We start from the raw sequence: 57,671 nt of genomic DNA on the forward strand, positions 1-57,671 counted from the left end.
ATTCCGGTTGATCTGATTGCGATTAAAGAGCCGATGAGCGCCCTACCAGAAGCTAAGGATCATCACTATGCCCTCTTAGCCAATTGCTTGGCCCAAGCTCAGGCGTTGGCCCTAGGCCGTGATGCGAGCGACCCCAATCTTAGCTATCCTGGAAAGCGTCCAAGTAATTTAATTGTGCTACCCAAGCTTGATGCCTATCATTTGGGTGCTTTACTTGCTCTTTACGAACACCGTGCCGTTTGCTTGGGAGCGCTATGGGGCATGAACAGCTTTGATCAGCCCGGGGTTGAGCTCGGCAAGGTACTAGCCAAACCCATTGAGCGCGCTCTTCAACAAAAAGACACTTCCGGTGCTGAATTTGATTCCATCACTGCTGCCAGAATCCATTACTTCCAGAAATAATCCATGAACGTTCCTGCCTCGATTTTTAAAGCCTACGATATCCGCGGCATTATTGATGAAACCCTGAATCCATCAATTGCTAAAGCAATTGGTCAGGCCTTTGGAAGTCAAATGCGCGATTTGGGAGAAACGGATGTTGTAATTGGCCGTGACGGTCGACTCTCTGGCCCAGTTCTGATTGAGGCCCTGACCGAGGGTTTGCTATCCACAGGCATTAATGTGATTGACCTTGGGATGGTCGCCACCCCAATGGTCTACTTCGCCACCCATCAAACGATTGGCAACTGCCAACCCAAATCCGGCATCATGATTACGGGTAGTCATAATCCACCTAATTACAACGGCTTTAAGATGGTGCTCGGTGGTTCAGCCATTTATGGGGATCAGATTCAGGGGCTACGCCAGCAAATTGAAGCGGATGATTTTCGGCAAGGCAACGGAAAACACTCTAGCTTCAATATCTTCCCCCAATATTTGCAAACCATTGTTGGTGATATTCGCTTAGCTAGACCCATGAAGATCGCCGTCGATTGTGGCAATGGTGTGGGTGGCGCGTTTGCTGGCGAGTTATTTCGGGCTCTGGGTTGTGAGGTGCAAGAGCTCTTTTGTGAGGTTGATGGGCATTTTCCCAATCACCATCCAGACCCTGCCCATCTTGAAAATCTTCAAGACCTGATTCGCAATCTCGCAACGACCAACAATGAGCTGGGACTTGCCTTTGATGGCGATGCTGATCGACTGGGTGTGGTAACCAAAGATGGCGAGGTGATTTTTCCGGATCGGCAAATGATGCTGTTTGCCAAGGATGTACTCAGTCGCAATCCCAAAGGCCAAATCATTTATGACGTCAAATGTACTCGCAACCTCGCTCCTTGGATCCGTGAACATGGAGGTGAGCCGCTAATGTGGAAGACCGGCCACTCCTTGGTCAAAGCCAAGCTGAAAGAGACTGGTGCCCCTCTAGCCGGGGAAATGAGTGGTCATATCTTCTTTAAGGATCGCTGGTTTGGCTTTGATGATGGCCTTTATACCGGCGCTCGTCTGCTAGAAATCCTCAGTCAATTTGATAACCCAAGCAAAGTACTCAACGCCCTACCCAATGCCATTTGCACCCCAGAGTTGCAACTGCCATGTGCCGAGGGTGAATCTTTTATCTTACTTGAAAAGATTAAAGCCAATCCCAAGTTTCCAAGTTCACAATCGATGAATACGATTGATGGCGTACGGGTTGAGTATGCCGATGGCTTTGGTTTGGCTCGCCCCTCGAATACAACACCGATTGTGGTACTCAGATTTGAGGCTGATTCTGAAGAGGCGATTCAACGAATCCAACAAGAATTCAAAGCAGCTCTTTTGGCGGTTAAGCCCGATGCAAAATTACCGTTTTAGCAGACCCACTTAAATCTTTTTAATTTCTTTAATCTGATTCTGTTCATCTACTAGAACAATTTTGGGGCTATGAGTTTTAGACTCGGCATTATCAACCGGTCCGTAGGTGCAAATAATGAGATGGTCTCCTACATGGGCCTTACGAGCGGCTGCACCATTTAAGGAGATCGCACCTGAGCCTCTGGGTGCCTTAATGATGTAGGTGGAAAATCGCTCACCGTTATTAATGTTATAGAGCTCTATCTTTTCGTATTCACGCATATCGGCGGCATCCATGAGATTCTCATCAATCCCACAAGAACCCTCATAATGCAAATCGGCCTCGGTCACAACCACCCGATGTAACTTTGCCAATAACATGATTCGTTTCATAGAAATCCCCTTTAAGGATGGGATTCTATCGCGAAAGTGATTGCGAGTTAAGATTGATGGATGAGCACAATGAATCAATCACTTTCGACCGGTAGTTTTTATGATTATCCCCAGCAAGATGCATCGGGAGCTACCTGTATTGCGCAGGCGTGGGCCAAAACGCCTGCACCCCTTGCTTTGGGAGAAAAGCAGGATGTAATCGAGCGGATCAAGGTTTTGTTAAAGGAAAAAGATGCGGTCATTGTGGCGCACTATTACGTCGATGGTGATATTCAAGACCTTGCGATGCAAACTGGGGGCTTTGTTTCTGACTCTTTAGAGATGGCTCGGTTTGGTAAAAATCATACTGCTCAGAATTTGATCGTTGCGGGTGTGCGATTCATGGGTGAGACCGCAAAGATTCTGAGTCCTGAGAAGCGCGTATTCATGCCAGATCTTGAGGCAACCTGCTCACTTGATTTAGGGTGTCCCGCGGATGACTTTCGGAAATTCAAGTCCGCTCATCCGGATCGAGTCAGTGTGGTGTATGCCAATACGAGTGCGGCAGTGAAAGCACAGGCGGATTGGATGGTAACCAGTTCTTGCGCCCTAGCGATCGTGCACTATTTAGACCAGCAAGGTAAAAAAATATTGTGGGCACCCGATCGGCATCTAGGGCGTTACATTCAAGAGCAAACCGGCGCTGACATGATTCTGTGGAATGGCGCCTGCATTGTTCATGATGAGTTTAAAGCGGTTGAGCTCGCGGCAATGCGTGAGAAGCATCCCGATGCCATGGTTCTAGTTCATCCGGAGTCGCCGCAACATGTGGTCGATCAAGCGGATATCGTTGGCTCTACCTCGGCGATGATCAAAGCGGTACTAGAAGGTAGCGCCACTGAATACATCGTGGCAACTGATCAGGGTATCTTGCATCGCATGCGTCAGCTAGCACCCCATAAAAAGTTGATTGCCGCACCAACGGCTGGTGAGAGCGCCACCTGTAAAAGCTGTGCTAATTGTCCCTGGATGGCCATGAATGGCTTGCGGGGTATCTTGCATTGCTTGGAGCATGGCCTTGGCGAGATCGAGGTGAGAGAGCCCATTCGCTCTGAAGCGCTGGCATGCATTAAACGCATGCTGGACTTTACCTCCACCCACCCTGAATTATTGGCCAAAGCCCAGCACGGCTTCATTAAAAATATTGGTGCTGCCTAAGTCTTTTTCCATGTTTTCTGATAACGAATCCTTAGATCAGGCGATTGCTCGCAATGTGCGCGATGCTCTATATGAAGATCTGGGTCGCGGCGATTGGACCGCCAATCTGGTGCCCGCTGATCAAACTACCCATGCCAGATTAATTGTGCGTGAGCCGGCCGTACTGTGTGGAACTGCATGGTTTGATGCGGTGATTCATGCTCTGGATGCGCAGGCACGAATTCATTGGCTCTTCTCCGAGGGTGATTGGATGGCGCCCAATGATCTGGTCTGTGAAATTTCATCAAACGCTCGCTCCCTACTTAGCGCTGAACGCCCCGCCATGAACTTTTTGCAGACCCTTTCTGCAACCGCAACCACCACCCGCCGCTACGTTGAGGCGATTGCAGATGCTAGCCCTAATCCCAAGGGTTGCGCCATTTTGGATACCCGCAAAACGATCCCAGGGCTGCGGCAAGCCCAAAAATATGCGGTTCGAATCGGTCATGGTCAGAACCAACGAATGGCCTTGTGGGATGGCATCTTAATTAAGGAGAATCACATCGCTGCGGCAGGTAGTATTGTGGCGGTATTGGCTGCTGCCAATCAACTCAACGCAGGGGTGGATGTACAAATTGAAGTGGAAAGTCTGGTAGAACTCCAAGAGGCGATCGATCACGGCGCTAAGAGTATTTTGCTCGATAACTTTACTCTCGATCAAATGCGCGAGGCCGTAAAGCTCACTGGCGGCCGAGCTCTCTTAGAGGCATCTGGTGGCGTTACCCAAGATCAACTCCGTACTATTGCAGCAACGGGTGTCGACCGAATCTCAATTGGCAAATTGACTAAAGATATTCAGGCAATCGATTACTCGATGCGCATCGATCGTATTACGTAGAGCGCTGAGTTTGAATCGGGGTCAGAATGGTTGGATATGAAACCGGCCAGGTTTTTGGATAGTCACGACTAAAGTGCAAGCCTCGACTCTCCTTACGCAATAAGGCCGAGCGGACCACTAGTTCCGCGCACTCAAGTAAGTTGCGTAACTCAATTAAATCTCGGCTTACTCTGAAATTGGCATAGTAGTCTTGGACCTCAGTACGCAAGAGCTCAATGCGGTGCAAGGCGCGCTCGAGTCTACGTGTGGTTCGCACAATGCCCACGTAGTTCCACATCAAGGAGCGTAACTCATCCCAGTTATGCGCAATGACGACTTGCTCATCAGCGTCTTCAACCTTACTTTCATCCCATAGCCGCACTGGAGCTTGTTCAATATCGCCCTGCTCTAGGATATCGGCTGCAGCAGCCTTACCAATCACCACACATTCCAACAATGAGTTAGAGGCCAAGCGATTAGCGCCATGCAATCCAGTGTAGGTTGCCTCACCTACCGCATATAGGCCGCTTAAATCAGTGCGACCCTTAAGGTCAGTGACAACCCCTCCACAGGTGTAATGTGCAGCGGGTACTACGGGAATTGGTTGTTTGGTGATGTCGATACCCAAAGCGAGGCAGCGTGAGTAAATCATGGGGAAGTGTTCCCGAATGAATGATTCACCAAGATGCGTTGCATCGAGATGCACATAATCCAAGCCATGTTTTTTCATCTCGAAGTCGATGGCTCGTGCCACGATATCGCGGGGAGCGAGCTCATTGCGATCATCATGCTCCGGCATAAATCGATGACCATTGGGCAACTTCAAGATTCCACCCTCACCACGCATCGCCTCGGTAATCAGGAAGGTGCGATCGCTTGGATGATACAAACAGGTTGGATGAAATTGCACGAACTCCATGTTGCCGATCCGACAGCCTGCGCGCCATGCCATCGCAATTCCATCACCAGTGGCGGTATCGGGATTACTGGTATAACGATAGACCTTTCCCAGGCCGCCCGTTGCCAGCACCACAGCTTTGGCTAGGATCGTTTCTACCCGACCCTTCTCAATATCTAGTGCGTACGCCCCATAGCAACGATTCGATTTGTACTTTGCGGGCACTTGTAAATGCTTATTGGTGATGAGATCGAGTGCAATCCAGTTTTCAAGAATCCGGATATTGGGATGTGCTTTGGCCTTATCCAGCAATACCTCATGAATTGCCTTACCAGTTGCATCCGCAGCATGGGCGATGCGTCGATGACTATGCCCACCCTCACGGGTTAAATGCAATCCTTCGGGACCAGATTGATCAGGAGTAAATGGGACACCTTGCTCAACCAACCAATGAATTGCTTGCGCACTCTGCTCGGCAACGTAACGCGCCACCGACTCAACAACGAGTCCTGCTCCGGCATTGACTGTATCGACCACATGCGATTCAATGCTGTCCTCTTGATCGAGAACCCCAACAATCCCGCCTTGCGCCCAAGCAGTTGCTGCTTCGCTCAGACGGCGCTTGGCCATCAAGATCACCGGTTGACGGTCTGCGAGGTGAAGGGCAACAGTAAGGCCGGCTAAGCCGGCCCCAATGATTAATACAGGATGATGATGGTCATGCGCTACGCTCATTGAATGAGCATAGCATCGTTTACCGTTCGGTCATAACCAATGTGCTGTGCTGGCTTGCCGCCTTTATGAACTGCCACAGCGCAATACTTAAACTCTGGAATCTTGCCAAAAGGATCAAGCGCAGGGTTGGTCATGAGATTGGCTGCCGCCTCGTAGTAAGCAAACGGCATAAATACAGCCCCACTTGGCGTGCCATCATCCCGCCGAACATGAATCCCAACCTCACCCCTGCGGGACTTCACAGTAATCACATCCCCTGGGTTTAAACCCAACTTTGCCATGTCTTCACCACACATCGAGGCGGTCGCCATGGGCTCGATCGCATCCAGAACCCCTGCGCGTCGGGTCATGCTACCAGTATGCCAATGCTCGAGCTGGCGCCCTGTGATTAATACAAAAGGATATTCTGTATCAGGTCGCTCATTGGCCGGAATAATATCGGCCGGCACCAGTTTTACTTTGCCATCAGCGGTTGGGAAGCTCTCGTCAAACACGATGGGCTGACCCGGATCGTCCTCGCTTAAGCATGGATAAGTGACACATGACTCACGCTGCAAGCGATCCCAGGTAATGCCATTGATCACTGCATGCATGGCGCGACGCATCTCGTCATAGACCTCAGCAACACCGCACTCCTCGCCTTGGTAACCCCACTGCAAGCCAATGCGCTTAGCAAGCTCCTGAATAATCCACAAATCAGGCTTTGCATCACCAGGTGGATTGAGAGCGCGCTTACCCAGCTGCACCATACGGTCAGTATTGGTCACGGTGCCGGTTTTCTCAGGCCATGCGCTTGCTGGCAGGATCACATCCGCCAACCATGCGGTCTCGGTCATAAAGATATCTTGCACGACAAGGTGATCAAGCGATGCCAAAGCATGGCGCGCATGGTTTAGATCGGGGTCACTCATGGCAGGGTTCTCGCCCATGATGTACATCCCCCGAATCTTGTCAGGATCCGAATCTGGTGCTGTGATCTTATGCATGATCTCAACTACGGTATATCCAGGCTTTTTATCTAAGGGGGTGTTCCAAAACTTCTCGAACCACTCATGTGCCTCCGCGTTATCAACGCGCTGATAGTTCGGGAACATCATGGGGATCAATCCCGCGTCACTGGCACCTTGGACATTGTTCTGACCACGCAGTGGATGCAAACCGGAGCCAGGCTTACCAATTTGACCGGTAATACTGACCAATGCAATTAAGCAACGGGCATTATCGGTGCCATGCACGTGTTGGCTCACACCCATGCCCCATAAAATCATCGAGGCTTTAGATTTAGCAAACTCGCGCGCTACCTCACGCAGGGTTGCGGCAGGCACGCCACAAATGGGTGCCATTGCCTCAGGGCTGTAACCCTTGACATTCTCTTTAAGGGCTTCAAAGTTTGAAGCGCGCTGAGAAATAAAGTTTTGATCGCACAAGCCCTCTTCAATCACCGTATAGATCATGGCATTGAGCATGGCAACATCGGTATCTGGCTTAAATTGCAAGGTGCGCCAAGCGTGCTTACCAATATCGGTCACGCGTGGATCGGCCAACACAATCTTGGTGCCATTCTTAGCAGCGTTTTTCATCCAAGTCGCGGCCACGGGATGATTGGCGGTTGGGTTAGAACCAATCACCAGAATTAAACCGGAGTGCTCGATATCATTGACCTGGTTGCTCACTGCTCCAGAACCAACACCTTCGAGCAAGGCGGCAACACTCGATGCATGGCATAAGCGGGTGCAATGATCAACGTTATTGCTACCAAAGCCAGTCCGCACCAGCTTCTGAAATAAGTAGGCCTCTTCGTTGCTACCTTTGGCCGAACCGAATCCTGCCAAAGTCTTCTTGCCATGTTGATCACGTAAGGCCTTTAATTTACCGGCTGCAAGATCCAAGGCCTCTTCCCAAGTAGCTTCACGGAAGACTTCGCTCCAATCCTCAGGATTTTTACCTGCAGACTCAATCGAATGCTCGTCCTTTGCTACACCAGGTTTACGAATCAACGGCTTGGTTAAGCGTTGAGGGTTATGCACATAATCAAAGCCAAATCGGCCCTTCACGCACAGACGACTGTGATTTGCAGGGCCATCACGACCATCCACGCTCACAATTTTTTCGTCTTTCACGTTGTAGGTAATTTGACAACCCACCCCGCAGAATGGACATACTGAATCCACCTTACGATCAACAGCTTGAGAACCAATGTGGGTTTTGGGCATCAGAGCACCGGTTGGACAGGCTTGTACGCATTCGCCACAAGCGACGCAAGTGCTAGTACCCATCGGATCGTTCAAATCAAATACGATTTCGCTATGTGCGCCACGCATCGCGTAGCCAATCACATCATTGACCTGCTCTTCACGGCAAGCGCGTACACAACGGTTGCACTGAATACACGCATCCAAATTAACAGCCATCGCAGGGTGCGACAAATCAGCCGGTGGTTGGTGACGGCGCAAGGCCTTGAGTTCAGGACGAACCGCTACATCAAGACGGCTGGCCCATTCACTAAGTTCCCCATGTTGCTGACGCTCACGTTCAGCATCGCTATCACCGACCCATTTATAGCCTTCATCGGGCATGTCAGAGAGAAGCATCTCAAGCACTAATTTTTGGCTCTTTAGGGCACGCTCACTATTGGCTTTGACTTCCATGCCAGCAGTAGCGGCTCGGCAGCAACTGGGTGCCAAGGTGCGCTCGCCATTGATCTCGACCACGCATGCGCGGCAATTACCGTCGGGACGATAGCCGTCCTTAAAGCACAAATGGGGGATATCAATTCCATGACGTTTGGCTGCTTTTAAGATGGTCTCACCATCATAGGCAACGATTGTCTTGCCATCGAGTTTGAACTCAACGGTTTGCAATGCAAGTTCTTGCGGATTGACTGGTGCGTTCACGCCTTAAGCTCCCTATCTAAGCGGTTATGCAATTTCGTGGGGGAAATATTTATGGATGCAACGGATGGGGTTTGGTGCTGCTTGCCCAAGACCACAGATAGAGGCATCCACCATCACCGTGGACAGATCCTCCAAAGTAGCCTGATCCCATGTACGTGCTTGCATCAATTGCGCAGCTTTACTAGTTCCAACCCGGCATGGGGTGCACTGACCACAACTCTCGTGCTCAAAAAAGCGCATCACGTTTAGTGCTGCATCGCGCGCCTTATCTTGATGGCTAAAGACCATTACGGCTGCAGAACCGATAAAACATCCATAAGGCTGCAAAGTATCAAAATCTAATGGAATGGTATTCATGGTCGCTGGCAAGATACCGCCTGAAGCACCTCCCGGCAAATAGCCATAGAAGGTGTGACCTTCTTGCATACCACCGCAATACTCATCAATCAGCTCCTGAATGGTGATACCAGCTGGTGCAAGTTTGACACCTGGATATTTCACTCGACCACTCACACTAAAGCTTCGCAAGCCTTTGCGATCATGACGGCCAAAGGAACTAAACCATTGTGGTCCACGCGCAATAATGTCGCGTACCCAATACAAGGTCTCAAAATTATGCTCAAGCGTGGGTCGACCAAATAAACCAACTTGTGCAATGTAAGGAGGACGCATTCTAGGCTCGCCCCGCTTACCCTCAATACTCTCGATCATGGCGGACTCTTCGCCGCAGATGTAGGCACCCGCTCCTCGGCGCAACTCAATCAGCGGCAACTTGAACGATGCATGCGCTTGAAGTTTTTTAATCTCAGCATCAAGCAACTCGCGGCAACCGTGATACTCGTCACGCAAGTAGATGTAACAAGCATCAATTCCAACTACGCGCGCAGCAATCAACATTCCCTCAAGGAAGCGATGAGGGTCGCGCTCCAAATAAGTACGGTCTTTAAACGTTCCAGGCTCACCCTCGTCAATATTGACCGCCATGAGCTTAGGTGCCGGTTGATCCTTCACAATCCGCCATTTGCGCCCAGCCGGGAATCCAGCACCACCAAGACCGCGCAAACCAGAATCTTCCATCGCCTTAATAATAGACTCAACCTCGCGCTTACCGCTATCAAACTCGTTGACTAAAGCGTAGCCACCTTTTGCACAATAGGCCTCGTAACCCACATACGCAGGAGATACCTCATTGGCTTTTTGCTCAGGACTCACGGCGTGCTGCGCAAAGTCTGCGGGCTCAAATTGAGCATCATCCTTTGCCTTGGGATGTGTCAGTTGACGATTTTTAACGGCCTTCGATACTTTTTCTGCGTCAGCAAACAACACAGGGTATTGATGCACCACCGCCACTGGTGCTTGCTCACACCGACCTACGCACGGAGCTGCAATCACCTTGGTCTTGGCATTCCCCAGAATCGCTGGCAAGCGTTCCAACAATTGTTTAGCCCCAGCTAGCTCGCATGACAATCCATCGCACACCCGCACCGTAATATCAGCAACCGGATCATTGCCGCGCACGACTTCGAAGTGATGATAGAACGTGGCAACTTCATAAACCTCGGCCATCGGCAAGTTCATTAGCTTGGCCAGTGCCGCTAAGTGCCGATCATGCAAAGCGCGGTAGGCGTCATTAATGAGATGCAAGTTCTCAATTAGTAGGTCACGTCGATATGGGCCATCACCGATCAGTTTTTTAACTTCGGCTAAGGATGCATCATCCGCCTGTCGCCCTTTTAATTTACTTTTTTGCCGAATTCGCTCACGAAGGTCATCTGCACTTGCAATGGCAACCGCCTTGATTTCGCTAGAGGGCTTAGGGTGATTCATGCTGTTTTAGTCTCTCTAAATAGTTATTTAAAAGATCGTGCTACATGACCTTTTAATGATTGAAATCAATGTAATTGATCTACCCATCTAAGTAATTGATATGGCTCAAGATCTCCCGAATCAGGGTTAACCCTGAAGTTTGGCAGGGAGTCCAGCTTCTACCTGTTTAGATTAATTGGAACTAGGCAAAAAGGTATTGCTGTAGTCCATTTCCCTTTCCCGGACACGGGCTTTAAAACAGGCTTCAAAATCGGGCGTTCCTACCCGTAAGCCCACTGCCGTGCAATCGGCTTGCGCGGCGGACTGTACCGTACCACAGGCTGATAAGCCTAAGCTACTGGCAATCACTAATCCAGCAATCAATATTTTCATTGTCATGCGTCGAGTCTATCACCTAAAACAGTTGCTTTATTAAGAGGACCGATCCCGCAAATACCAAAATGCTGCCATAGGCCAATTGCATATGATGAATACTCAAGCGCCGATGGGTTTTTGAGCCAACCCAAAGACCAATCACCATACAGGGCACCAGAAATAATGCCAGACCTAAAACCTCCCAGTTCAATATCAGGCCTGTAACCAACATAAAGATCAGACGTAAGAACACAAAAATCAGAATGGCAAAGGCCATGGTTGCGCGGAGTGTATTGGGTTGGTTAAAACGCATCGCTAAATACGATGCATAGATGGGTCCGCCTGTAGCAAACAATGCTGTAAAAATCCCTCCGGCAATACCAAAGGGCATCGACCAATACTGCGAGATGGTATGCATGGGTGCCGATTTTTTCTTGGTTAACACTCGCAAGCCATTGAATGCGGCAAAGGCGCCCAAGGTGATCAGCAAAGGCTCCGGCGGAGCCTTCAAGAGCAAGGTGATACCAATCACCATACCGATAAAACTAAATGGCAGTAACCAGGCGAGTTCTTTCTTGTCGGCTGCATCAAAGGACTTTGTGCCCAAATAGAATGCCGCACACAGATCGAGTATCACCATAATCGGCACGACGACCTGCAAGGGGAAGAATAATACGAGCACCGGCACCGAAATAATCGATGACCCAAAACCGGTCACTCCAAAAATGAAGTACGCCACCAACACGATTGTGCAAGCGGCAATAAATGAGGCGGGGCTAATTAACTCAAAAATAAATGTACTTTGTTAGTGTTATTTTTTACTACCCAAGGAAATACCCAAAGGAATACCCTCTTGATCAGCACTGACCGCCTTAGATGCTCCTATGGTAATTCGTTCGGCTAAATTGGGTTGCTGTGCAACCATTAACTCTTTAGCGCGATTGGCTCGTGCGCTTGCCAATTGCAATAGCTCGGCCTCGCTCACCGCATAACTTTCGATTAGCTCATTACGCAGTTGCTGATAGCGCGCCTCATTGTCAGGCAGTGAAATCAAACGCTGGACTAATTTAATTCGGCCGACTTGTTGCCCATACGCGGATTTGACTCCAGATTGAACCCGAGGGTCCGAAAGACTGGGGATAGGGAGAGGTTCCTGAGGGCTCAATTTAAATCCGGCAGCGTTCAAAATAGCGCGATCAGCACGCGCCCTAGCTAAGGCTGCCTTATCGGCATTGGGATCATAGGCGCCAACAAACTCGATCGTGGCATGGGGACGTTTTACTAAGACCCCTGCTAATTTATCGAGTTTCTCTTGATCAACTGGTAAATAAGAGCTCTCGCCCAATACTGCATGAATCGGCGTATCGCTTTGAAGCCCCAATAAGGATGCCAATGCCCGAAACGGTGCGGTAACAATATTGGTGAGGACGGTACGAATCGCTTGCCAAACGAGACCCGTTGCGGAGAACTCGGGAGAATCAACATTCCCTTTGATCCCCAGTGAAATATCAATCACATTGTCAGAGTCCTCTAGTAAGGCAATCGCTAGTCGCAGGGGTAAGCGCCGCCCCTGAAAATTAGGCACTTCTTCCCCGAGCTCAATATCTTTGATGACGAAACGATTTTGGCCAACTAGCTCAGCATCCTTAGCCCTATAGTTCAACATCAGGTCCAAGCGCCCATCTTGAATCGCATACCCGGCGTATTTCATGAAATAGGCATTCGTAGCCTTCAGTGGAACATTCTTAAATTCGAATGACACATCATGGTTGCGGCGCGGGTCTTCAAAAGCAGCCTGACCTTTGGCTCGAAAACTGCCATGATCTGCAATCAATCCATCAAGAGCAATCGCTGCATAGCGGCCAGGAACATTACTCACGCCGAGCAAGGAACCATTGAGTTTACGAATATCGGTTTGCAACTGTGGCACTACACCCAAATCGGCATAGTGCGCAATGCCATTTCGTAATTTGATGGCTTTAATGTCGAGCTCAAAATTTGACGGCTTTACTTCTGCTGCACTTTTCGGTGACTCTGAGGCTGGAGCTGGGCTTGGAGCAGGTTTAGAAAACATTCGACGAATGTTCGAAAACCCTTGCTCATCAAGTTCGTACTTAAAGTCAGGTTGATCAAACAACACCTCATCAATCGTGAGTGATGTTTTACCACTCGCTAATTTACGAAGATCAATTTGCTTGAGATCGGCTTGGCGCCATTTCATGAAGGGCTGCCGCGGCTTACCTTCGGTGATTTCAATATTCTTAAGGCTTAACTCACCCACGGTTGACCATAGCCCTTGGCGAGTTTGATACTCCAATTTGCCAGCCATGACACCCGAGTTGGTCTGCAAAGGATTGTTGGCTGGCAACAAAGTAACGATTGGGGCCACAGACAGGTTATCGATGGCCACATCAATCTTAATTAAATTTTGTTTAGGCTCTAGATGAAAAAGGAAATCCAATACGCCAGCATCGAGTTTGAGGTTTAACTTCGCCGTAAGTTGCTCAGGCTCTGGACTACTAACTCCTCCCGAGGCTTGAACGTTGTTAAATAGCACCATCTTATTGAGTGATGGAATGAGCACGTCAACCTTGCCCAGATTAAGCTCATACAAACCCTCCACACCAGGCTCATCAGACGCTGGTCGATAATTACTGAGTTGTTTGAGATTGAGAGAAAACGGCCCTAGATCATCAGTAAACTTGGTTTGCCCATCGCGAAACTGAAGACGCGCCCCTTGAATTCCGAATTGATCAACGGATACTTTGATTGTTTTTGATTTGGTGGGTGTCGATGGAGGTTTTTGGGCATTGATCGTCTCAATCAATTGCATCCAGTTCCACTTCGCTCCATCGCCATCTGGGCGCTCAAGCAAGATCGATGGATTCGTGAGTTGTAGATCACGAATCCCCAACTCTCCGGTCATTAATTTGCTCCAGTGCAGACGAATCAGACCGGCATCTAATGCGAATAATTGTTTGCCCTGAATTTGTTGAAGGCGCAGACCCTCCACCCGAGCAGTTAATTGAAAGGGTTTGACGCTAATGGATTGAATCTGAACCGAATAACCTAGTTGCTGGCTATATTCCTCAATTTGCTTTTTGATCCAAGTGGGCGCACAGGCGCTACCAATGATCCAAAAAGCACTGGCCAAAATTGCCAGTACCGCACTGAAGATTAGAGAAATACGAAAAGGTCGAACACTGGACAATCGCATCAATTTGCAATTAGCCCCAAAAAATCTTTTTCATCTCCGGCGACCCGATGACCGATTGCAAGCTCATAAATGTGAGGTAAGGCAACACAATTAACCAATAGATCAAACTTAGTGCCAGTATATGGATGGGGTCACCGTTTCCGAAATTAGCTAAAGAGCTAATAAAGCCACGATGATGAAACCAACCCTCTATCCCGGATTCGAGAGCGCTCAACAAAACTACGACACCTACATAGACAATCGAGCGAGGCAGGATCTGCCCAATGAGCGGTTTATCACGCTTACTCTCGATCGGATATAACATCTGGCCCATCAACATGAACTTGGCACACAACAATGCTTTCACTAAAGCCAAGCCAATATGGATATAGGGAAAGCCTTGCAAACGCTCCACCGAGAAACTCAGAAATGCAAGCGCGCAGAACCAGATTGAAAAATAGATGAACAAGATCAGCATTTTTTTGATCTCTTCACCAAGCCGGTTTTTGTTCACATGAGGCTGCATACAGATAATTTAACTGAATGACCTGAAAGCTAAAGAGTGGATCGCAATTTAAAGCGATTCATTGCCATTTGGCGGAGAGGGCGGGATTCGAACCCGCGGTAGGCTATTAACCTACACACGCTTTCCAGGCGTGCGACTTAAACCGCTCATCCACCTCTCCGAAACCGTTCATTATACGGTTCGAAGAGTGGCAGATGATTTCTGTTGCTTTTGTGACGCTTACAGCGACTTCTTTAATTGCTCCAAGATCGCTGGATTTTCAAGCGTGGAGGTATCCTGTGTGATGTCCTCGCCCTTGGCAATCACACGCAAGAGTCTGCGCATAATCTTTCCAGAACGGGTCTTTGGCAAGTTATCACCAAAACGCACATCCTTTGGCTTTGCAATCGGACCAATCTCTTTACCTACCCAATTGCGTAACTCGGTGGCAATCTTCTTGGCCTCCTCCCCTTCGGGTCGCTTACCCTTGAGAACCACGAAAGCGCAAATCGCTTCACCGGTCATGTCATCAGGGCGCCCTACAACAGCAGCCTCAGCGACTAGGGGATTGGCAACGAGGGTTGATTCAATTTCCATCGTGCCCATACGATGCCCTGAAACGTTCAGAACGTCATCGATACGGCCAGTAATCGTGAAATAGCCTGTATCTTTATTTCGAATCGCACCATCACCCGCCAAATAAAGTTTGCGACCAAACTCGTCTGGGAAATACGCTTTGACAAAGCGGTCGGGGTCACCCCAAATCGTACGGATCATCGATGGCCATGGACGCTTCACTACCAAGATGCCGCCCTGCCCATTGGGCATATCGTTACCCGTTTCGTCCACAATGGCAGCCATAATGCCAGGCAATGGCAAGGTGCAAGAGCCAGGAACCATCGGGGTTGCACCGGGCAATGGGCTAATCATGTGACCACCGGTCTCGGTTTGCCAGAAGGTATCGGCAATCGGACAACGCGAGCCGCCAATGTTCTCGTAGTACCACATCCATGCCTCTGGATTAATCGGCTCGCCCACTGATCCCAAAAGACGCAATGAGCTGAGATCATAATTTTTAGGATGCACACTTGGATCCGTATTTGATGCTTTGATCAAAGAACGAATCGCAGTGGGTGCTGTATAGAAAATTGTGGCCTTGTGTTTTTGGATCATCTCCCAAAAACGGCCAGCATTTGGGAATGTAGGCACACCCTCAAACACAATTTGCGTTCCACCGACTGCTAATGGGCCATACGCAATATAAGAGTGGCCAGTGACCCAACCAATATCGGCCGTGCACCAAAAGATATCGCTTGGCTTGATATCAAAGGTCCACTTCATCGTGAGAATGGCCCACAGTAGATAGCCACCGGTAGAATGTTGCACGCCTTTTGGCTTGCCGGTTGAGCCCGAGGTATACAAAATAAATAAGGGATGCTCAGCGCTCACCCATTCTGGATCACAGGTTTTTGCTTCATTAGCGGTCACCTCGTGCATCCACGAATCAAGGCCGGCCTTAAACGGAATGTTGCCGCCCGTACGCTTGTAGACGATCACGTTTTTAATGTTCTCGCAACCACCGAGTGATAGCGCTTCATCCACAATCGTTTTTAGAGGCAAGGCTTTACCGCCACGCATTTGCTCATCGGCAGTAATCACTGCCACCGCTCCCGCATCAATGATGCGCTCTTGCAGCGATTTGGCAGAGAAGCCTCCGAATACCACCGAGTGTGTGGCACCAATACGAGCGCATGCTTGCATGGCAATCACGCCCTCGACTGACATCGGCATATAAATGATGACGCGATCACCCTTTTTAATACCGCGTTTACGCAAAGCATTTGCCAATTGACAAACACGATCATGCAGCTCTTGATAGGTGACATTGGTTACTTTGCCATCATCCGACTCAAAAATGATGGCAGTTTTGTTCGCATTGCCATTTTGCAAATTACGATCAAGGCAGTTGTATGAGGCATTGGTGGTGCCATCTTCAAACCATTTATAAAAAGGCGCCTTAGAGTCATCGAGCACTGTCGTGAACACTTGCTTCCAATAGAGATTTTCTTTAGCCAAGCGCCCCCAAAATCCCTCGTAATCTTTCTCAGCTTCTGCGCATAACTTTTTGTAAGCGTCCATTCCTGAAATGGCGGCGTTTTTTACAAAATCAGCGGGTGGATTAAAAATCCGGTTTTCTTGCATTAATGGTTCCATACGAATAACACCCTCTCTAAAAACTTATAGTGACAACACAACAAACAATCGGTCTATCGTTTCACATGACGATAAGTGAATTAAGTCCTGATTTGCCCTATGGCAAACCCTTAAAATGCTCATTTCATTCCACTTTTTGAAATATTCCTATGCCTACGATACGCCAAGACGACCTGATTCAAAGCATTGCGGACGCTTTCCAGTTTATTTCCTACTACCATCCTCGGGATTTCATTCAAGCCATGGGGCGTGCCTACGAGCTTGAACAAGGCCCAGCAGCAAAAGATGCGATTGCTCAAATTTTGACCAATAGCAAAATGTGTGCCGAGGGTAAGCGACCAATTTGTCAGGACACCGGGATTGCAGTGGTCTTCCTGAAGGTGGGTATGAACATCAACTGGAGCGGCGCCACCATGAGTGTTGCTGACATGGTCAATGAAGGTGTGCGGCGCGCTTACATGAATCCTGATAATCCATTGCGTGGCTCGGTGCTCTTAGACCCCGCCGGTAAGCGCAAAAACTCGGGTGATAACACGCCTGCGGTGATTCATTATGAGATCGTGCCAGGCGATGATCTTGAGGTAATCTGCGCAGCCAAAGGGGGAGGTTCCGAGAACAAGGCGAAGATGGTGATGCTCAATCCATCTGATTCCATTGTGGATTGGGTTATAAAAACAGTTCCCACGATGGGTGCTGGCTGGTGCCCTCCCGGCATTCTCGGAATCGGAATTGGTGGCACGCCTGAGAAAGCAGCGTTGCTTGCTAAAGAATCCTTGATGGCGCCCATTGATATTCAAGAACTCATTGCGCGCGGACCCCAAAATCGCATTGATGAGTTACGTCTTGAGATCTATGAAAAGGTCAATCAATTAGGGATCGGCGCTCAAGGTCTTGGTGGACTCGCAACCGTTCTTGATGTGAAGATCATGGACTACCCAACACACGCCGCCTCTTTACCAGTGGCAATGATTCCGAACTGTGCGGCGACACGGCATGTTCATTTTCATCTTGACGGTAACGGCCCAGCTCATTTTGATATCCCATCTCTAAGCGACTGGCCTGCCGTTGCTTGGCAACCTGATACTAAGCAATCTAAGCGCATCGATGTCAATGCATTAACACCCGAGGAGGTGGCCAGCTGGAAACCGGGTCAGACGCTATTGCTGAATGGCAAGATTCTCACCGGCCGTGATGCGGCCCACAAACGCATTGCTGATATGTTGGCTAAAGGCGAGTCTTTACCTGTTAGCTTTAAAAATCGCGTGATCTATTATGTTGGGCCCGTTGACCCCGTGCGTGGCGAAGCGGTCGGTCCAGCAGGCCCAACTACCGCCACTCGAATGGATAAATTTACCGAGACAATGTTGGGGCAAACCGGTTTGATCGCCATGATTGGTAAAGCCGAACGCGGCCCTGTAGCGATCGAGTCCATCAAGAAGCATCGCTCTGCATATTTGATGGCAGTAGGTGGCGCTGCCTATTTAGTATCTAAAGCGATTGCCCATGCGAAGGTGGTTGCATTTCAAGATTTAGGGATGGAAGCCATCTACGAATTCGATGTGGTCGATATGCCAGTGACTGTAGCGGTTGACTCTCAAGGGATCTCCATGCATGAAACGGGTCCTAAAGAATGGCAAATGAAAATTGGCAAGATTCCAGTGAGCGTCGCTTAATAGACTGACTGGTAAGCAACCTTGGCAACGATCGGTGTATTTGATTCTGGGGTTGGCGGTTTATCCATTTTGGATGAGGCGCTCAAACAACTACCCCGGCATCATTACATTTACTTAGCCGATTCTGCCAACGCACCCTACGGAGAAAAATCTGCGTCTTGGATTGCCAAGCGCAGTTTGCAGATGTGTCGCTACCTGGTTGATCAAGGTTGCGATGCCATTGTGGTGGCATGCAATACCGCAACCGCAGAAGCGATTGCGCAAATCCGCTCTGAGCTTCAAATACCCATCATTGGTGTCGAGCCCGGTATTAAACCGGCAGCGATGCAATCCCAAAATGGCGTTGTGGGCGTCCTCGCAACCGAGGCAACCCTTAATAGCGATAAGTTCAATGCGCTCTTAGCCACATTACCCAGGCACTGTCGCTTTATTAAGCAAGCGGGCGCCGGCCTGGTGCCGCTCATCGAGGATGGTCAAATTGAATCTCCAGCCATGCATGCTCTGTTGCAAACGCATCTCAAAGGGATTGTTGAGGCGCAAGCAGATACCTTGGTTTTGGGTTGTACGCATTACCCTTTTCTGAAAAACCAGATTAAGGAACTCATTGGTACATCCATTACCATCGTCGATACCAGTGATGCGGTGGTTCGTCAATTAAGTCGGCAGCTTCTGCAGCACAGACTAGCTGAAGAATCAGGGGTCGCGTCATTAAAGTTGCTGAGCACTGCAAATGCGGATACATTACTCGCAATGGCAGAGCGTTTATTGCAAACTCCCCTGTCACCCCGTAGCGTCGACCAACAATCATTGATGATTTGAGCATGGCCTCTGCAAGTTCCGCACATTGGCACCTTCCCTTCTCACGGGATGAGCGCATCATCATTGCTCTGGTGATTCTGGCGCACTTGTCATTAATCATTCCCTTTCAGTTTGGTTTAAGTCCTAAGCCGCCGGATTATCAAAATGACGAGCGCGTCATGGCAAATCTTCTGGCTCCAGAGGCGCCGCAAGCGCCCGCTAAGACAGCCGCACCCCCAGCCCCTAAGGTTCCAGTTGAGGCACCCAAACCAACCCCAAAGCCACAACCCAAAAAACTAGAGAAAACCGAATCTCCTGCGCCAAGCTCAGCGCCCGCCCCAAAAACAGCGGCCGCAGCAGAGACCCCGCCCACCAAAGCTAGCGATAGCTCCCAAACAGCCAATGTTGCACCCCCCACTTCAGGCGGTGGTGTCAGCGGCACCCCCATCCAAACCGATATTGGTAAATTGGTGGTGGTCTATCAGCCCGACGCTGATCCGTATTACCCTTCATTCTCAAAACGGGCGGGCGAGCAAGGTGAGGTGGTGGTTAGGCTCATCATTAGCGAGTCCGGTGAAGTGGAAGAAGCGCGATTACTGCAGTCTAGCTCCTATCCCAGGCTTGATCGAGCCGCGATGGAAATTGGGAAGCGCTATCGATTTAAACCGTACACCATTAACGGCAGTCCCACTAAAATCTCAACCAATCTATTAATTAAATTCAACCTAAAGAGCCCCTAATATGAACAACGCGTTTGGCCTTCACCATCTTTGGACCCAAGGTGACTTCGTCACGCACTTTGTGGCTCTTCTACTTTTATTTATGTCAATCGTGACCTGGGTCATTTTGATCAGTCGCCTGTGGGGATTACGTAATATCAAACGTCTCAAGGGTGAATTAGATTCCTTTTGGCGAGCCCGCTCCTTTGATGAGGGACTTAATAGCCTGAGTAATCATGCGATCAATCCTTTCTTTATGGTTGCAAAGACTGGCAACGAAGCTTCGGCGCATCATCAGAACCAAAGTACTAGTCATCGTGAACTATTCCAAACCCTCAATTATTCCGAGTGGATGGCGCGCAGTTTAAAAAATGGGGTTGATACCTCAACGGCACAGTTGCAAAAAGGATTAACTTTTTTAGCGTCCACTGGGGCAACCGCACCATTTATCGGCTTGTTTGGCACCGTCTGGGGAATCTATCATGCCCTGATTGCGATTAGCAGCTCTGGGAGCGCGCAGATCGATCAAGTCGCCGGTCCAATCGGTGAGGCACTCATCATGACCGCTTTTGGTCTCGCCGTTGCAATTCCAGCAGTGCTTGGCTACAACACCATTAATCGCACTAATCGCTTAGTAGTTGCCGACCTCAATCGCTTTGCCAACGATCTCCTGGCTTACTTTGTCACTGGTGCACGCGTTGCCCAGAAAGATTAATCATGTCCTTTAGTAATCCCTCAAACGATCAGCAAGAAGATGGCATGATGGCCGAGATCAACATGACACCCATGGTAGATGTCATGTTGGTATTACTCATTATTTTTATGATCACCCTACCGGTCGTTCAACAAGCGGTGAAGGTAGAACTTCCCAAAGCCAATAGCGTGCGCAATGAAGTAAAGCCTGAGTCGGTTCAGTTGACGATTGATGGCAAAGGCCAAATCTTTTGGAATAGCACACCCATCGACTTAGCAACCTTTACCGCGTATGCGGATAAAGCCGCTAAGAAAGACCCGCAACCCGAGATCAACTTACGGGCTGATAAATCGGTACGCTACGATGCGGTTGCTCAGGTGCTTGCCGCATCGCGTCGAGCGGGCTTAACAAAATTAGGGTTTGTGACCGAGCCTGATTAATTGGGTTTGACTGTCTTACGCTCAGGCGGCGTGGTAATCGGGTAACTGCGCTCCCAATGCGAAACAAAGTTTTTGTAATACTGCTGCGCTAAAGGAGTCGAGCGCAAAATAATCATGTTCTCGGCATTACTTTTCTCGGCACTGTTGGTGAAGTTATAACTCCCAGTCACGACAATCTCGCCGTCAATAATCATCACCTTATGATGAAAAATGCGATGGGCTTTGTTGCCCCGAACTGAGACGCCTCCCTTAAGCAATACCGGGATCACATCAAAGTTATTTGCTGCAGTTGGCCCATCCTGAATTACCTGCACTTCCACACCGCGTTTGGCTGCTCTCGCAAGCGCGTCTGCAATCTCCAAATAGGTAAAGCTATAGGTCATCACCTGAATAGTTTTCTTGGCGCCATCCAAATAACGAATTAATCCCCGTGCCGCTCCCGTCGGCGGAGTAAAAAAGACTGCCAATACCTCTGCAGTCATGGGTGCATCCGCTTTTGCAGTCTCTCGCGTATTTTTAGTCGGCTCCGGATTCGCCCAAACGGTTTGAACTAGAAAGAGCGCACTGAGAAGAAAGAGAATGGGTTTTTTCATGGGCTTGGTTGCTCAAAAATTCCGTGTGCAAAAGATTTGGAATTCAGCAAAAATGCTTGTACATCAAGATTGAGATTAACAAACTTTTATGAATATTCTCACAATTAGCAAAATTTGCATATTGTCATTACTGACACTGAGCTTCCATACATTCGCACAGTCCGCAAAATCAACCATTCCGAGTCTTGAGGTCCACGGCATTCTTTGGGATCAGCATGAAACGACGATTGGCGAGGTCAAACGCTATGCCGCTGCAACCGGATTTCAAAGCGCGGCTGAGAAAGCTGGTGGTGGCACTTCCTATGAATTGGGCTTTGTGAAAAAACCTGGCTGGACCTGGCGAACTCCCTACGGGGTATCAGCTGGTGACAATGAACCGGCCGTCCACCTCAATGCTTTTGAGGCCCAAGCAATCTGCGAATTCTTTGGCAAACGCTTACCGACTGATAAAGAATGGACTGAGGCAGCCTTTTTGGAGCAACGTAAAGCCCCGCCGGCCGGTTTTCAGCGGGGCCAGCGCTACCCCTACCCAAATGGCAGCACCCCGAAGGGCTCCCATTGCTTAAGTTCAGCCTGTGGGAACTACAAAGGCTTGGCTCCAGCAGGAAGTTTGCTCCGTGGCGATGGCCATGTTGCAGCCGGGACGACTCAGCCAGGGGTGAATGGCCTATCGGATATGGGGGGCAATGTATGGGAATGGACGTCAACTAAAGTTAACAGTGAGCGCATTACCCGCGGGGCCTCGTGGTGGTATGGACCAGAACAGCAAATGGAGGGGAATGTGGCAACCAAGCCTGAGAACACCGTGGTGGTCTACATCGGATTTCGCTGCGTCCGAAATCCGTAATTGGTGCCCGAGGCCGGAATCGAACCGGCACGCCCTTTTTATGAGCGGCAGATTTTAAATCTGCTGTGTCTACCGATTTCACCACTCGGGCAAACGCAATCCAACATTGTAATAAATAGTTTACGCATGGTGATGCGTCGCAACAATGAATCGCAGACTGAATCGTATCACGAGCAGAGAATTGACCCTTACCGCACAGCCTTTAAAAATAACCATGAAGCCATGCAAACAAAGGGTTTACCCCATATATGATTCTTTCCAATAATCCTACAATTTCCTTCTGCTTTACACGCAGTATTTAATTGATATTAACCAGGAGATATGAATGTCCGAAACCAAAAAACAAGCACCGCGCCGTAAATTTTTGAAAGGTGCAGCAGTCGGTAGCGCTGGAGCAGCCGCTCTTAGCTTCCCAATGATTTCTAAAGGTCAAGCAGCGCCACAAAGTTTGCGCTTCCAATCCACTTGGCCCGCAAAGGATATCTTCCACGAGTACGCACTCGACTTCGCGAAAAAAGTGAATGACATGACTGGTGGTGAACTGAAGATTGAAGTTCTGCCTGCTGGTGCAGTGGTTCCTGCTTTTGGTTTGTTAGATGCGGTGTCAAAGGGCACCTTAGATGGTGGCCATGGCGTGGTGGTTTATCACTACGGTAAGAACTCAGCCCTAGCACTCTGGGGATCAGGTCCTTCTTTTGGTATGGACGCAAACATGCTGCTCTCTTGGCACAAATACGGCGGCGGCCAACAGTTGCTCGAGGAGCTTTATAAAACCGTTGGCGCCAACGTGAAGTCCTATGTCTATGGCCCAATGCCTACTCAGCCACTCGGCTGGTTCAAAAAGCCTGTGACCAAAATTGAGGACATGAAAGGCCTCAAGTACCGTACCGTTGGTATTTCGATTGACATGTTCACCGCGATGGGTGTTTCAGTGAACGCACTGCCAGGCGGTGAGATCGTTCCTGCGATGGATCGCGGCCTTTTGGATGCAGCTGAATTTAATAATGCTTCCTCAGATCGTCAATTGGGCTTCCCAGACGTATCGAAGGTTTGCATGTTGCAGAGCTACCACCAAAATGCTGAGCAGTTCGAGATCCTCTTTAACGGCACCAAGTACAACGCAATGCCCGCAAAACTTCGTAACATCCTTGACTACGCTGTGGAGGCCTCCTCTGCTGATATGTCATGGAAGGCTGTTGATCGCTACTCTTCTGCTTACGAAGACATGCAAACCAAGCAAGGCGTTAAGTTCTTCAAAACTCCTGACTCGGTATTGCGCGCCCAGCTCAAAGTATTTGATGATGTGGTTGCCAAGAAGTCTGCTGAAAACCCAATCTTCAAGAAGATTGTTGACTCACAGAAGGCATTTGCTAAACGTGCTGTGAAGTGGGATTTGGACACCAACGTTCAGCGCCGTATGGCTTATGACTATTATTTTGGTCAGCCAGCAGCTCCAGCCAAGAAATCCTAATCAAGGCTGAATAAAGCCGGTTTTCTTGTTAGAATACCGGTTGCTGTAATTCAATGGGATGGTTAGTTACTAACCATCCCATTTCTTATATTAGTTTCAAGGATACCGTTATGCAAAACCTATTCCTGACGGTCGACAAAATATCTACTTTTGTTGGTCATTGCTTCTCCTGGTTGGTGATCGGCTTGACCGGACTAATCGGATATGAAGTCTTTTCACGATACGTCTTAAATAGCCCCCATGCATGGGCATTTGATGCACAAATGATGCTGTATGGCACGATGTTTATGATGGCTGGTGCGTACACTCTTGCCAAGAATGGACATGTGCGCGGTGATATTTTGTACGGCTTTTTAAAGCCTCGTACCCAAGCAATCTTTGATTTGATTTTGTATGTAGTATTTTTCATCCCAGGGATTATTGCGTTAGCGTATGCGGGCTACATTTTTGCCGCTGACTCCTGGAGAATTTTGGAGCATTCATCGATTACTGCGGATGGCCCTCCTATCTATCCCTTCAAAACAATTATTCCGCTTGCGGGCGTATTTCTTTTGCTCCAAGGCATCGTTGAAATCATGCGCTGCGTGGTATGCATCCGCGAGGGTGAATGGCCCTCACGAGAACAGGATGTTGAGGAAGTTGACGTTGATGCCCTCAAAGCCATGGTTGGCAAAGACAAGGAATAAATACTATGCGTAAAGAACTATTATTCGGTTTCTCCATCATGACCCTGGTGGTGGTGGCCACCTTAATTCTCATGCCATGGGGCAATATTGAGAGCGGTCACATCGGCCTACTGATGCTAGCTCTAGTGGTGGTTGCCATTATGTTGGGCTTTCCCACCGCTTTTACCCTCATGGGCATGGGCATGATTTTTACTTTTTTTGCCTATAGTTTTCAAAATCCTGAGTTAGCTCTTCAGAACACCTTAATGCTCATGGTTCAGCGTGCGTATGGGGTGATGACCAATGACGTGCTCATTTCAATCCCCCTGTTTGTATTCATGGGGTATTTGGTCGAACGTGCGAACTTAATTGAAAAATTATTCCGCTCATTGCACCTCGCCTTGGTTCGCGTACCAGGCTCTTTAGCAGTCGCAACCATTTTCACTTGCGCGATTTTTGCGACCGCGACTGGTATTGTGGGTGCTGTGGTCACACTGATGGGCCTGCTGGCTCTGCCCCAAATGTTAAAGGCCGGTTACGATCCCCGTGTCTCTGCTGGCTGCATTACGGCGGGCGGATGTTTAGGAATTTTAATCCCCCCCTCTGTCATGTTGATCGTCTATGGCGCAACTGCTGGAGTATCTGTCGTGCAGCTGTATGCAGGTGCTTTCTTTCCAGGAATCATGTTAGCCACCTTATACATTGGCTATGTGATTATTCTGGCAAAACTCAAGCCCAAATTGATGCCGCCATTGGCTGAAGAGGATCGAAAAGTTCCATTACCAATGAGCTACACCGAGCTCGGTGAAAAATTAAGCCAAAAAGTAATTCCGGCGCTTTTAATGGCCCTGAAAGGCAAACGTAATCTCAACGTCAGTGGCACAGAGATTGCTAAATCTCTCATCGTGACGCTATTGCCCTTAATCGTATTTATTGGTTTTACGGGGTCGATGTATCAAATCGCAACCAAACCTGCTGAAGTAATCGAGATGGATCTCATGCCGATGGGATTTGCGGGAAGCGGTTCAGATTATTCAGGCGAATCAAGCTCAACAGGTCTTAGCGAGCCTCCCGGGGCTGAAAAAGAGTCTTCAAGCACAGGTCTTTCGCTCCCACCAGGCGCCGAGGATGAAAAACCTGCGGCTGCACAAGTAAGCGCTAGCGAAGAGCCTGCAAAAGCTGCTGAGCCGCCCAAGCCGGTTGATGCCCCTTTATGGTTCTGGATCATGACTGGCATCCTTGGTGCGATTCTGTTGATCTACTACGCCCTACTCACCTGGGTTCGTCTTGAGATTTTCAAGATGCTATTGGGATCGTTCTTCCCGCTGGCAGTACTCATTCTGTTTGTGCTGGGTTCAATTGTTTTTGGACTGGCAACTCCTACGGAGGCGGCGGCTGTCGGAGCGATTGGCGGCTTTATCTTAGCTGCCGCATATAAGCAGTTGAATATCACGGTTGTAAAAGAGTCCGTGTTTCTGACTGCGAAGACGGCAGCAATGGTGTGCTGGTTGTTTGTGGGATCCTCAATTTTCTCGGCAGCCTTTGCTTTGCTTGGTGGCCAAGATTTAGTGGAAAAATGGGTTCTCTCGCTTGGCTTAAGCCCCATCGAATTTTTGATCCTCTCGCAGATCATTATTTTCTTATTGGGTTGGCCACTGGAATGGACCGAGATCATCGTGATCTTCATGCCGATCTTTGTACCATTGCTCGATAATTTTGGTATCAATCCATTGTTTTTTGGTTTATTGGTTGCTCTGAACTTGCAAACCGCTTTCCTCTCACCCCCGGTTGCGATGTCAGCGTTCTACCTCAAAGGCGTTGCACCTCCGCACGTCACCTTAAATCAAATCTTCATGGGCATGTTGCCATTCATGGGCATCCAAGTAATTGCTATTGTCTTGCTCTACACATTCCCACAGATTGGTTTGTGGTTACCAGGGGTTCTGTACAAGTAATAGTCTGAGATCTCAACCCCGCTTCGGCGGGGTTTTTTATGCCAGCATGAGTCCTGATGAAATCCTCTAGATCGATGATGCAACTATCGCACTTCTTGCGTTACTTTGTAATTGCGTTTGTAGTCTTACTCGCATTCATTGCTTTAGTGATAGTCGGCTACTGGATAAGCGCCAAATCCAATTATTCTGGAACCGTTATTAGCACCGGTCTAGCTCAAGCGGTAAACATTCAGTTTGATGAGAACGACGTCCCGCACATTAAAGCAAAAACGCAACGCGATGTGTATTACGCCCTGGGATTTGTGCATGCTACCGAACGCTCTTGGCAACTTGAGATTAGTCGGCGCTTGGCTTCAGGGCGTCTCTCTGAAATTTTGGGTGAACGCACGGTCTCGCTTGATCGCTTTATCCGCACCTTAGGCATTAAACAAGCAGCCGAGAAACAGTTCGAACGCTACCCTGCTGAATTTAAGCAATTGTTGCAAGCCTATGCGGATGGCATCAATGCTGGCAATCAGTCACTTGGCTGGGCTTTACCAATCGAGTATTTTTTGACTGGATCGAAACCTGGTTATTGGTCTGCTGCGGATAGCGTTGCTTGGTCTCTGATGATGGCATTGGATCTGGGTGACAATTGGCAAAAAGAATTATTTCGCTTAGAGCTCTCGCAATATCTCAACACGGCTGAGATTTGGCAAGTCATGCCACCCTACCCTGGCAGCAATCCAGTTACTTCGATGGATTTTGCCAAGCTGTATCGCGAACATCAAATTTTTAGACCCGCTCAATCTAAAGCTCAAGCATCTCGAGAGGGTGAGCCTTACTTACTAAAACAGGCTGATACTGTTGGGTGGCTAAGCGATCAGCAAGAGGGCTTGGGCTCCAACAACTGGGTACTCACAGGCAAAAAAACGGTCTCTGGTAAACCTCTGCTGGCGAATGATCCGCATTTGGGCCTAAGTGCACCGTCAACTTGGTACTTTGCGCACCTAGAGGCTCCGGGTTTAAATGTAATCGGCGCTACCTTGCCAGGTATCCCGGCGATTGTTCTGGGAAGGACCGACAAAATTGCCTGGGGATTTACCAATACTGGCCCCGACGTGCAAGATCTTTATTTGGAAAAGATTGATCCGAGCAATCCCAATCAATATATTGGCCCAGACGGTGCGATCTCTTTTTTGGCGCGCGAGGAGATTATTCAGATTAAAGATAAGCCACCGCTACGATTTGTGGTTAGGCAAAGTCGCCATGGTCCTATCATTTCGGACAGTCATGCCCGCGCTAAGAAAGTGATTGATACGCAGCGTTATGCACTAGCCCTACGCTGGACGGCCTTGGATATCGAGAATCAAACCTTGATGGGCGGTATTCTCATGAATCGAGCCGATTCGGTTGACTCATTGAAGGCTGCCTTGCGTTACCACTATGCCCCAATGCAAACCGTAGCGATAGCAGATACTCAAGGTAATATTGCATTACAAGTTGCTGGGATTGCGCCACGCAGGCAATTGCACCAGGGTCTATATGGAGTTGCACCGGCTCTGGGGTGGGAGCGCCAATATGATTGGGCGGCATATGTACCGTTTGAGCAATTGCCCAGTTTTTCGAATCCAGGCTCAGAGTGGCTAGCAAGTGCCAATCAAGAAATTGTTTCTGCAACGAATCCAAACCCACTAACTGGAGATTGGGATCTCCCCTTTCGATACGACCGCATCGAAGCGATGATTGGGGCAAAAGACCAGCATGATCGTACTTCCATGCAAGCGATGCAAGGCGATGTGCTTTCCTTGGGGGCGCAGCCCCTCTTGGCCTTATTCAAGAGTGCTCGCTCGGGTCATGCCCTGCAGCCTAGCATCCAGTCAGCGATCGATGGTTTTAATGGAAGTATGAGTGCGGATTCGGTAGCCGCTTTGGTCTTCAATGCCTGGGTTGATCAATTAACACGAATCTTATTCTCTCGTTTAGGGGATTCATTTACCGAGGAATATGGCAGGCGCCATTTTCGGGGAGCGCTCCTCAATCAAATCAGCAATCCCAATAGTCCGTGGTGTGATGTGCACACCACAACTGAGATAGAAAATTGCCAAGGTGCCGCCAATCTTGCATTGCAGCGTGCCTTAAATGATTTGAGTCAACGTTATGGAAAATCCGCGAATGATTGGCGCTGGGGTAAAGCGCATCACGCCGTTTCCGAGCATCGTCCTTTCAAAAACATTCCCTTCCTGTCGGGACTATTTAATGTTAGCGTCCCATTTCCAGGAGATGCCTTTACGGTCAATGTTGGACGTCCTGTGCTGAACAATCCCAAAGCGCCTTTTGCGGCCAATCATGCGCCCAGTCTGCGAGCAATCTATGACCTAAATGATCCAGAACAATCGGTCTTCATGTTTCCGACGGGTCAGTCCGGTTGGGTTCAAAGTCAACGCTATCGCAATCTAAGCGATGCATGGGCAAACAATCAAGTCATCCCATTGGCAATGAAGCCCAAACAGGTCCAACGTGAATTGGTCCTCAAGACTAAGTCGTTTTGAGTTATGGCATCGACCCATTACAATCCCTATTAATTACAGAGGATTATCATGAAAATTATTCTTCAACTTCTCAGTGTTTCGATCTTTGCTCTTTCCTCTAATGTTGCTTTAGCTGCCTGGGATGAACTGGGAAGCAATGAGTTCATCACGATTTTGATTGATAAATCTAGTATCAAGAAATCTGGGGATAAGGTACAAGTTCTATCGATGCTCGATCTGAAGAAGCCTGGGGTTGAACCTAAAACCAAGCTACCCGTGAACTCCATCATTGGCCTGAATGAATACCATTGCGGACAAGTTCAATATCGCCCCTTAGAGGTCAAATTTATGTCGGGTAAGCGTGGTGAAGGCAAGGTGGTTGATGAAATCAAGACCCCAAATAGCAGTTTTGAGGCAATCGTGAGCGGCGATTGGCCGGCAGGAGTTTATAACCTTGCGTGTCGCGCAAACTAATCCAATTAAGCAATTAATCAGCAACCAAGGGGCGCTCACCCTACTCTGTTTTTTTATCTTAATCAGCCTTGTCGCGTTACAGGGCTGTGCGGCCCCTCTCATGGCAGCCGCCAGTAGTGTCGGTACCGCTGCAGGATCTGCGGCGGCAGCGAGCCCAATGACCGCAGTTAGCGTTACCTCAACGGTAACTACAGGGCGCTCCCCGCTCGAACATGCCACATCCGCAGCGACCAAAAAGGATTGCAGTTTCTTCAACGTGTTTAGTTCTAAACCAATTTGTGAAGAAATTGTGATCCCTACTGTTCAGGACCGCAGTGAACTCATCATCGGGGAGGCGGATCGCAATACGGCGATTATTGAAGTAATTGACGTGAGACCGAGTCAGTAGCGAATGGGGTGAACGACGGGACTCGAACCCGCGACAACCAGAATCACAATCTGGGACTCTACCAACTGAGCTACGTCCACCATTGCTATAAACGCATTATAACGACTATGCTCCCGAACCGATTGACGGGGGCTCAAATAGCGCCCAATCTCCCAGCTCCATACTGGCCTCCAAAAAGAAGGTTTCAATAGCATCGGCTGTCTTCACTTTTGCCAAAGCATGATGATCGGATAAGCGTTGACGCCACCGGCGCGATCCAGCGCGCCCGTGCGCTAAGCCCATGATGTGACGGGTGATGGCTCCAAGATAAAACAGTTTGTGGTTGGCTTGGCAATCGGCCAACCATGCTTGACTGTATTGAATCAAGCCAATTTGCACTCGATGCCAATCTGCCTCACTAAAGAGGTAACCCACTGCATTGCCATTACTTTCAATGAGATCATCCCAACCCAAGAGCATGGCCGGAAAATGGTAGGCAGCGCGACCAATCATAAAACCATCAAAATCAGACCAATGCTGCGCCATATCGTGATTGGACTCTAAGCCACCATTGAGTAATACGTTTAGATTTGGATAGCGCTTTTGTGCGTCGCGACGTAATTGCTTGGCGACCTCATAGTGCAATGGGGGCTTAGTGCGATTTTCTTTAGGTGATAGGCCTTTCAAGACCGCATTGCGAGCATGAATCGTAACCTGAGAAGCCCCCGCAGCAGCGACTCCCAGTACAAAATCCAATACAAATTGGTAGTCACGCGACGATTGGGCCGCATCCATTTGATCAAGCCCCAAACGATGCTTAACCGAAATCGGCAGATCGCAGGCAGCACGCATCGCACTCACGCACTGGGCTACGAGTTCGGGTTCAGCCATTAGGCATGCCCCAAACGCCCCTTTTTGGACCCGCTCGGAGGGGCAACCACAATTGAGATCAATTTCGTCATAGCCCCATTGTTGGGCAAGTGCTGCACATTGGGCGAGCTCAGCAGGATCACTCCCACCGAGTTGCAAAACCACTGGGTGCTCTTCATGACTGAAATCCAAATGCCGTGCCTGGTCCCCGTGTAAAAGCGCCCCTGTGGTTACCATCTCGGTATACAGTACGGCGCGCTTAGTCAGCATTCGATGAAATGCCCGGCAATGGCGATCGGTCCACTCCATCATGGGAGCAACGGCTAAGCGCTTGGTACTCATGCAATTAGTCCCAAGGATTGATTAACTTCAATTTCGTTGGATCAAAGTCGCTGGTATTGCGCGTAACCAATGTCAGGCGGTGCTCAATCGCAGTCGCTGCAATCATGGCGTCTCGCTCAGAAGATGGATTGGGAACATGGAGATCAGCGCAGCGAAGTGCAATTGGAACATCAATTGGAATAATTCGATCAGCAAATACCGGGAGAATCATTTGCATCAGCCATTTTTTTAATAACTGGCCCTGCTTTTTATCTCGGCGCGCAACCGACAGAATGCCTTGTTCAATTTCTAGAATACTAATCACCGAGAGAAACATCCGAGATGGGGCAATCGATTGTGCCCAATCATGAACTTGTGGATGAATCTTGGACGTGCCCGCTTTTCTGAGCTCAGAGATGACATTGGTGTCGAGAAGGTACATTAGGAAAGATTGCTTGGCTTCGTTAAGCGCTTTATTTTCTCAGGCTCGAACTCGATCTCGGCTAATCCAGGCATACCCACAAGATCAAGGATGGTTTTTTGCTGACCGATCACGCGTTGGTAATCCTCATAACGCATCAATACATGCGAGGGCTTGCCGCGATCCGTAATAAATACCGGGCCTGATTGACAGGCTTTTTTAGCACCGCTGGTGTCTTGGTTAAATTCTCGGCTTGATAAGGTCTTTGGCACTTTATTCCCCATAACCTATTAAATGTAGCAATGTTACTACATTTTTCTGATGGGGATCCGACTTACACTTCCTCGCGCGAGGCCTTCTTACGCTCATGCTCTTTCAGGAAGCGCTTGCGTAGGCGGATGCTCTTGGGGGTCACCTCAACCAACTCATCATCGGCAATAAATTCCACAGCGTATTCCAAGGTGAGTTGCACGGGCGGTACAAGGCGCACTGCCTCATCGGTTCCAGAGGCGCGCACGTTAGTGAGCTGCTTCCCTTTAATGGGATTCACCACTAGATCATTATCACGACTATGAATCCCAATAATCATGCCCTCATAGAGAGGGTCGCCGGGCGATACAAACATACGGCCACGGTCTTGTAGCTTCCACAATGCATAGGCAACCGCATCGCCATCATCTTGGCTAATTAATACGCCATTGTGGCGCTCACCCAAAATGCCATCTTTGACGGGGCCATACGAGTCAAAGTTATGGCTCATGAGTCCGTTACCACGGGTGAGGGTCATAAATTCCCCCTGAAATCCAATCAAGCCTCGCGCTGGAACCCGATACTCAAGACGCGTACGCCCTTTACCATCACTCACCATGTCCAGGAGCTCGGCTTTGCGCTTACCCAACTCTTCCATCACCCCACCTTGTGTGGAATCTTCCACATCCACCGTGAGGTTCTCGTAGGGCTCTAACTTCACGCCATTTTCTTCATGAAACACTACACGGGGTCGTGACACCGCTAACTCATAACCCTCGCGTCGCATGTTCTCAACCAAAATAGTGAGATGGAGTTCGCCCCGACCCGATACTTCAAATACGGTATCGTCATCCGTATCACGTACCCGCAACGCCATATTGGATTTGAGCTCGCGATCCAAGCGCTCCCGAATTTGCCGACTGGTCACAAACTTTCCCTCACGACCAGCCAGAGGGCTGGTGTTCACCATGAAGTTCATGGTGAGGGTTGGCTCATCGATCTTGAGCATCGGCAAGGCATCGACCTGCTCAGGTGCGCAGATCGTGGTACCAATTGCTAAGCCTTCAATACCATTCACCAAAACAATGTCACCCGCAATGGCTTCATCAACCACTTCGCGCTCAAGACCCTTGAACTTCAGCACTTGATTGATGCGACCCTTAAAGGGTGTGCCATCGGGACCATTGATGCAGACCACATCGGTACCGGGTTTAATTTTGCCGCGCCGAATGCGGCCTACACCAATTTTGCCCACATAGTTGCTGTAATCAATCGATGAGATCTGCAACTGCAATGGGGCATCGATTTCATCATCGCGCACTGGCACATGCGTTAGTACTGCATTAAAGAGTGGACGCATATCGCCAGAACGCACATTCTCATCGGTGCCGGCATAGCCATTTAAGCCAGAGGCATAAATGACCGGGAAGTCTAACTGCTCTTCGGTTGCGCCCAATTTATCAAAGAGCTCAAAGGTTGCGTTAATCACATAATCACAACGGGCACCAGGACGATCCACCTTATTGATGACAACGATGGGCTTTAAACCCAAGGCAAGGGCTTTCTTTGTCACAAATCTGGTTTGGGGCATCGGGCCTTCAACCGCATCGACCAGCAGTAATACACCATCGACCATCGAGAGAACGCGTTCAACCTCGCCGCCGAAGTCCGCATGCCCTGGGGTATCGACAATGTTGATGTGTGTACCCTCATACTCCACAGCGCAGTTTTTAGCCAAGATGGTGATACCACGCTCTTTCTCGAGATCATTGGAATCCATGATTCGTTCGGAGATCTTTTCATTAGAGCGAAAGGTTCCAGATTGCCGTAAGAGCTGATCAACCAGAGTGGTTTTGCCGTGGTCAACGTGGGCGATGATGGCGATATTACGAAGTGCGCGTTTGGTCATGAGTTGCTTTACAAAAAGATCAATTAGTTTTGGTTCAAAAGTCGTTGAGCGATAAATCGCCTTGGGTGCAACACCCCGCTACGCCAATCCGCTGTTCCAATAAAGTTTTGCGGCAAGGCTTGGCTGCGATAAATCCGAAATAAAGAATTAGCCCACTGGCTGGCGCGATTGAGGGCACATGGTACGCGCTGACCCATTTCTAGGCGTTTGGCCTGTTGGTCATCTACCGTCAACTCAGGCAGAGTTTGCAATAAGGCATCGACTGGGAGCAATACCGTGGAGGTATTTTCAAGAGACTCTAGGGTGCAACTCTGCTCCAAACTCAGATGGCCAACCTTGGTGCGTCGCAAGGCGCTCAAATGTGCACCACAACCCAATGCGTTACCAATATCTTGAGCCAAGACCCGGATATAGGTTCCCTTGCTGCAGTGGACTTCGATCTCTACATGGGGCCAATGAATAGCGACAAGACGAATCGAGTAAATAGTAATTTTTCGGGGCTCACGCTCAATCTCCACACCCGAACGAGCGTATTCGTAAAGGGGTTTGCCATCGCGTTTTAATGCCGAGTACATTGGTGGAATCTGCTCAATATCACCCATGAATTTAGGTAGGATTGCCTCCAAGAGTGTTTTGGCCATCAAATCATCCGCGACTTCGGCAGTCGATCGCTCGGCTAATACCTGCCCCTCAGCATCACCCGTATCAGTTTCGATCCCAAAACGTAGAGTTGCGATATAGGTCTTATCGGCATCCAAAAGATCTTGAGAGTACTTGGTGGCCTCACCCAAACAAATAGGTAACAGACCCGTTGCCATTGGGTCTAAGGTACCGGTATGACCAGCCTTTTCTGCCTGAAAATAGCGCTTAACCGCAGTGACCGCACCTTGGGAACTCATACCATTGGGTTTGTCTAGTAAGACCACCCCATCAATTCGTTGCGCCATCGCTATTAATTAGGCTTTGAGCCCAAGGCCTGATCAATTAATCGTGACATCTCTGCGCCCCGCTCTATCGAGGTATCAAACACAAAATGCAAAGTAGGTACGGTATGGGTATGCATCCGCTTAAAGAGAAGAGAGTGTAAGTATCCGGCTTTCTCTTGTAGCGATCCCAGCGCATACTGTGGATCACCACCCAAAACCGTGAAATACACTTTCGCATGCGCGAGATCAGGCGATAGCTCCACCGCTTGAATGGTAATTAAACCATTCAAGGGGTCACGCAATTCCCGGGGGATCAACTCTGCAAGATCGCGCTGAATTTGATCTGCGAGACGCTGATGGCGATGAGGACTTGTTTTGTGCATGATGATTACAGGGTTCTTGCGACCTCGGTGACTTCAAAGATCTCGAGTTGATCACCCTCTTGGATGTCATTGTTGTTTTTCAAGGAAAGGCCGCATTCAAATCCACCTTTCACTTCTTTCACATCATCTTTGAAGCGCTTTAAGGAGTCGAGTTCACCGGTCCACACTACGACGTTGTCGCGTAATAAGCGCACTCGTGAGTTACGGCGTACGATCCCATCGAGCACCATACAGCCTGCAATGGCCCCAACCTTGGACACATGGAAGACCTGTCGGATCTCAACCAATCCAGTAATTTCTTCCTTCTTATCTGGTGTCAACATGCCGCTTAAGGCTGCTTTCACTTCATCGACCGCATCATAAATAATGTTGTGATAGCGAATATCCACGCCATTACTCTCAGCCAGCTTACGTGCTACCGCATCAGCCCTCGCGTTAAATCCAATAATCACCCCCTTCGAGGCAATCGCGAGATTGACGTCAGTCTCTGTAATACCACCAACGGCAGCGTGTACGATCTGCACCTTCACCTCATCGGTAGAAAGCTTTTGCAGAGATTGTGAGAGAGCCTCTTGCGAACCCTGCACATCGGCTTTAATAATGATCGGCAAAATCTTAGCTTCGACGGCGCCCTCGCCCATGGTCTCCATCATGTTCTCCAACTTGACCGCCTGTTGCTTGGCCAACTTGACGTCTCGGAACTTACCTTGACGGAACAGGGCAATCTCACGGGCTTTGCGCTCGTCAGCGACTACTTGGAAGGTCTCTCCAGCATCGGGCACTTCCGATAAACCCTGAATCTCAACCGGAATCGATGGTCCTGCTTCATTGGTTGATTTGCCGTTTTCATCCAACATCGCACGGATACGACCATAGGACTGACCAGCCAATAACATATCGCCACGCTTTAATGTGCCAGATTGAACCAGTACAGTAGCGACTGGACCACGCCCTTTATCTAGGCGCGCTTCAATCACAATCCCCTGGGCAGGCGCCTCTTTAGGAGCCTTAAGCTCCAACACCTCGGCTTGCAACAATACGTTTTCCAGCAAAGCATCGATACCTTCACCAGTTTTTGCAGACACTCCAATAAATGGTGAGTCACCACCGTACTCTTCAGGTACTACCTCTTCGCTCACCAGTTCGGTTTTCACGCGATCGGGGTTAGCTTCGGGTTTATCGATCTTATTGATCGCTACCACTAAGGGTACATTGGCAGCTTTCGCATGATGAATCGCTTCACGCGTTTGCGGCATCACGCCATCATCGGCAGCCACCACTAGGATGACGATATCGGTCGCCTTTGCACCACGTGCACGCATGGCTGTAAAGGCTTCATGACCTGGGGTATCCAAGAATGTGATGACACCACGTGGAGTCTCGACGTGATACGCACCGATATGCTGTGTAATACCACCTGCCTCACCAGCGGCCACTTTCGCAACTCGGATCTTATCCAAGAGCGATGTTTTGCCGTGATCGACGTGACCCATTACGGTTACAACAGGTGGTCTTGGCATCAATGGGGCATCTTCAGCCGCCGCACCAAGATCAATCTCTGGATCATCCAATTTAGCAGCATGGGCTTTATGGCCCATCTCTTCCACGATGATCATCGCAGTATCTTGGTCCAGCACTTGGTTAATCGTCACCATCTGACCCATGCCCATGAGTAACTTGATAACCTCAGCGCCCTTGACTGACATTTTGTGGGCTAGATCGGCTACGGTAATGGTCTCTGGAATATGCACATCACGCACAATCGGCTCAGTGGGTACCTGGAAATTGCTCGCTGGGTTATCGTCTTGATGCTGCTGCTTCTTACGACCCCCGCCCGTTCGCCAGCCGCCGCCTAAGCCGCCAGTAAGGTCACCGCGCGTTTTTAGGCCAACCTTGCGCTTTGCACCCTCTTCTTGCCAGGTGGAGGAAGTCTCAGAAGACTTAATCAGTTTGCCGCCAACCTTGGTGGGCTTTTTCTTATCATCGCCGCCATCTGCTTTAACTGGCTTATGCAAAGTGCCTTTTTTAGCCTCTTCACTGGCGATCTCACTTGGGGCTTTTAGTACGCGCGCCGGGGCACTCATCATGTCCCGAATTGCCGACACCTCAGCCTCTGCCGCCGCGCGGCGTGATTGCAGTTCAGCCAACTCCTTTTTGGCCTGCTCTTTGCTAGCAGCCTCTTGCTCGGCCTCTACTTTGCTTGGCTTTTGCTCAGCCTCTATCTTCTTTTGCTTGGCCTCACTCGCCGCTTTCATTTCGGCTTCTTGTCGCGCCAAGAGTTCCGCTTGACGAGCAGCCTCCGCGGCACGCTTTTCTAACTCCTCATCGGAAAGAATAGGCTTGGTCTCAACTGCTGCAGTTGGCTTTGCCTCAGTCGGCTCATCTGCCTTACCAGCATCATCACGCTTAACTAAAACACGCTTTTTGCGCACCTCAACTTGCACGGTGCGGGTTCGCCCCGCTGAATCTGCTTGACGGATTTCGCTGGTCTCGCGCTTGGTAAGAGTGATCTTTTTACGAACACCAGGCTCAGCACTGCCGTGTGCTTTTTGAAGGTAAGCCAGTAACGCGGTCTTATCTTTATCGGTGATCTTGTCAGCCTCGGATTCCTTATCGATTCCAGCGGCCTTGAGTTGTTCCAATAAATCAGCGGGGCTGCGTTTGAGCTCCTCGGCTAATGCTTTTACAGTTGTTGTCGCCATGCGCTTCCCCTCATGCATTAAACCAATGTTCGCGCGCCTTCATAATGAGCGTTTTGGCTGCTGTTTCATCCATACCCGTCATCTCAACGAGCTCATCTACAGCCAATCCAGCCAGATCATCGCGCGTATGCACTTGGTTCTCGGCTAAGGTTGCAATATATTCGGTGGAGAGACCTTCAAGCGATCGCAAATCTTGAGAGACCTCTTCGAGACGCTCTTCTTTTGCTAACTCCATGGTCAGCAAGGAATCGCGCGCGCGAGTCCGTAACTCATTGACGGTATCTTCGTCAAATGCGTCGATCTCAAGCATCTCAGAAAGCGGCACGTAGGCAACTTCCTCAAGAGAATTAAAGCCCTCTTCGATCAAAATATCAGCGACCTCTTGGTCCACATCGAGTTTGTCCATAAAGAGTTGGCGCACCGCCACGGATTCTTTTTCAGACTTCTCGGCAGACTCTTCTGGGGTCATGATGTTAATTTGCCAGCCGGTTAACTCACTAGCTAAACGAACATTCTGACCACTGCGACCAATCGCGATCGCCAAGTTTTCTTCATCAACCACCACATCCATCGCATGACGCTCTTCATCAACTACGATCGATGACACTTGTGCAGGCGCTAATGCACCAATCACAAATTGGGCTGGATCTTCAGACCATAGAACAATATCAACAGCCTCGCCCGCCACTTCATTACGCACTGCGGTTACACGAGTGCCACGTACACCAACGCAGGTTCCAATCGGATCAATGCGCTTGTCATGGGTCACTACAGCAATCTTGGCTCGGATGCCAGGATCGCGAGCAGCGCCCTTAATTTCTAGTAAACGCTGCTCAATCTCGGGCACTTCGTTCTCAAACAACTTAATCAAGAAGTCAGGGCATGTTCTCGAGAGCTCAATTTGAGGACCACGTGCCTCACGATCCACTTTCAGAATATAAGCACGCACACGATCGCCAGAGCGTAAATTCTCTTTGGGGATCATTTGATCGCGACGCAGTAATGCCTCGACACGACCCGATTCCACGATCAGGCCATTTTTATCCGCCCGCTTGACGGTGCCGGTCATAATTTTTTCACCGCGCTCCAGATAGTCATTCAAAATCTGCTCACGCTCGGCGTCGCGAATGCGTTGCAAGATCACCTGCTTAGCGGCTTGGGCACCAATCCGGCCAAAGGCTAAGGATTCGATTTGCTCTTCGATGTAATCGCCCGTCTCAATATCGGAGATTTGCTCTTTGGCCTCAAATTGCAAAATTTCTTTATCGGGCTCCTGAAGACCAGCTTCATCGGGAACCACCAACCAGCGGCGGAAGGTCTCATACTCACCGCTGTTGCGATCAATGGAAACTCGAATATCAACATCCTCGGTGTACCGTTTTTTGGTTGCCGAGGCAAGCGCCAACTCAAGAGCTTCAAATACGATCTCACGATCAACATTTTTTTCACGGGCCAGGGCTTCTGCCAACATGAGAACTTCACGACTCATGATTTTCTTCCTTTGAAATCAATAACAGGGACCAAACGAGCTTTTTCTACTTCAGACAAACTAAATTCCAGTTCGGCTGGAGAGCCATCGCTCGCCTCAAATAACAAACTAAACTTTGCATCCGGTGTGTTGACAACCCCAGATATCAGGCCTTGCAACACCCCTTTAAAATTCTTTCGATTACCTACTGCAATTCGTAACTTCAGTTCAATTTCCAAACCTGCGAACCGAACAAAATCATCACCAGACTTAATCGGTCTATCTAAGCCAGGTGACGAGACCTCGAGTCGCTCGTACGGCACGTTCTCAACCGCGAAGGTGTAGGTCAACTGATGACTCACCTTCTCGCAATCTTCAACGGTGATCATGCGCTCATAGTCGGGGTTCTCAATCGTGACCCGCAATAAACCACGGCCCTCACGCTCAATATCAACAAGCGAGTAGCCCAAATTGCGCACCTCGGCAGAAATAATCTGCTGTTCTTTCACATCTTCCCCACAAATCAACCGCTGTTAGAAAACTGCATTTACAACGCATTTGGCAAAAAAAAATGGGCTTACAAGCCCATATTCCTCATTACCAGAACAGGCCAGCCTACGTTGATGTCAACATCAGCCGGTGTATGTATGAATTATACCTGAATCAGAAAAATCACTGAGAAATCAGAAACTTTCACCTGAATTTCGGGGCTTGCGTGGGCCCTTGAACGGCTTACCCTTATTGGGTCGCCGCTGACCCCCAGTGCTATTGCCCGCTGGGGCACTAAAGCCACTGGCGTGATGAACTTTTTGACCCTTCGAACGGGGTGAGCCCGATTTGCCTCCTCTGGAGTGCGAGGGTTTTTGCCCAAAGCCGCCGCGCCCTCCACCACCATTTGCACCTCGACCTTGACCAGGTAAGTGCGATACCCCATGCCCATGGTGAGTGGCTAGCGTGAGCGCCTCCTTGGATCCCCAATACGATACGGAGGTTTGCATGGGATCAGGCTGAAAGTTGGGATCGCTCACTGGGTCCATTCGCGAGGATCGACCCTGAGACTGACCTTTATCTTTTGCCATATTCTGGGGCAGCTTCAGACCAGCCATCCGCATCAGTTGCGCCACGCTCTCCATCGGCACCTCTTCCCACTTCCCGCGACGCAAACGCGGTGGCAACATAAAAATACCGTAACGGGTTCGAATCAAACGTGACACCACATGACCAGTTGCCTCAAACATCCGACGCACTTCACGATTACGCCCTTCAGTCAATGCAACTGAATACCAACGATTCGCGCCATCACCACCGCCTTGACTCAAACGCAAGAAACGCGCCTGTCCATCATCAAGCGTGATACCTGTTTTTAATTGTTCGGCAGATTCCGCCGATAGCTCACCCAAAATACGCACCGCGTATTCACGCTCAACTCCATAACGTGGATGCATTAAGCGATTAGCGAGTTCTCCTGAGGTCGTGAAGAGTAACAATCCCTCGGTGTTGAAATCCAAACGGCCTACAGCAATCCAGCGGCCTTGGCGAGGTTTTGGTAAGCGATCAAACACGCTGGGGCGTCCTTCGGGGTCGGCCTGACTCACAATTTCTCCAGCGGGTTTGTGATACAGAATCACACGAGGGGGCTTCGTCGGGATCTTGCGATGCACGACCTTACCATTGATGCGAACAATATCGCTGGGGCCAACACGCTGCCCAATGTGGGCCGGCATGCTGTTCACTGAAACACGACCCTGAATAATCAGATCTTCCATCTCGCGTCGTGATCCCATGCCTGCATCTGCCAAGACTTTGTGAAGCTTAACCGTATCTTCATCATCCGCATCATCATCTAAACCATCGAGATCAGACCAGACCTCATCGCGCAAACTCAGGGGTAACTCATCAACGCTCGCAAATTGCAAACGCTCAAGATCACTTAAAGACTCAGGCTCCTCAGATTCCTCCTCGCCCGCCTTACCGGCACGCCGCTCAACACCAGCCTCATGCGATATCTCTGCAGGATCATCACGAACAGCCTCTACAGGCTCAGGGGCTTCAAGAGCAGCATCAAACTCCCCGGAGACCACAGCTGCAAATAAGGCCTCGGTCTCGGCAATTAACTCAGGAGAGGCTGATGCAGCTGCCTTCGGATTTTCATTTGCGGAACCTCCGGAGTGACGCTTATTTTTGTTGAACTTGCCTGGACGGGATTTGTTATTGAATTTATTAAACCGCCGCGGACCCCGATCTTTGCGTTGCTCACCACCCTCGTCTCGCGAAGTTGGGCCATCGGCTATATCTGGGATGGCACTTACTTGGGAAGAATCGTTTTCAGGACTTGTCATTCTCAGAACTCTCAGTGGACGACTCAAGCGGAATAACGGTCTCCACCGTGGCATCGGCATCAAACTCAATTACGGCTTGTCCTAATGCTTCTGCGGATATGGAGCCATCCTCGAGCATTGGTAAGCTTTGCAAATCTTTTAGACCCAAATCGTCTAAAAATTGTTTGGTGGTGGCATAAAGGCCTGGTCGACCAATCGTCTCTTTATGACCAACCACTTCCACCCAGCCACGATCTTCCAACTGACGCATCACATTACTACTCACAACCACGCCACGCACTTCCTCAATTTCTCCTCGAGTGACAGGCTGACGATAGGCAATGATCGCTAAGGTCTCAAGCACTGCCCTTGAATACTTTGGTGGCTTTTCTGGGGTGAGACGATCCAAATACTCGCGCATCTGAAGGCGGCTCTGGAAACGCCAGCCCGTTGCAATGCTAACCAGCTCCATCCCCTTGTCTTGCCACTCTTTCTGAATTTCCAACAAAATATTCTGCAGGTCTGCATTAGCCAAAGGCGGATCCACAAAGAGTCGACCCAGCTCATTTACCGTTAATGGTTCTTGGGCGCAAATTAAGGCGGTCTCGATGACCCGCTTGTAGTGATCGTTATCCATATGTTGTATCAAACAGCTAGGCTGTTTAGAGGCTTATTCACAATCGTCAAAAAAGGTTGGGGTGTTTATGGACTGCGCCGGCATCACTCACAGCAATTCTTATTATGGGAAAAGGCCAGCCATCCAAGGAGGTCAAGTCGCTTGCGAAGCAATTTACACCCGTCGCTCCATTATAGGGTAGGGTCAATACAATAGCCAAATGTTCTTATTTTCTCCAAATCGTCGCGTGTTTTTGCAAGGCTTAGGTCTTGCTGGAATAAGCACCCTCCCTGGGTGCAGCATGTTTCGTGACAGCCCCAAAACCCCAGTCATTGCACTGGTTCTTGGCTCTGGTGCTGCCCGGGGTTTTGCACATATTGGAGTAATTAAGGCCCTCGAGGCTCAAGGAATTCGTCCCAATCTCGTGGTAGGTTCAAGCGCAGGAAGCGTGATTGCCGCTCTATATGCCTCTGGTTATAGCGGACTGGAGCTCAATCGGATTGGGCTCAATTTAGATGAGGCAGCCCTTGCAGACTGGGCCTACCCCTTTGCCGGGCGCTTTGGTGGATTAATCAAAGGCGATGCATTGCAAAGCATGGTCAATCGCGAGGTCCAAAATAGAACCATCGAACAAATGACCCTGCCACTCGGAATTGTTGCCACGGAATTACAAACCGGTAAAGGTGTTCTCTTTCGTCGAGGCGATACCGGTCTAGCGGTGCGGGCATCCTGCGCTGTGCCCGGGGTCTTTCAGCCCGCACTGATTCAAGGACGTGAATATGTCGACGGCGGATTAGTCGCTCCCGTGCCCGTCCGTTATGCGCATGAGATGGGTGCCACTTTTGTGATTGCCGTCAATATTTCTTCCGATGCGAGCGCATTTAATGCCACGGGCACGCTTGGTTTATTGCAACAGACCATCAGCATCATGCAGCAGAGCATCAATCAATACGAGTTAGCAAAGGCAGATATTGTGATTACGCCTCAACTTAAGCAGATGGGAAGTGCTGACTTTAGAGCGCGTAACGCCGCTATTCTCGCTGGCGAGCTCGCCGCTCAAGAAAAAGCGGGTGAGATTAAAGAAAAGCTACGAGGATTGAAATAGGATTAAAGCTTACGTGGCTGAGCGCGTAACTTTTTTGCTTCCTGAATGAGGGCATTACGCTCAGCATTGCTTAACTCATCAGTTCCATCTAAGCGTCTCGCGCCATCAAAGCGCTTATCCCAATAGGCACTTGCTAAGTCATCAACTCGGACTGCTGAACCCTTTGATGGGGAGTGAATGAATTTGTTATCGCCCACATAAATACCAACGTGTGAAAAGGTGAGGCGCATCGTATTGAAGAACACCAAATCACCGGGCTCTAACTCCTCCCGAGAAATGGGTTTACCCACTTTACTCATTTGCGAGGACTTAGGTGGGAGCAAAAAACCCAATTTATCTTTAAACACAAAACGCACAAAGCCACTCGCGTCCAAACCGGATTGTGGCAAATCACCATTCCAGCGATATCGCACCCCAATTAATTGCATCGCCTCATTAATCAGGGCTTCGGTTTTGGTGGATACCGAATCCACCACCTGATGGGTAAAGCGTGCAAAGTAGGAAGAATTGCCCTCAATCCGAACTTCTGGTTTTGGGGCCTCTTTAGCTACTGTATCTGTAGCAGTGTTAGCACTGGCAATCGATACCAATCCACCCAAAACCATGGCGGTTAGGAATTGAAAAGGTAAACGGATCATGTGCTTACGAATAGGCATGAATGGATTCTAGCAAAACCGAACTAAAAGGGAAAGCAAGTTCATCCCGAATATTGATTCTTAAGTAATTGTTTTATATCGATTTTTATTTCTAGGTCAGCTCCGCCGCCTTAAATAATGCTTTGGTATAGGGCTCTTTGGGATCACGAACCATCGCCTCAGTCTCGCCATACTCCACCACTTCTCCAGAGCGCAACACCATGAGTTCATGTGACATTGCCCGGATCACCGCTAGATCATGACTAATGATGAGATAGGCAAGGTTGTACTTCTTTTGAAGTTCACTAAGCAACTTTAAGACCTGTTTTTGGATCGAAACATCCAAGGCCGAAGTGGGTTCGTCGAGTACCAGTATTTGTGGCTTCAGAATCAGCGCGCGCGCAATCGCAATTCGTTGGCGCTGCCCACCAGAAAACTCATGGGGATAGCGCTGGAGAGCGGAACGATCCAAACCAACTTCACGCAAGATCTCAACCACCCTGGTCTCCCGTTCGCCATAAGACAAATGCGGTTGATGAACACTCAAACCCTCGGACACAATCTCAAAAATAGTCATGCGTGGTGATAATGAACCAAAGGGGTCCTGAAAAATCACCTGCAAATGGGCGCGCATTGCACGACGCTCAATTGGAGTTAGCGTTGACCACGATTGATCCAAGACCGAGACATCACCTTCCACCTTGGCCCTTGTCTCTCCAAGCAATCCCAGAATGGCCATGGCCAAGGTTGTTTTCCCAGAACCAGATTCACCAATCACACCAATCGTTTGCCCTTGCTTGAGTTGCAGACTTAAGGGCTTGAGGACTTGATGGCGCTTCGCTTTACTAAACCAATCCCGCCAGCGCAAGCCACCATTAGCAAAATTGGATTGCGGGTAAGAGACACTTAATTGATGAGCGGTTAATAAAACGGGGGCCAATGGCACTACCGGTAGCAGTTCACGCTCAGGTTGACTGTTCACCAATTGCTCCGTGTAAGGATTCGTGGGGTGCGAGAAAACCTCATGCGTTGATCCAGCCTCCACCAGACACCCCTGATTTAAGACCCCTACCCGGTTTGCAAAATGCTTCACTAAATTGAGGTCATGCGTGATTAATAGAATCGCCATGCCACCCCGCTCTTTCGCTTCTTCTTGCAGATCGCACAGTAAATCCAAAATCTGAAGACGCAAACTCACATCCAAAGCAGTGGTTGGCTCATCGGCAATCAACAAACGTGGTTTGCATGCCAACGCCATCGCAATCATGGCGCGTTGACGCTGACCACCCGATAACTGATGGGGATAGGCATAAAAACGCTCTTCTGCTTGCAAAATCCCGGTTTTCTTCAGAAGCGTAATGGCAGTCTGGCGGCATTCCTCCAAAGGCATTAAGGGCTCATGCACCTGAACTGCTTCAACAATTTGATTGCCAATGGTAAACAAGGGATTGAGCGCGGTCATTGGCTCCTGAAAGATCATCGCAATCTCCCGCCCCCGAACCTCCCGAATACGCTCAATCGATAAATCTAATAGATTTTCTTCTGTGCCATCCTCGCGTTGCCAGAGAATCCGGCCCTGCAGACGAGCACCTTCTGGGGTGAGGCGCAGCGGCGCCAGTGCGGAGAGTGTTTTTCCGGAACCGGATTCACCAACCAAGGCAATGCGCTCACCTGGCGCAATGCTCAGATCGAGTTCACGAACTGCATACTTCTCTCGTCGCCCAGTACCAAATGAGATTGAGAGTTGCTCATAGCGCAATAAGCTCATGCGCGCGCCCCTGTTAACGGGTTGCTCTTGCGAGAATCAAAGGCATCTCGCAATGCCTCGCCCATAAATGTTAATAAGAGCAAGGTGCCCCCGAGCACTACGAAGGTCGACACCGAAATCCACCAGGCATCAAGGTTTGCCTTACCCTGCGATAGCAACTCCCCCAAGCTAGGAGTTCCAGGAGGCACTCCCAATCCCAAGAAATCCAAACTCGTGAGTGACAGAATCGCCGCACTCATCCGAAACGGTAAAAAAGTAATGACAGGGGTTAAGCTATTTGGCAAGATATGCCGCCGCATAATCTGGGCATTTGTCAGTCCCAAGGCTTTGGCCGCACGCACATACTCAAGAGCGCGATTACGAAAGAACTCGGCACGCACGTAGTCGGATAAACCCATCCATCCAAATGCCGCTAACAAAATAATCAGTAAGAGCACGCTAGGGTTAAAGATCGAAGCAAAAATAATCAGCAGATATAACTCGGGCATCGCTGACCAAATCTCAATGATGCGTTGGGTAATGAGATCAAAGCGTCCGCCAAAAAATCCCATCAGCGCACCAGTAATCACTCCAACCACCACACCCACTGCGGTCAACGCGATGCCAAACAGAATGGATAAACGAAATCCATAGATGAGGCGTGCCAATACATCGCGCCCCCGATCATCGGTACCTAACCAGTTCTCCGCCGAGGGTGCTGCTGGATTAGGCTCTTTGGCAAAGTAATTGAGGGTCTCAAAACTATAGGGAATGAGGGGGTAAATGGCCCAGTTCGATCCATCGGTAATATTCTTTTTAATATCCGGATCGAGATAATCGGTGCGCGTAGCAAAGTCGCCCCCAAAGACGGTCTCTGGATAATTTTTGACTAAGGGGAAATAGAACTTACCCTCGTAGCGCACCACTAAAGGTTTGTCATTCGCGATCAACTCTGCGCATAAACTCAAACCAAACAGGATCGAGAATATCCATAAGCTGACATAGCCCAAGCGATTCGCTTTAAAGCGCAGCCATTTGCTCACGATCCACCCCCAGAGCCAAATTGGATACGGGGATCTACCAGCACATAGCAAAGATCAGAAATTAACTTTGTAATTAGGCCTATTAAGGTAAACAGATAGAGCGTGCCAAACACTACAGGGTAGTCTCTGCGCATCACTGCTTCATAGGAAAGTAAACCTAAGCCATCAAGAGAGAACAGGGTTTCAATTAAGAGTGAGCCAGCAAAGAAGGCGCCAATAAATGCGGCAGGAAATCCAGTGATCAGCGGAATTAAGGCATTCCGAAAGACATGCTTCCACAGTACCTTGTTCTCACTCACCCCTTTTGCTCGGGCGGTTAAGACATACTGCTTACGAATCTCTTCTAAAAAAGAATTTTTCGTAAGCATCGTAATCACTGCAAAGCTACCTAGCACAGACGCGGTGATGGGCAAGACCAAATGCCACAGATAATCCAACACTTTGCCAATCAAACTCAGCTCACTCCAGTTATCGGAGGTCAGGCCGCGCAGAGGAAAGATTTGCAGAAAACTTCCTCCGCCAAAGAGTACCAATAGCAATACCCCCAGGACAAATCCCGGGATCGCATAGCCCACCAAAATCATCGTGCTGGTGACGCGATCAAAACGCGTGCCATCGCGGACCGCTTTAGCAATTCCCAAGGGAATCGACACTAAATAACTGATAAAGAAGGTCCAAAGGCCGATGCTGATCGAGACAGGTAACTTTGAGATCACCAAATCCCAAACGCTTTTGTGTTGGTAGTAGCTTTGTCCCAAATCAAATTGCGCAAAGCGTTTGAGCATCATGAAGTAGCGCTCAAGCGGAGGTTTATCAAACCCATATAAGGCTTTGACTTGCTCAAGCCGTTCGGCATCCACCCCTTGACGTCCACGATAGGTCACGCCACCTCCCGAGGACTCACCACCGACCGCTGCATCGCCCTTACCCTTAAGTTCGAGCATCAGCTGCTCGACAGGCCCACCAGGAACAAATTGCACCACTGCAAAAGTCAGAGTTAAAACCCCAAGCAAGGTGGGGATCATGAGCAAAACCCGCTTAATGATGTAGATCAGAATCTCGGAGCTCATTTGCGCGCCTCCTGTAACCACCAGGTTGACAAAATCCATGATTCGGCTGAGTAATACAAGGGCGGATTGGGGTAGCCCATTTCTTTACGGTATGCAATGCGATGGGTTGGGCTGTACCAATGCGGCACTACATAGTAGCTATTCCACAGCACACGATCGAGCGAACGGGTTGCAGCTTGCAACTGCTCTCTCGTTTCAGCCCGCACAATCGCATCAATCAATGCATCCACGACCGGTGATTGCACGCCAATGACATTATCAGAACCTCTCTCCTTGGCTGCTGCACTTCCATAACGATCGTAGAGCTCGTTCCCTGGGCTTTGAGTGTCGGGAAAGCGAATGGTGGTCATATCAAAATCATAGTCATCCATGCGTTTTTGATGAAGTGCAAAGTCGCTAGTGCGAATATCTACCTTAATCCCTAACTTCTCCAGATTACGTACATAGGCGGTCAGAATCCGCAAAAAGAATGGGCCATCTTCGACGATTTCAAATCGGAATACCTCCCCTTTTGCGTTACGAAGTGCGCCATCGCGATAGGTCCACCCAGCTTCTGCCAATAGCTCTTTCGCCTTGCGAAGATTGCTACGCAAACTACTGGGCGGTGTGGTACTCGGTGCTGGCGGCATTGCCCCAAACACCGCCTCGGGTACAAATTGAGGGTACTTCGCCTGTAAGGGTTTTAGGAGTTTGAGTTCAGCGGCGGTGGGCACGGTCTCACCCTGGTAGTTAGCACTCAAATCACTGTTCTGAAAATAACTTTCAATCCGACTGTATTGATCGTAGAAGAGTTGGCGATTGAGCCATTCGAAATCCAATGCATATCCAAGAGCTTTGCGAACTCGTACATCCTGAAAAATAGGACGACGCAAGTTCATCGCAAAACCCTGCATTCCAGCACCGTTGTGATTGGGAAACGCTTTTTTAATCAGAGTGCCATTATTAAATTTGGGCCCCACATAACTCTTCGCCCAATTTTTTGCGCGGTACTCGACGAGCGCATCAAACTCACCCGCCTTAAATGCCTCTAAGCGCACTGCATCATCGCTATAGAGTTTGTAGACAATCCGATCAAAGTTAAAGAATCCCACCCGCACATTCACCTTATTGCCCCAGTAGTTCGGGTTACGCTTGTAGATCATCGACTTACCTGCGCGATAGGACTCAATTAAGTAAGGGCCGCTACCAATTGGATGTTCAAAGGTGATCTTGTCAAAGGGAGTATGACTGCCGTCGGCTTTCTTGCCCCAGTTCTTAGAAAAAACAGGTATACCGCCGACCATCAAAGGTAACTCGCTATTGCGGGTCTTAAAGTCAAACCGAATCACGCGCTCCGATACCACCACCGCCTGTTTGACATCGGCGTAAATTGTGCGGTATTGCGGATTGGCAAGTTTACTCATGAGCGTATCAAAACTGTGTTTGACATCGTCAGCCAAAATCGGACTGCCATCGGAGAACTGCGCCTCAGGTCTTAAACGAAAGGTCACCGACATCTGATCTGGCGCTACTTTTATATCTTCGGCGATTAAGCCGTAGACACTCGAGACCTCATCTGCACTGCTCACCGCCAATGACTCAAACATCAAAGCACCGATACCAGGGGCAGTCACACCCCGCAAGGTGAACGGGTTGAACTTATCAAAACTGGTGCGGCGGTCTGGATTGGGTAGCGTGAGTGTTCCACCGCGTGGCGCATTCGGATTGACATAGTCAAAATGGGCAAAACCATCGGCATATTTGGGTTTGCCATATTGCGCGATGCCCTGAGCGGCCTCGACTCCCAGAGGGAAAATGAGCATTGAGCACAGTAGCGTGATCAAAAGAGACCGCCAATACGCCCCAAACTGGCTTGGCAATGATCGCAGGGGTAATTGGCTTAGCATATGCAACAATTGTAGATAGCAAATCAATTTTGAAGTAAAGGACTCATCATGGCTTATTTAAGCGGTAAACGCATCCTCATTACCGGACTCCTCTCCAACCGCTCAATCGCCTATGGCATTGCTAAGGCCTGCCACCGCGAGGGTGCAGAACTGGCATTTACTTATGTGGGTGAGCGCTTTAAAGACCGCATTACGGAATTTGCTAAAGAATTCAATAGCTCACTCATTTTTGATTGCGATGTCGGTAGCGACGAACAGATCCATGCTCTGTTTGAAGATCTTGGAAAATCCTGGCCCCAATTTGACGGGTTTGTCCATTCAATTGGATTTGCCCCCCGCGAGGCAATTGCTGGCGATTTTCTGGAGGGTTTGAGTCGGGAAGCATTCAAGATTGCTCACGATATCTCAGCGTATAGCTTTCCAGCAATGGCAAAAGAAGCACTGCCCATGTTAAGCCCGAATGCCGCCCTTCTTACCCTAACTTATTTAGGTTCAATGCGTAACGTTCCCAACTACAACACCATGGGGCTAGCCAAAGCATCCCTCGAGGCATCGGTTCGATATTTAGCAGGCTCACTGGGACCCAAAGGCATTCGGGTCAATGGTATTTCAGCTGGTCCGATTAAAACTCTGGCCGCCTCGGGCATTAAAGGGTTTGGAAAAATTCTAGATGCGGTTGAAAAAACGGCTCCTCTGCGACGCAATGTGACAGTGGATGATGTTGGTAATGCTGCCTCATTCTTGCTATCCGACTTAGCTAGCGGTATTACCGCTGAGATTATTTATGTCGACAACGGCTTTAGCCAAGTGGTTGGTGGCATGGATGAGGTTTAGAAATCACTTCCTCAGATCAATCTCAGCCACAAATACCGCTACGAGAGGCATTAGCGTACTGGCTCAAGCTCGGGTTTATTAGTTTTGGCGGGCCGACCGCTCAGATTGCCATGATGCATGATGAACTGGTCGAGAAAAAACGTTGGATCTCCGAGCGTCGTTTTTTGCATGCCCTTAATTACTGCATGCTGCTACCTGGCCCAGAGGCTCAGCAATTAGCTACTTATTTAGGTTGGCTGATGCATCGAACCTGGGGTGGCATTCTGGCGGGCACCTTATTTATTCTGCCCTCGCTCTTGATTCTGATTGCGCTCTCATGGATTTATCTGGGGTTTGGTCAAACCCCTTTGATTGCTGCACTGTTTGAGGGAATCAAACCGGCAGTGACCGCGATTGTGATCGTGGCGGTCATCCGCATTGCAAAACGCAGTATTCGTCACGCCATACTGGCCTGGCTTGCCTTCCTATCCTTTATCGCCATCTTTGTTTTTAATGTTCCATTCCCACTCATTATTGTGAGCGCAGGACTCTTTGGATTTTGGTTAGGTCAACGCCACCCATCTCTTTTCGCGCATCAGGCCCACACACCATCTCATCGTAGTAACTCTGGTATTCAAGCTCTCATTGATGATCACACCCCAACGCCAGAGCATGCTCGCCATAATGCAAGTCGTCTTTATCGACATTTAAGCATTGGGGTTTTGTTGTGGCTCATCCCACTAGTCGTTTTGATTCTGATTGAGGGTTGGAAATCGCTCTATCCACAATTGGCTTGGTTTTTTACCAAAGCAGCATTCCTAACCTTTGGGGGCGCGTATGCAGTCCTGCCTTACGTCTTTCAAGGTGCTGTCGAACATTACCAATGGTTAACAGCCCCACAAATGATGGATGGCTTGGCCTTGGGCGAGACCAAACCAGGGCCGCTCATCATGGTGGTTGCTTTTGTGGGCTTCCTGGCAGGGTTTGCTAATGACACGGTCTTGGGTGGCCTCGGTTTTTGGGGAGGAGTACTGGGGGCTTGCGTGGCGACCTGGTTTACCTTCCTACCGTCTTTCTTATTTATTTTTCTAGGCGCCCCTTTGATTGAATCAACCCACGGTAATTTACGCTTTACTGCACCACTCACCGCGATCAGCGCAGCAGTGGTTGGTGTGATTGCCAACCTTGGGGTGTTCTTTGCCTATCAGGTATTTTTTCCGAAGGGCTTCTCGGGTGGCTTATCGATATTTGCACTTCTCATTTGTTTGGCGTCTTTAGTTCTGATGCTACGACTCCAATGGGGTGTCATTCGTACCTTAGGTCTAGCGGGACTTTTGGGTATTCTGTTTGCTGCCAATGGTGGGCTGTTTTCCTAGATATTGATCGATAAGCCTGATGCCAAACTTGGCATAATGGTGTCATGAGAATCGACGAAGCCACACTATCCCATCTCCAAGAGTGGATTGGTAAATCCGAGCGTTATCCAGATCAAGTGACCGCCGCACCTTACCGCGCTCTTTCTGCAACCCTCGACCGTAATGATCCTGAGCCAAAACCGGGTATCTTTTTGCCAGAGCTATGGCACTGGTTGTATTTCTTACCTCATCCTCAACAGTCCGAAATTGGTCCGGATGGTCATGCCAAGCGCGGCGGCTTCTTACCACCCGTGCCACTACCACGTCGCATGTGGGCCGGTGGTCGACTGCGTTGGGTGGGTGAACTCCAAATTGGGGATGCGATCGAGCGCGTATCCACGATTAAGTCGGTCACTCACAAATCAGGGCGTACCGGTGATTTGCTGTTTGTCCTGGTTGAACATCAAATCTCCAATCAAAAAGGGCTTGCTTTAACTGAAGAGCATGACATTGTGTACCGAGCAGCCCCAAGTCCTGATGAGAAACCACCAGCTCCAACACCCGCCCCTCGCGATGCGCAGTGGACCAAGGTGATTAATCCCGATCCAGTTCTTTTGTTTCGTTACTCCGCACTCACTTTTAATGGACACCGCATTCATTACGACCGCAGTTATGTCACCCAAGAGGAAGGTTACCCAGGCTTGATCGTGCACGGTCCCTTGATCGCCACGCTCTTAGTGGATCTGGTTAGAGAACATCACCCTGGCAGAAAGCTGCAATCCTTTGAGTTCAGAGCGATTCGTCCAACTTTTGACATCCATCGCATGAAAGTGAATGCCGCGTTAGATGGTGATGATCCGAGCGGTCAAACCTTGCGGGTCTGGGCAGAAGATCATGAGGGTTGGCTAACGATGCAAGCCAAAGCAGTATTGAGCAAATAGCGATGACGACTCATTACTCTGCTGAACTTGCGTGCTTTGCAAGCCAATTGCAATTTGAAGACATTCCCGAAGATGTCATTTCACGGGCGGAAGATTTATTAGTCGATTGGTTTGCTTCTGCGATTGGCGGCAAAGGTGCAAAACCAATTGAGATCATTACGCAATTTGCCCAATCGATGGGACCAGTCTCGCAACCTGCGGTTGCCGGATCCGCAGAAATCATTGTATCGCGCTCGATATCGAGTCCATTTCTTGCGTGCTTAGCCAATGCCGCAGCATCGCATGTCGTTGAACAAGACGATGTTCATAACGGCTCGGTCTTTCATCCAGGAACCATCGTATTTCCAGCGGCATTAGCGCTTGCGCAGGCCAAACAACTGAGTGGCCGTGAGTTCTTAACCGCTGCTGTGGTTGGCTACGAGGTCGGCATTAGAGTCGGTGAGTTCTTGGGCCGCTCCCACTACAAAATTTTTCATACTACGGGAACCGCTGGTACCTTAGCGGCTGCCGCAACTGTTAGTCGTTTGCTCAAATTGAGTCCGGAGCAAATGCTGCATGCCTTTGGTTCGGCTGGTACGCAATCGGCTGGCCTTTGGGAGTTCTTGCGTGATGCTGCGGATTCCAAGCAGCTGCATACTGCGCATGCCAGCGCCACTGGCCTGATGTCCGCCTACTTGGCACAAGCCGGATTTACTGGTGCCCAGAAAATACTCGAGGGCGTTCAAGGTCTTGCAGCAGGCACATCAACCGATGCCAATCCTGAAAAATTAATTGATCGACTAGGCTCGCGTTGGTGTTTGGCGGAGACCTCGTTCAAATATCATGCCTCGTGTCGTCATACTCATCCCGCAGCAGATGCTTTATTGCAAGTGATTCAAAAACACGCTGTGCAGATGAATGAGATTGACCGCATCGAGACCCTGGTCCATCAGGGCGCGATCGATGTTCTTGGGCCCGCTAGTGAGGCAACTACCTTACATCAGTCCAAATTTTCAATGGGCACGGTTCTAGCGCTAATTTGTAAATATCAATTTGCCGGTCTCGATGAGTTCACTAAACACTTTCATGATCCCGAGATTCGTGCCCTACGTAATCGGGTGAGTATGGTTTTAGATCCCGAGGTTGATCAAGCTTATCCGCAGCGCTGGATTGGTAAGGTCAAGGTCTATCTTAAAAATGGTCGCATTTATGAAGGTCGCGTCGATGAGCCTAAAGGTGATCCAGGCAATACGCTATCGCGAGCGGAAATCCAAGAAAAAGCCCTACGTTTGGCTGCGTTTAGTGGTGGTGCTACCGAACCTGAAATGCGCAAAGCTATCGCATTGCTATTTGATGTTCGTCAGGCAAGTGCTGTCCCGTTTATTTTTTCAAAATAAGGATTGCTGTCATGAACCTCCCCCACTTAACACTTAGTGATGCATGTTGCTTCTTGTTTGTTCCAGCGAATCAACCGGAGCGCTACAGCAAAGCATTTGCTAGTGGGGCACAAGGCGTCATTATTGATTTAGAGGATGCCGTTGGTCTAGACGACAAGCCCAAAGCGCGCGAACTACTCAAACAACATTGGTCATCGATTTCAGACTCTGATAAAGAGCGGCTGGTGGTCCGCTGTAATGCACCAGGTTCGCCGTTTTATGCAGCGGATTTGGTATTACTCAAAGAGTTGCAAGCACCATGCCTGATGATCCCCAAAACGGAGACGCGCGATCATATCAATGGCGCTGCCGAAGAGCTCCCCAACACCGCATTCATTCCCATGATCGAGACCCCACTTGGTCTACATCATTTAAATGACATCGCAAGTTCGCAGCAGGTCTTACGGCTTGCGCTGGGTAACTTTGATATGCAAGTCGAGCTTGGCATCAGCTGCGATGAGAATGAAACGGAACTAGATACCGCCAGATTTATGATGACTTTGGCCTCAAAATTAGCGCAGATAGCCCCACCAATCGATGGGGTTACTCAATCGACGACCGATACAGCACTCATTTTTGCACATGCACAAAAAGCTAGACGCTTTGGCTTTGGCGCCAAGTTATGCATTCATCCGAAGCAAATACCTGTTGTGAAACAAGCGTTTACCCCCACTCCCCAAGAGATCGACTGGGCCCAACGGGTGATTGCGGCAGATCAAGCCTCTGGGGGGCAAGCCGCCAAGGTGGATGGCAAGATGATTGATCGGCCAGTTGTCATGTTAGCGCGCCGCATCCTAAGTTTGGCTGGTAATCCCTAGGTTTGCCGCCACAAAACCATGGCAAAATGGCGTTTGCTTTATCCCTAACGGAGACTTTTGAATGAACTTGAAAAAACCTTTGAATGCATTACTTGCTGCGGTGATGGGTGCTGGTGTGTTGTTAAGCGGCACTGCAAACGCACAAAAATACCCTGATAAACCAATTAGCCTCGTGGTCCCATTTGCTGCTGGCGGCCCAACCGACACCATTGCTCGTCTATTGGCAACCCAAATGAGTAAATCCTTGGGTCAATCGGTTGTCGTTGAAAACGTTCCTGGTGCAGGTGGTACTGTTGCTTCTGCAAAAGTTGCTAAATCCAAGCCCGATGGTTACACCATTTACATCCATCACATGGGCATGGCTACTGCTCAAGCTCTATACGACAAGCTTCCCTATGACCCCCTCAAAGACTTTGAGTACATCGGTCAAGTTGCTGACGTACCAATGGTGCTCTTAGGTAGCAAAAACTTCCCACCTAACAACTTCAAAGAGCTTGAGGCCTACATTCGCGCTAATAAAGACAAAGTGACCATGGCCAATGCGGGTCCTGGCGCCGTATCTCAATTGTGCGGATTGATTTTTCAGAGCCGTTTGGGTGTGCGCGTGACAACCGTTCCTTACAAAGGTACAGGCCCAGCCTTGACTGACTTAGTTGGTGGTCAAGTTAACATTTTGTGCGACCAGACCACCCAAACCATTCCGTTCATTAAAGACGGCAAGGTGAAGGTCTATGGCGTAACCACTCCTAAGCGTCTTTCCGCCCTCCCCAATGTTCCAACCTTGGATGAGCAAGGCATGAAAGGCTTTGATGTGAAGGTATGGCATGGTATTTATGCTCCGCTTGGCACACCAAAACCAGTTCTCGAGAAACTTAATGCTGCTCTCAAGAAGGCGTTGACCGATCCTGATCTGAAGGCTCGCTTGGATTCCTCGAATATTGATATCGTTCCCGTTGCGAAGCAAAACGGTGAGTCGCTGAAAGCTCACTTGGATGCCGAGATCAACCGTTGGGGTCCGATCATTCGTAAAGCCAACATTCCTGATTAATTTGTTGGACTTTCAATGATTCCAAGGCCGGTGCAAACCGGCCTTTTTATTTGGGCATTAGCCAAACATCCGACCGCGTTTGCGACGCGCCATCAGACTTGCATCGATGCCCCATCCATCCAGATCATTTTGTTTGGGTCTACCCCAAATCACCCATCGAATACTTAATCCAATTGCCCAGGCAGCGAGAAACGGATCTAAGAGGTAATCCCATAAATTATTCGACTCATGCCAGTGAATGGACCAAGCAATCACGGCAATCGATAACATCAGAGCTTCCCAGGAGTGCTTGGCAAAGAAATAAATTGCGGCGATCAACAAAACAGTTCCTGCAAAAACGCTAGAGTGGTAACCCCAAGCGTAGGGGTCAAAAAAGGTAAGTCCCAAAGCAAATGGATAAAACAGGATAGCTATCACTGCAATCAGTATTGGGGTCACGCTTGCGATTCGAAATGCACTCCATCCACTCCATGTAAATAAGATTAGCAACAGACTCAAAATACTCAAATCGCCGGTCACGCCACGAATGTAAGCCGCAAACGGTAAGTTCCAAGGTGCACCAATTGCAGCGAATGGGGCCAATAAAACGAGTGATGCAATGGTGACAAAGAACAAGCCCGCAATCAAGCCATGAGCCTTATTGAGTATGGAGCGAACTAGATGTAAGCAAATAATGCTCGTCACAAGACTGATCTCGATGAGCGGCAGCTGATGAATGAGGGTAGCCAAGGTCATGGGGTTTGATCCGTTTCTGCTTTTACATGCTGGAGATACAACTGTAAGTTACCAGCATCCCAAAGAATAGACTTAATTCGCTTGCGATTCCAGGTATAGACCAGCAAGACTTGGCCTTGTTGATTCAGACTCATATAGGGATAGGAAAACTCTTCCTTGGGATTGGTCATTGAGGCCGTCTCATCCTCAAGCACGGCAATCGTCTTCCATGGAGAGTAGTTGCTCTTAGCTGGCTGGCTACTATCTGCTTGTGTCTGGCCGGACCATGACGCGGCGAGGACCAAGCGATGACGTCCGTGTTCTAAATCATTAAAGACCATCAAACGAGTTCGATCCGATAGCTCCACTCCAGTGATGGCTGCATTCGGATTGGGTAGACCTAAGTCAGGCGCTAACTCCCAACGCTCACCAGCGCTAGTGGTGTAGCTCACCGGAATTTGCTTGGCGCCCGTTCGACGAGCTTGACGAAAATAAGCGCTCGCATGCTGGGCATCATCAATAAAGACAATGGGTTGCAAAGTGCCGCGGCCCGAGGTCATGCGTCGTTTATCAAGCATTTGACCGGTCGGATCAAGCCGCAATAACTCTCCGTATTTACCAATCCACTCGTGATAGACCGGCATTCCCATGGTGCCGTCCGCAAACAAAAATCCAGAACCCTTCACTAGGGTACTGAGGTTAATTAAGGGTGTAGTGATGAGACGTTTTGGGCCAGTCCAAGTCAATCCATCATCATCCGAATGCATCACACTGATGGAGCTACCAGCCCAACCGCCGATCGATACCGCTACCACATAAAGTTGTAATTGCCCATTGATATTGCGCATGGGCA

51 protein-coding genes and 3 tRNA genes (2 of these 54 cut by a window edge) are annotated in these 57,671 nt (G+C 49.4%); 23 read left to right on the top strand and 31 right to left on the bottom strand.

Going from position 1 to position 57,671, the window contains the following annotated elements; translation table 11 throughout:
* On the top strand, positions 1 to 402 hold the 3' portion of the coding sequence (pgi, locus tag QUE64_RS06295; protein ID WP_286225002.1) for a glucose-6-phosphate isomerase. Its footprint begins 1,104 nt before the window's first position; 402 of the gene's 1,506 nt are visible here — the last part of the coding sequence; the start codon falls outside the window, past its left edge; its stop codon occupies positions 400 to 402.
* A gap of 3 nt (positions 403 to 405) precedes the next feature.
* Complete coding sequence (locus QUE64_RS06300) at positions 406 to 1,791, top strand: phosphomannomutase/phosphoglucomutase (protein ID WP_286225003.1); 1,386 nt, start codon at positions 406 to 408, stop codon at positions 1,789 to 1,791.
* Between the two features lie 9 nt (positions 1,792 to 1,800).
* Here QUE64_RS06300 and panD read toward each other — a convergent pair whose 3' ends face one another.
* Positions 1,801 to 2,163 carry an aspartate 1-decarboxylase gene (panD, locus tag QUE64_RS06305; RefSeq protein WP_286223232.1) on the bottom strand — a complete coding sequence of 121 codons (363 nt, stop codon included), beginning with the start codon at positions 2,161 to 2,163 and terminating at the stop codon, positions 1,801 to 1,803.
* A 69-nt stretch (positions 2,164 to 2,232) separates the two neighbouring features.
* On the opposite strand from panD, the gene nadA reads away from it, so the two are divergent.
* Both nadA and nadC read left to right on the top strand, forming a co-directional pair.
* The gene (nadA, locus tag QUE64_RS06310; RefSeq protein ID WP_286225004.1) at positions 2,233 to 3,360 is read left to right on the top strand and encodes a quinolinate synthase NadA; all 1,128 of its coding nucleotides are present in this window, start codon (positions 2,233 to 2,235) and stop codon (positions 3,358 to 3,360) included.
* A gap of 10 nt (positions 3,361 to 3,370) precedes the next feature.
* On the top strand, positions 3,371 to 4,237 hold the full coding sequence (gene nadC / locus QUE64_RS06315; protein WP_286225005.1) for a carboxylating nicotinate-nucleotide diphosphorylase: 867 nt from the start codon (positions 3,371 to 3,373) through the stop codon (positions 4,235 to 4,237).
* Here the strand turns inward: nadC and nadB are convergent.
* From nadB to acs, 9 genes are all read right to left on the bottom strand, one after another.
* Positions 4,230 to 5,849: an L-aspartate oxidase gene (nadB, locus tag QUE64_RS06320; RefSeq protein ID WP_286225006.1), complete on the bottom strand. Its 1,620-nt coding sequence runs from the start codon at positions 5,847 to 5,849 to the stop codon at positions 4,230 to 4,232. The genes nadC and nadB overlap by 8 nt on opposite strands.
* Positions 5,846 to 8,743, bottom strand: coding sequence for a formate dehydrogenase subunit alpha (fdhF, locus tag QUE64_RS06325; protein ID WP_286225007.1), 2,898 nt, complete (start codon positions 8,741 to 8,743; stop codon positions 5,846 to 5,848). The genes nadB and fdhF overlap by 4 nt, the downstream gene beginning before the upstream one ends.
* A 24-nt stretch (positions 8,744 to 8,767) precedes the next feature.
* Positions 8,768 to 10,570, bottom strand: a complete 1,803-nt coding sequence (locus tag QUE64_RS06330) for an NAD(P)H-dependent oxidoreductase subunit E (protein ID WP_286225008.1) — start codon at positions 10,568 to 10,570, stop codon at positions 8,768 to 8,770.
* Positions 10,571 to 10,741: 171 nt separating this feature from the next.
* Positions 10,742 to 10,948: a hypothetical protein gene (locus tag QUE64_RS06335; RefSeq protein WP_286223238.1), complete on the bottom strand. Its 207-nt coding sequence runs from the start codon at positions 10,946 to 10,948 to the stop codon at positions 10,742 to 10,744.
* 16 nt (positions 10,949 to 10,964) lie between these two features.
* Complete coding sequence (locus tag QUE64_RS06340) at positions 10,965 to 11,663, bottom strand: sulfite exporter TauE/SafE family protein (RefSeq protein ID WP_286225010.1); 699 nt, start codon at positions 11,661 to 11,663, stop codon at positions 10,965 to 10,967.
* Between the two features lie 72 nt (positions 11,664 to 11,735).
* Complete coding sequence (locus QUE64_RS06345; protein ID WP_286225011.1) at positions 11,736 to 14,141, bottom strand: DUF748 domain-containing protein; 2,406 nt, start codon at positions 14,139 to 14,141, stop codon at positions 11,736 to 11,738.
* A gap of 10 nt (positions 14,142 to 14,151) precedes the next feature.
* Positions 14,152 to 14,634 (bottom strand): hypothetical protein, encoded by a 483-nt coding sequence (locus tag QUE64_RS06350; RefSeq protein ID WP_286223241.1) that lies wholly within the window; start codon positions 14,632 to 14,634, stop codon positions 14,152 to 14,154.
* Positions 14,635 to 14,715: 81 nt separating this feature from the next.
* Positions 14,716 to 14,806: transfer RNA gene (locus QUE64_RS06355), tRNA-Ser, on the bottom strand.
* A gap of 59 nt (positions 14,807 to 14,865) precedes the next feature.
* A complete protein-coding gene (acs, locus tag QUE64_RS06360) occupies positions 14,866 to 16,839 on the bottom strand; it encodes an acetate--CoA ligase (protein ID WP_286225012.1) in 1,974 nt (657 codons plus the stop codon).
* A gap of 149 nt (positions 16,840 to 16,988) precedes the next feature.
* Between acs and QUE64_RS06365 the strand changes: the two genes are divergently transcribed.
* From QUE64_RS06365 to QUE64_RS06385, 5 genes are read left to right on the top strand one after another with little or no spacing between them, the layout of a single operon-like run.
* Positions 16,989 to 18,512, top strand: a complete 1,524-nt coding sequence (locus QUE64_RS06365; RefSeq protein ID WP_286225013.1) for a fumarate hydratase — start codon at positions 16,989 to 16,991, stop codon at positions 18,510 to 18,512.
* Positions 18,513 to 18,533: 21 nt separating this feature from the next.
* Entirely contained in the window at positions 18,534 to 19,331 is a 798-nt protein-coding gene (gene murI / locus QUE64_RS06370) for a glutamate racemase (protein ID WP_286225014.1), read from the top strand.
* Positions 19,332 to 19,333: 2 nt separating this feature from the next.
* A complete protein-coding gene (locus tag QUE64_RS06375) occupies positions 19,334 to 20,050 on the top strand; it encodes an energy transducer TonB (protein ID WP_286225015.1) in 717 nt (238 codons plus the stop codon).
* 1 nt (position 20,051) lies between these two features.
* Positions 20,052 to 20,744 (top strand): MotA/TolQ/ExbB proton channel family protein, encoded by a 693-nt coding sequence (locus QUE64_RS06380; protein ID WP_286225016.1) that lies wholly within the window; start codon positions 20,052 to 20,054, stop codon positions 20,742 to 20,744.
* 2 nt (positions 20,745 to 20,746) lie between these two features.
* Positions 20,747 to 21,163, top strand: coding sequence for an ExbD/TolR family protein (locus QUE64_RS06385; RefSeq protein WP_108508781.1), 417 nt, complete (start codon positions 20,747 to 20,749; stop codon positions 21,161 to 21,163).
* Here QUE64_RS06385 and QUE64_RS06390 read toward each other — a convergent pair.
* On the bottom strand, positions 21,160 to 21,756 hold the full coding sequence (locus QUE64_RS06390; RefSeq protein ID WP_286225017.1) for a phospholipase D family nuclease: 597 nt from the start codon (positions 21,754 to 21,756) through the stop codon (positions 21,160 to 21,162). The genes QUE64_RS06385 and QUE64_RS06390 overlap by 4 nt on opposite strands.
* An 88-nt stretch (positions 21,757 to 21,844) precedes the next feature.
* Here QUE64_RS06390 and QUE64_RS06395 point away from each other — a divergent pair, with 88 nt between their 5' ends.
* Complete coding sequence (locus tag QUE64_RS06395; RefSeq protein WP_286225018.1) at positions 21,845 to 22,603, top strand: formylglycine-generating enzyme family protein; 759 nt, start codon at positions 21,845 to 21,847, stop codon at positions 22,601 to 22,603.
* Position 22,604: 1 nt separating this feature from the next.
* On the opposite strand, the gene QUE64_RS06400 is transcribed toward QUE64_RS06395, so the two are convergent.
* Positions 22,605 to 22,694, bottom strand: a tRNA-Leu gene (locus tag QUE64_RS06400).
* A 234-nt stretch (positions 22,695 to 22,928) separates the two neighbouring features.
* Between QUE64_RS06400 and QUE64_RS06405 the strand changes: the two genes are divergently transcribed.
* The 6 genes from QUE64_RS06405 to QUE64_RS06430 all read left to right on the top strand — a co-directional run bounded on the left by QUE64_RS06405 (position 22,929) and on the right by QUE64_RS06430 (position 30,066).
* Positions 22,929 to 24,074: a TRAP transporter substrate-binding protein gene (locus QUE64_RS06405; protein ID WP_286225019.1), complete on the top strand. Its 1,146-nt coding sequence runs from the start codon at positions 22,929 to 22,931 to the stop codon at positions 24,072 to 24,074.
* 110 nt (positions 24,075 to 24,184) lie between these two features.
* Positions 24,185 to 24,760 (top strand): TRAP transporter small permease subunit, encoded by a 576-nt coding sequence (locus QUE64_RS06410; protein WP_286225020.1) that lies wholly within the window; start codon positions 24,185 to 24,187, stop codon positions 24,758 to 24,760.
* A 5-nt stretch (positions 24,761 to 24,765) separates the two neighbouring features.
* Entirely contained in the window at positions 24,766 to 26,694 is a 1,929-nt protein-coding gene (locus tag QUE64_RS06415) for a TRAP transporter large permease (protein WP_286225021.1), read from the top strand.
* Positions 26,695 to 26,768: 74 nt separating this feature from the next.
* Entirely contained in the window at positions 26,769 to 29,225 is a 2,457-nt protein-coding gene (locus QUE64_RS06420) for a penicillin acylase family protein (RefSeq protein ID WP_286225022.1), read from the top strand.
* 48 nt (positions 29,226 to 29,273) lie between these two features.
* A complete protein-coding gene (locus QUE64_RS06425) occupies positions 29,274 to 29,678 on the top strand; it encodes a surface-adhesin E family protein (RefSeq protein ID WP_286223253.1) in 405 nt (134 codons plus the stop codon).
* Positions 29,659 to 30,066 (top strand): hypothetical protein, encoded by a 408-nt coding sequence (locus QUE64_RS06430; protein WP_286225023.1) that lies wholly within the window; start codon positions 29,659 to 29,661, stop codon positions 30,064 to 30,066. The genes QUE64_RS06425 and QUE64_RS06430 overlap by 20 nt, the downstream gene beginning before the upstream one ends.
* 4 nt (positions 30,067 to 30,070) lie before the next feature.
* Here QUE64_RS06430 and QUE64_RS06435 read toward each other — a convergent pair.
* The 12 genes from QUE64_RS06435 to scpB form a co-directional block, all read right to left on the bottom strand.
* Positions 30,071 to 30,146 (bottom strand) — tRNA-His (locus QUE64_RS06435).
* A gap of 25 nt (positions 30,147 to 30,171) precedes the next feature.
* Positions 30,172 to 31,257, bottom strand: a complete 1,086-nt coding sequence (gene dusA, locus QUE64_RS06440; RefSeq protein ID WP_286225024.1) for a tRNA dihydrouridine(20/20a) synthase DusA — start codon at positions 31,255 to 31,257, stop codon at positions 30,172 to 30,174.
* Between the two features lie 4 nt (positions 31,258 to 31,261).
* Positions 31,262 to 31,678, bottom strand: coding sequence for a type II toxin-antitoxin system VapC family toxin (locus QUE64_RS06445; RefSeq protein ID WP_286223256.1), 417 nt, complete (start codon positions 31,676 to 31,678; stop codon positions 31,262 to 31,264).
* A complete protein-coding gene (locus QUE64_RS06450; protein WP_286223257.1) occupies positions 31,678 to 31,929 on the bottom strand; it encodes a type II toxin-antitoxin system Phd/YefM family antitoxin in 252 nt (83 codons plus the stop codon). The genes QUE64_RS06445 and QUE64_RS06450 overlap by 1 nt, the downstream gene beginning before the upstream one ends.
* A gap of 62 nt (positions 31,930 to 31,991) precedes the next feature.
* Positions 31,992 to 33,815, bottom strand: coding sequence for a translational GTPase TypA (gene typA / locus QUE64_RS06455; protein WP_286225025.1), 1,824 nt, complete (start codon positions 33,813 to 33,815; stop codon positions 31,992 to 31,994).
* Between the two features lie 23 nt (positions 33,816 to 33,838).
* Positions 33,839 to 34,762, bottom strand: coding sequence for a tRNA pseudouridine(55) synthase TruB (gene truB, locus QUE64_RS06460; protein ID WP_286225026.1), 924 nt, complete (start codon positions 34,760 to 34,762; stop codon positions 33,839 to 33,841).
* Between the two features lie 5 nt (positions 34,763 to 34,767).
* Positions 34,768 to 35,124: a 30S ribosome-binding factor RbfA gene (rbfA, locus tag QUE64_RS06465; RefSeq protein ID WP_108508795.1), complete on the bottom strand. Its 357-nt coding sequence runs from the start codon at positions 35,122 to 35,124 to the stop codon at positions 34,768 to 34,770.
* A 5-nt stretch (positions 35,125 to 35,129) separates the two neighbouring features.
* A complete protein-coding gene (gene infB / locus QUE64_RS06470; protein WP_286223260.1) occupies positions 35,130 to 37,826 on the bottom strand; it encodes a translation initiation factor IF-2 in 2,697 nt (898 codons plus the stop codon).
* Positions 37,827 to 37,836: 10 nt separating this feature from the next.
* On the bottom strand, positions 37,837 to 39,315 hold the full coding sequence (gene nusA / locus QUE64_RS06475) for a transcription termination factor NusA (protein ID WP_108508796.1): 1,479 nt from the start codon (positions 39,313 to 39,315) through the stop codon (positions 37,837 to 37,839).
* On the bottom strand, positions 39,312 to 39,803 hold the full coding sequence (gene rimP, locus QUE64_RS06480) for a ribosome maturation factor RimP (RefSeq protein ID WP_286223261.1): 492 nt from the start codon (positions 39,801 to 39,803) through the stop codon (positions 39,312 to 39,314). Before rimP ends, nusA begins: the two co-directional genes overlap by 4 nt.
* 174 nt (positions 39,804 to 39,977) lie before the next feature.
* On the bottom strand, positions 39,978 to 41,633 hold the full coding sequence (locus QUE64_RS06485; RefSeq protein ID WP_286225027.1) for a pseudouridine synthase: 1,656 nt from the start codon (positions 41,631 to 41,633) through the stop codon (positions 39,978 to 39,980).
* On the bottom strand, positions 41,620 to 42,249 hold the full coding sequence (gene scpB, locus QUE64_RS06490; protein WP_286225028.1) for an SMC-Scp complex subunit ScpB: 630 nt from the start codon (positions 42,247 to 42,249) through the stop codon (positions 41,620 to 41,622). The genes QUE64_RS06485 and scpB overlap by 14 nt, the downstream gene beginning before the upstream one ends.
* Before the next feature lie 199 nt (positions 42,250 to 42,448).
* Here scpB and QUE64_RS06495 point away from each other — a divergent pair, with 199 nt between their 5' ends.
* Positions 42,449 to 43,333, top strand: coding sequence for a patatin-like phospholipase family protein (locus QUE64_RS06495; RefSeq protein WP_286225029.1), 885 nt, complete (start codon positions 42,449 to 42,451; stop codon positions 43,331 to 43,333).
* A gap of 2 nt (positions 43,334 to 43,335) precedes the next feature.
* Here the strand turns inward: QUE64_RS06495 and QUE64_RS06500 are convergent, their stop codons facing one another.
* The 5 genes from QUE64_RS06500 to QUE64_RS06520 all read right to left on the bottom strand — a co-directional run bounded on the left by QUE64_RS06500 (position 43,336) and on the right by QUE64_RS06520 (position 49,630).
* Entirely contained in the window at positions 43,336 to 43,989 is a 654-nt protein-coding gene (locus QUE64_RS06500) for a C40 family peptidase (RefSeq protein WP_286223265.1), read from the bottom strand.
* A 91-nt stretch (positions 43,990 to 44,080) separates the two neighbouring features.
* Positions 44,081 to 45,736: an ABC transporter ATP-binding protein gene (locus tag QUE64_RS06505; RefSeq protein WP_286225030.1), complete on the bottom strand. Its 1,656-nt coding sequence runs from the start codon at positions 45,734 to 45,736 to the stop codon at positions 44,081 to 44,083.
* A complete protein-coding gene (locus QUE64_RS06510) occupies positions 45,733 to 46,758 on the bottom strand; it encodes an ABC transporter permease (protein ID WP_286225031.1) in 1,026 nt (341 codons plus the stop codon). The genes QUE64_RS06505 and QUE64_RS06510 overlap by 4 nt, the downstream gene beginning before the upstream one ends.
* Positions 46,755 to 47,816, bottom strand: coding sequence for a microcin C ABC transporter permease YejB (locus QUE64_RS06515; RefSeq protein ID WP_286224750.1), 1,062 nt, complete (start codon positions 47,814 to 47,816; stop codon positions 46,755 to 46,757). Before QUE64_RS06515 ends, QUE64_RS06510 begins: the two co-directional genes overlap by 4 nt.
* An 8-nt stretch (positions 47,817 to 47,824) precedes the next feature.
* On the bottom strand, positions 47,825 to 49,630 hold the full coding sequence (locus tag QUE64_RS06520; RefSeq protein ID WP_286225032.1) for an extracellular solute-binding protein: 1,806 nt from the start codon (positions 49,628 to 49,630) through the stop codon (positions 47,825 to 47,827).
* 132 nt (positions 49,631 to 49,762) lie between these two features.
* Between QUE64_RS06520 and fabI the strand changes: the two genes are divergently transcribed.
* The 6 genes from fabI (at position 49,763) to QUE64_RS06550 (ending at position 56,104) form a co-directional block, all read left to right on the top strand.
* Positions 49,763 to 50,548 (top strand): enoyl-ACP reductase FabI, encoded by a 786-nt coding sequence (gene fabI / locus QUE64_RS06525; protein ID WP_286225033.1) that lies wholly within the window; start codon positions 49,763 to 49,765, stop codon positions 50,546 to 50,548.
* A 2-nt stretch (positions 50,549 to 50,550) separates the two neighbouring features.
* Complete coding sequence (gene chrA, locus QUE64_RS06530; protein ID WP_286226191.1) at positions 50,551 to 51,903, top strand: chromate efflux transporter; 1,353 nt, start codon at positions 50,551 to 50,553, stop codon at positions 51,901 to 51,903.
* Positions 51,904 to 51,947: 44 nt separating this feature from the next.
* Positions 51,948 to 52,823 carry an HTD2 family dehydratase gene (locus tag QUE64_RS06535; protein ID WP_286225034.1) on the top strand — a complete coding sequence of 292 codons (876 nt, stop codon included), beginning with the start codon at positions 51,948 to 51,950 and terminating at the stop codon, positions 52,821 to 52,823.
* Between the two features lie 2 nt (positions 52,824 to 52,825).
* On the top strand, positions 52,826 to 54,199 hold the full coding sequence (locus tag QUE64_RS06540) for an MmgE/PrpD family protein (protein WP_286225035.1): 1,374 nt from the start codon (positions 52,826 to 52,828) through the stop codon (positions 54,197 to 54,199).
* A gap of 11 nt (positions 54,200 to 54,210) precedes the next feature.
* Positions 54,211 to 55,056 (top strand): HpcH/HpaI aldolase/citrate lyase family protein, encoded by an 846-nt coding sequence (locus tag QUE64_RS06545; protein WP_286225036.1) that lies wholly within the window; start codon positions 54,211 to 54,213, stop codon positions 55,054 to 55,056.
* 61 nt (positions 55,057 to 55,117) lie between these two features.
* The gene (locus QUE64_RS06550; RefSeq protein ID WP_286223273.1) at positions 55,118 to 56,104 is read left to right on the top strand and encodes a Bug family tripartite tricarboxylate transporter substrate binding protein; all 987 of its coding nucleotides are present in this window, start codon (positions 55,118 to 55,120) and stop codon (positions 56,102 to 56,104) included.
* A gap of 57 nt (positions 56,105 to 56,161) precedes the next feature.
* Here QUE64_RS06550 and QUE64_RS06555 read toward each other — a convergent pair whose 3' ends face one another.
* Entirely contained in the window at positions 56,162 to 56,839 is a 678-nt protein-coding gene (locus QUE64_RS06555) for a hypothetical protein (RefSeq protein ID WP_286225037.1), read from the bottom strand.
* Positions 56,836 to 57,671, bottom strand: the 3' portion of a protein-coding gene (locus QUE64_RS06560) for an exo-alpha-sialidase (RefSeq protein WP_286225038.1). Its footprint extends 439 nt past the window's final position; the window shows 836 of its 1,275 coding nt (coding positions 440-1,275); its start codon lies beyond the right edge, outside the window; the stop codon is at positions 56,836 to 56,838. Before QUE64_RS06560 ends, QUE64_RS06555 begins: the two co-directional genes overlap by 4 nt.

The sequence above is a fragment of the Polynucleobacter sp. HIN7 genome (assembly GCF_030297595.1).
Taxonomy (GTDB): domain Bacteria; phylum Pseudomonadota; class Gammaproteobacteria; order Burkholderiales; family Burkholderiaceae; genus Polynucleobacter.

Excerpts from the sequence above, each read along its gene's own strand:
- QUE64_RS06300 (WP_286225003.1), top strand. The coding sequence starts at position 406 with ATGAACGTTCCTGCCTCGATTTTTAAAGCCTACGATATCCGCGGCATT.
- panD (WP_286223232.1), bottom strand. The coding sequence starts at position 2,163 with ATGAAACGAATCATGTTATTGGCAAAGTTACATCGGGTGGTTGTGACC.
- nadA (WP_286225004.1), top strand. The coding sequence starts at position 2,233 with ATGAATCAATCACTTTCGACCGGTAGTTTTTATGATTATCCCCAGCAA.
- nadC (WP_286225005.1), top strand. The coding sequence starts at position 3,371 with ATGTTTTCTGATAACGAATCCTTAGATCAGGCGATTGCTCGCAATGTG.
- nadB (WP_286225006.1), bottom strand. The coding sequence starts at position 5,849 with ATGAGCGTAGCGCATGACCATCATCATCCTGTATTAATCATTGGGGCC.
- QUE64_RS06330 (WP_286225008.1), bottom strand. The coding sequence starts at position 10,570 with ATGAATCACCCTAAGCCCTCTAGCGAAATCAAGGCGGTTGCCATTGCA.
- QUE64_RS06335 (WP_286223238.1), bottom strand. The coding sequence starts at position 10,948 with ATGACAATGAAAATATTGATTGCTGGATTAGTGATTGCCAGTAGCTTA.
- QUE64_RS06345 (WP_286225011.1), bottom strand. The coding sequence starts at position 14,141 with ATGCGATTGTCCAGTGTTCGACCTTTTCGTATTTCTCTAATCTTCAGT.
- acs (WP_286225012.1), bottom strand. The coding sequence starts at position 16,839 with ATGGAACCATTAATGCAAGAAAACCGGATTTTTAATCCACCCGCTGAT.
- QUE64_RS06365 (WP_286225013.1), top strand. The coding sequence starts at position 16,989 with ATGCCTACGATACGCCAAGACGACCTGATTCAAAGCATTGCGGACGCT.
- QUE64_RS06375 (WP_286225015.1), top strand. The coding sequence starts at position 19,334 with ATGGCCTCTGCAAGTTCCGCACATTGGCACCTTCCCTTCTCACGGGAT.
- QUE64_RS06380 (WP_286225016.1), top strand. The coding sequence starts at position 20,052 with ATGAACAACGCGTTTGGCCTTCACCATCTTTGGACCCAAGGTGACTTC.
- QUE64_RS06385 (WP_108508781.1), top strand. The coding sequence starts at position 20,747 with ATGTCCTTTAGTAATCCCTCAAACGATCAGCAAGAAGATGGCATGATG.
- QUE64_RS06390 (WP_286225017.1), bottom strand. The coding sequence starts at position 21,756 with ATGAAAAAACCCATTCTCTTTCTTCTCAGTGCGCTCTTTCTAGTTCAA.
- QUE64_RS06395 (WP_286225018.1), top strand. The coding sequence starts at position 21,845 with ATGAATATTCTCACAATTAGCAAAATTTGCATATTGTCATTACTGACA.
- QUE64_RS06405 (WP_286225019.1), top strand. The coding sequence starts at position 22,929 with ATGTCCGAAACCAAAAAACAAGCACCGCGCCGTAAATTTTTGAAAGGT.
- QUE64_RS06410 (WP_286225020.1), top strand. The coding sequence starts at position 24,185 with ATGCAAAACCTATTCCTGACGGTCGACAAAATATCTACTTTTGTTGGT.
- QUE64_RS06415 (WP_286225021.1), top strand. The coding sequence starts at position 24,766 with ATGCGTAAAGAACTATTATTCGGTTTCTCCATCATGACCCTGGTGGTG.
- QUE64_RS06420 (WP_286225022.1), top strand. The coding sequence starts at position 26,769 with ATGATGCAACTATCGCACTTCTTGCGTTACTTTGTAATTGCGTTTGTA.
- QUE64_RS06425 (WP_286223253.1), top strand. The coding sequence starts at position 29,274 with ATGAAAATTATTCTTCAACTTCTCAGTGTTTCGATCTTTGCTCTTTCC.
- dusA (WP_286225024.1), bottom strand. The coding sequence starts at position 31,257 with ATGAGTACCAAGCGCTTAGCCGTTGCTCCCATGATGGAGTGGACCGAT.
- QUE64_RS06445 (WP_286223256.1), bottom strand. The coding sequence starts at position 31,678 with ATGTACCTTCTCGACACCAATGTCATCTCTGAGCTCAGAAAAGCGGGC.
- typA (WP_286225025.1), bottom strand. The coding sequence starts at position 33,815 with ATGACCAAACGCGCACTTCGTAATATCGCCATCATCGCCCACGTTGAC.
- truB (WP_286225026.1), bottom strand. The coding sequence starts at position 34,762 with ATGGCGCAACGAATTGATGGGGTGGTCTTACTAGACAAACCCAATGGT.
- rbfA (WP_108508795.1), bottom strand. The coding sequence starts at position 35,124 with ATGCACAAAACAAGTCCTCATCGCCATCAGCGTCTCGCAGATCAAATT.
- infB (WP_286223260.1), bottom strand. The coding sequence starts at position 37,826 with ATGGCGACAACAACTGTAAAAGCATTAGCCGAGGAGCTCAAACGCAGC.
- nusA (WP_108508796.1), bottom strand. The coding sequence starts at position 39,315 with ATGAGTCGTGAAGTTCTCATGTTGGCAGAAGCCCTGGCCCGTGAAAAA.
- QUE64_RS06485 (WP_286225027.1), bottom strand. The coding sequence starts at position 41,633 with ATGACAAGTCCTGAAAACGATTCTTCCCAAGTAAGTGCCATCCCAGAT.
- scpB (WP_286225028.1), bottom strand. The coding sequence starts at position 42,249 with ATGGATAACGATCACTACAAGCGGGTCATCGAGACCGCCTTAATTTGC.
- QUE64_RS06495 (WP_286225029.1), top strand. The coding sequence starts at position 42,449 with ATGTTCTTATTTTCTCCAAATCGTCGCGTGTTTTTGCAAGGCTTAGGT.
- QUE64_RS06500 (WP_286223265.1), bottom strand. The coding sequence starts at position 43,989 with ATGCCTATTCGTAAGCACATGATCCGTTTACCTTTTCAATTCCTAACC.
- QUE64_RS06505 (WP_286225030.1), bottom strand. The coding sequence starts at position 45,736 with ATGAGCTTATTGCGCTATGAGCAACTCTCAATCTCATTTGGTACTGGG.
- QUE64_RS06520 (WP_286225032.1), bottom strand. The coding sequence starts at position 49,630 with ATGCTCATTTTCCCTCTGGGAGTCGAGGCCGCTCAGGGCATCGCGCAA.
- fabI (WP_286225033.1), top strand. The coding sequence starts at position 49,763 with ATGGCTTATTTAAGCGGTAAACGCATCCTCATTACCGGACTCCTCTCC.
- QUE64_RS06535 (WP_286225034.1), top strand. The coding sequence starts at position 51,948 with ATGAGAATCGACGAAGCCACACTATCCCATCTCCAAGAGTGGATTGGT.
- QUE64_RS06540 (WP_286225035.1), top strand. The coding sequence starts at position 52,826 with ATGACGACTCATTACTCTGCTGAACTTGCGTGCTTTGCAAGCCAATTG.
- QUE64_RS06545 (WP_286225036.1), top strand. The coding sequence starts at position 54,211 with ATGAACCTCCCCCACTTAACACTTAGTGATGCATGTTGCTTCTTGTTT.
- QUE64_RS06550 (WP_286223273.1), top strand. The coding sequence starts at position 55,118 with ATGAACTTGAAAAAACCTTTGAATGCATTACTTGCTGCGGTGATGGGT.
- QUE64_RS06555 (WP_286225037.1), bottom strand. The coding sequence starts at position 56,839 with ATGACCTTGGCTACCCTCATTCATCAGCTGCCGCTCATCGAGATCAGT.